Source organism: Streptomyces olivochromogenes, assembly GCF_021538895.1.
GTDB classification, from domain to species: Bacteria; Actinomycetota; Actinomycetes; order Streptomycetales; family Streptomycetaceae; genus Streptomyces; species Streptomyces olivochromogenes_A.
In genome coordinates this window covers 1-57280 of record NZ_JADDRL010000049.1, presented here as the reverse complement: position 1 = coordinate 57280, position 57280 = coordinate 1, and the positions used below count along the sequence as shown (strand labels likewise).

Genomic DNA, 57280 nt, shown 5'->3' with positions numbered 1-57280 from the left:
TCACGCCCCGGTCGGGTCCTCGCCCCGGTCCAGGGCCTTCCAGAGCTCCTCGGGGCGGTCGGGGTCGGCGGCGGCCCGGGCCGTCCGGCGCGGGCGCGTGGTACCGCGCTCGTAGCGGCCCGACATGGCGGGCCACAGGCGGCCGTAGCGCAGCGCGAGGAGCCCGGCGAGCAGGATCAGCACACCGCCGGCCGCCGTGACGTAGGGCCAGGCGGTGTGGGAGAGCGCGGCGACCGTGGCGGAGGTGTCGCCGGTGGTCTGGGCGGCCTTGTCGTCGAGCGCGGAGCTGTCGGAGGCGCTGGTCAACGCCGCGGCGACGATACCGACGCCGCTGAGCGCGAGGAGCCCCGCGACCAGGAGGCGGCCGGCCCGGCGGACGGCGAAGACGGCGACGAGCGCGGCGAGGCCCACTATGGCGAGGGCCGCGGGGACGCCCGTGACGTCGCTGCCCTTGGCGGTCAGCGGGAAGGCGCCGCCGGCCACCGTCGCGGTGCCTTCCGACCAGCGCTGCCGGGTGGCCAGCAGCGCCACGGCCGCGCCGAGCGCACCGCACAGCAGGGCGACGGCGAGGCTGCGGCGGCCGGCCCGCGCGGGTCCAGCGGCTTGGGAACGGGGATGAGGAACAGCAGTCACGTAGTCCACTATCGCCTGAACCCCGGGCGAACCGTCACCCGGGGTTCGCGTGAGACTCGCCCTACCGGCCCGACGTGCCCAGGCGGTTGGCCGTGTGCACGGCTCTGAGGACCGCCGCCGCCTTGTTGCGGCACTCCTGGTCCTCGGCGACCGGGTCGGAGTCGGCGACGATGCCCGCGCCCGCCTGGACGTAGGCGGTGCCGTCGCGCAGCAGGGCCGTACGGATGGCGATGGCCGTGTCGGAGTCGCCCGCGAAGTCGAGGTAGCCCACGCAGCCGCCGTACAGGCCGCGTCGGGAGGGTTCGAGTTCGTCGATGATCTGCATCGCCCGGGGCTTGGGGGCGCCGGAGAGGGTGCCCGCCGGGAAGCAGGCGGTGAGGACGTCGAAGGCGGTGCGGCCCTCGGCGACCTGTCCGGTGACCGTCGAGACGATGTGCATGACGTGCGAGTACCGCTCGATGGACATGAAGTCGACGACCTCGACCGAGCCGGGCTCGCAGACCCGCCCGAGGTCGTTGCGGCCGAGGTCGACGAGCATCAGGTGCTCGGCGCGCTCCTTGGGGTCGGCGAGGAGTTCGTCGGCGAGGGCCTGGTCCTCCTGCGGGGTGGCGCCGCGGTGCCGGGTGCCGGCGATGGGGTGGACCATGGCCTGCCCGTCCTCGACCTTGACGAGGGCCTCGGGGGACGAGCCGACGACGTCGAATCCGTCGAAGCGGAAGAGGTACATGTACGGGGAGGGGTTCGTCGCCCTGAGGACCCGGTAGACGTCCAGCGCGCTCGCCGTGCACGGCGTCTCGAAGCGCTGGGAGGGGACGACCTGGAAGGCCTCGCCCGCGCGGATGCGCTCCTTGATGTCCTCGACGGCCTCCTGGAAGTCGGGGCCGCCCCACAGCGCCGTGTAGGCGGGGAGCTCGGAGGGCGGGAGGACCGCGGGCGGCTGGGCCACGGGCCGGGACAGGTCCGCCTCCATGGCGTCCAGGCGGGCCACCGCGTCCGCGTACGCCTCGTCGACACCGGTGTCGAGGTCGTTGTGGTTGATCGCGTTGGCGATCAGCAGGACGGAGCCCTCCCAGTGGTCCATGACGGCCAGGTCGCTGGTGAGCAGCATGGTCAGCTCGGGGAGCTTCAGGTCGTCCCGCTCGCCGGGGCCGATCTTCTCCAGGCGGCGCACGATGTCGTACCCGAGGTAGCCGACCATGCCGCCGGTGAAGGGCGGCATGCCCTCCTGGTGCGGGGTGTGCAGCGTCTCGATCGTGGCCCGCAGGGCCGCCAGCGGGTCGCCGTCGACGGGGACGCCGACGGGCGGGGCGCCCAGCCAGTGGGCCTGGCCGTCCCGCGCGGCCAGGGTCGCGGCGGAGCGCACGCCGACGAAGGAGTAGCGAGACCATTGAAACGCCGTGCGGCCGTTCTCCGCGGACTCCAGCAGGAAGGTGCCGGGGCGCTCGGCGGCGAGCTTGCGGTAGAGCGCGACCGGGGTGTCGCCGTCGGCGAGGAGCTTGCGGGTGACCGGGATGACCCGGCGGTCGGTGGCGAGCTTGCGGAACGCTTCGAGGTCCATGGCGGCTGACCTTACTGATCCTGGGCGGCCGGGCCGGAATCGGCGTCCTTGAGGAGGACGTCCTCGTCGAAGCAGGTGCGCGCGCCGGTGTGGCAGGCGGCGCCCACCTGGTCGACCTTGACCAGCACGGTGTCGGCGTCGCAGTCGAGGGCGACGGACTTGACCCACTGGACGTGCCCGGAGGTGTCGCCCTTGACCCAGTACTCCTGGCGGCTGCGCGACCAGTACGTGCAGCGGCCGGTGGTGAGCGTGCGGTGCAGCGCCTCGTCGTCCATCCAGCCGAGCATGAGCACCTCTCCGGTGTCGTACTGCTGGGCGATGGCGGGGAGGAGTCCGTCGGCGCTGCGCGTGAGGCGCGCGGCGATCTCCGGGTCGAGGCTGCTGGGCCGGGGCGTACCGGTCGTACTGGTCATGGGTGCCATTGTGCCGCGCCGCACGGACAGTGACGGACTTGTCCACAGGGCGGACCCGGGGCCGCGCGGACGGCCCCGTGTCCGCTGGGCGGACCCGGGGCCTGGTCGTAGGCTGACGGTATGTCGACCTTCGCCAAGCGTGAACGGCTCCTGTTCGCCGACCTCTTGGAAACCGCCGGCCCCGACGCCGAGACCCTCTGCGTCGGCTGGCGGACCCGTGACCTGGCCGCGCACGTGGTGGTGCGCGAGCGCCGGCCGGACGCCGCAGGGGGCGCGCTGATCAAGCCGCTCGCCCCGCGCCTCGAAAAGGTGATGGAGGAGTACGCGGCGAAGCCGTACGAGGAGCTGATCCAGCTGATCCGTACCGGCCCGCCGCGGTTCTCGCCCTTCCAGCTCAAGCAGATCGACGAGGCGACCAACACGGTGGAGTTCTACGTCCACACCGAGGACGTCCGCCGTGCCCACCCCGACTGGACGCCGCGGGAGCTGGACCCGGTCTTCCAGGACGCCCTGTGGTCCCGTCTGGAGCGCACCGCCCGCCTGCTGGGCCGGCGTTCCCCGACGGGTGTGGTGCTGCGGCGCCCGGACGGTCAGACGGCCGTCGCGCACCGGGGCTCGCCGGTCGTGACGGTGACGGGCGAGCCGTCGGAGCTGCTGCTGTTCGTGTTCGGCCGGCAGAGCGCGGCGAAGGTGGAGCTGGAGGGCGACGAGAACGCGATCGCCAAGCTGCACGAGTCGAAGCAGCTGGGCATCTGAGAGGACTCCCCATGATCAAGGTCGCGATGACCGGCGTGTACGTCGACGACGTGGCGAAGGCCCACGCCTTCTACACGAACGTGCTCGGCTTCGAGACCCGCACTCGTCTGGACCTGGGCGGCGGCACGCTGTTCATCACGGTCGGCGCGTCCGACGGGGCCCAGCCGGACCTCCAGCTGCTGCTGGAGCCCGGCGACGGCCCCATCGCGGAGCCGTACCGCCGGGCGCTGTACGAGGCGGGGCTGCCGTGCATCGTCTTCTCCGTGGACGACATCCGGGCGGAGTACGAGCGGCTGCGGGGCCTGGGGGTGCGGTTCACCCACGAGCCGCAGGAGCAGGGTCCGGTGATCGCGGCCGTGCTCGACGACACCTGCGGCAACCTGGTGCAGCTGGCTCAGCCCAAGGGGTGAGCGTCAGCGCGGCAGCTCGGCGCGGCGCAGGGCCGGGACGGCCAGGGCGACGACGCCGCCGAGCCCGCAGACGGCGGCGCTGACGACGTAGACCGGGCCGAGTCCCCAGGCCTCGATCGCGGCGGCGGCGACGGGCATGCTCAGTGGGGCGAGGCCGAGGCTGACCAGGCCGGAGACGGCGGTGACGCGGCCCAGGTAGGCGGGGTCGGTCTGGGTCTGGAGCAGGGCGCCGCACATGGCGCCGCTGAGGCCCGCGAGGAGTCCGACGAGCAGGGCGACTCCGACGGCCGCGGCGAGTCCGTGGACGAAGGCGAGGGCGCCGATCGCGACGGAGCCCGTGAGGATCGCGTACCCGGCCACCAGTCCCGCGCGCGGGAGCCGCCCCCGGACGGTCAGCAGCAGCGAGATGGCGCCGGCCCCGGCGCCGAACCCGGCGAGCACCGCGCCCATCCCCGAGGCGCCCCAGCCCCGCTGGTCGGCCAGCAGGGTCAGCCCGACGTTCAGCGGACCGACGAACCCGAAGTCACCGAGGGCGATCGCCAGCATGAGCGGTGCCAGCACCCGGTGCCCACGGATGTACCGCAGCCCGGCGGCCAGGTCGCTCCGGGGGGTGCCGCGAGGGGCGGCGGCCTCCGCGGCGGGCAGGTCGCGGACGCGTACCGACATGAGCAGCGGTACCGATATCGCGATGAGGAGGCCCGCCAGGGCGAACGCGGTCGCCGCGCCGCCGAGTGCCACGCCGAGGCCGCCGAGCGGGGCGCCGACGATGCTCGCGAAGCGGATCGCGAGGCCGCGCATGCCATGGACGCGGGCCAGTTGGTCCGTGCCGGTGATCCGCGCCGGTAGGGCGCCCACGGCGGGCATGAACACGGCGTCGACGGTGCCGAAGACCAGGGCGAGCAGGGCCAGCGGCCACAGGCCGGGGCTGGTGAGGAAGAGCAGCGCGGTCACCGCGAGGACGGCCGCGCAGCGCACCGCGTCGCTGCCGATGACGACCCGGCGCGGCCCCCACCGGTCGGCGATCACGCCCCCGGCCAGCATCAGCACGGCCCGGGGCAGCGCGCTGACCGACATCACGATCCCGGCCTGAGCGGGCGACCCGGCCTGTACGGCGGCCCAGGACAGGGCGAGGTAGTAGACGTTGTCGCCGACCATCGAGGAGGCGTAGGCGCCGAGCCAGCGCAGGACGTTGGGGTCGCGGTGGGCGGGGCGGTGCGGGGCGTGCTGTCCGACGGGTACGACGGGTGTCTCGGACACGGCGGTCACGGCGGTGGCCTCTCTCAGACGCGGAAGGGGAACCCGTACACGTACAGCGCGACGTGTTCGCGCTCTTCGGTGCCGCCCGCTTCTTCGGCGGCCCGGCCCTGCTCGTCGTACTTGCGCAGGAGCGCCTCCAGCTCCCGCTTCAGCGCGGTGAGTTCCGCGGGGGTCAGCCGCATCCAGGACTCGTTGTCCACGGACGCGGTGTTCCACTCGGCGGGCCAGGTGGGGCGCTCGTCCAGGTAGCGGTGGTAGCGGTCGGCGCGCTGGTCGTGGAAGAGGCGGGTGGCCGCCAGGTGGGCCGCGGCCTTCGCCGGTTCGCCCCGGAAGTCCTCGCCGCGGATGCTCACCCCGTCCGAGGCGGGCTGCCACCAGCGCTCCCGTCCGTCCGCGGTCTGCGGCCGCGCCTCCTCGATCAGCCCGTGCTCGGCGAGCTTGCGCAGGTGGTAGCTGACCAGGGACACGGCCTCGTCCACGTGCTCGGCGAGCTGTGACGCCGTGGCCACCCGCTCGACGCACAGCAGCCGGTACAGGTTCGCCCGCAACGGATGCGCGAGGGCCTTCAGCGTCCCCACGTCGGTGATCCGACGGTTCTCTTCGCTCGCCATGCCCCGAGACTAGATACGAAAGAAATATTGCGCAACGAATTTTGCGCAACATTCCTTTCACATCTGCCCGCGAAAAGGCCCCGGCCACCACCGGTGACCGGGGCCCGGGCCCTTCGCGGCGTCAGCGCACCGGGTGGCCCGCCTCCCGCAGCGTCTGCTTGACCTCGCCGATCCGCAGGTCGCCGAAGTGGAAGACGGAGGCCGCGAGCACGGCGTCGGCGCCGGCGGCGACGGCGGGCGGGAAGTGCGCGAGCCGGCCCGCGCCACCGGAGGCGATGACCGGGACGGTCACGTGCTTGCGCACGGCCGCGATCATCTCCAGGTCGTAGCCGTCCTTCGTGCCGTCTGCGTCCATGGAGTTCAGCAGGATCTCCCCGGCTCCCAGATCGGCGGCCCGGTGCGCCCATTCGACGGCGTCGATCCCGGTGCCGCGGCGGCCGCCGTGGGTGGTCACCTCGAACGAGCTGGACGAGCCGCTCTGGGAAGGGGTGCGGCGCGCGTCCACCGACAGCACCAGCACCTGACGGCCGAAGCGCTCGGCGATCTCCCGGATCAGCTCGGGACGGGCGATGGCGGCCGTGTTCACGCCCACCTTGTCCGCGCCGGCGCGCAGCAGCTTGTCGACGTCCTCGGCGGTGCGTACGCCGCCGCCGACCGTCAGCGGGATGAACACCTGCTCCGCGGTGCGCCGCACCACGTCGTAGGTGGTCTCACGGTTGCCCGAGGACGCGGTGATGTCCAGGAACGTCAGCTCGTCGGCGCCCTCGGCGTCGTACACCTTCGCCATCTCGACGGGGTCGCCGGCGTCGCGCAGGTTCTGGAAGTTGACGCCCTTGACGACCCGGCCGTTGTCCACGTCCAGGCAGGGGATGACTCGGACCGCCAGGGTCATGAATCCACGGCTCCTTCGATGCCTCTGAATGCCTCTAGCCCCGGAAGGCTTCCAATTCCACTTCGACCAGGATGCGCGGGTCGACGAACCCCTCCACGACCAGCAGGGTCGAGACCGGGCGCACGGAGTCGAACAGCTCCTTGTGGGCACGGCCCGCCTCGTCGACGTCCCGCAGATGGGACAGGTACATCCTGGTCCGGATCACCGACTCCGGACCGAGCCCGAACTCGGCGATCGCGTCGAGCGCGGCGGCGAAGGCCACCTTCGCCTGTTCGTACGGGTCGCCCTCGCCGTACAGCACGCGTCCCTTGAAGGACGACGTGCCGGCCACCAGCACACGGTCGCCCGCCGCGACGGCGCGCGCGAAACCGAAGCTCTCTTCCCAGGGACTTCCGCTCTGCACACGCCGTACGGCATCGGACGTCATGACGACACAGCCTCCAAGGCCTCTTCCAGGGTGAACGCCTTCGCGTACAGGGCCTTCCCGACGATGGAGCCCTCGACACCGAGGGGTACCAGCTCGGCGATGGCGCGCAGGTCGTCCAGGGACGACACGCCGCCGGAAGCCACGACCGGACGGTCGGTCACGGCGCAGACGTTCTTCAGCAGCTCCAGGTTGGGGCCCTGGAGCGTGCCGTCCTTGGCGATGTCGGTGACGACGTAGCGCGCGCAGCCCTCCTTGTCGAGGCGCTCCAGCGTCTCGTAGAGGTCGCCGCCGTCCCGGGTCCAGCCACGGCCGCGCAGGGTCGTGCCGCGCACGTCGAGGCCGACCGCGATCTTGTCGCCGTGCTCGGCGATGACCTTGGCGACCCACTCGGGGGTCTCCAGGGCGGCGGTGCCCAGGTTCACCCGGGTGCAGCCCGTCGCGAGAGCGGCCGCCAGGGAGGCGTCGTCGCGGATGCCTCCGGACAGTTCCACCTTGATGTCCATCGCCCCCGCGACCTCGGCGATCAGCTCGCGGTTGTCACCGGTGCCGAAGGCGGCGTCCAGGTCGACCAGGTGCAGCCACTCGGCGCCCGAGCGCTGCCAGGCGAGGGCGGCCTCCAGCGGGGAGCCGTACGACGTTTCCGTCCCGGACTCGCCGTGCACGAGACGGACGGCCTGGCCGTCGCGGACGTCGACGGCGGGGAGGAGTTCGAGCTTGCTCACAGGGTTCCGATCCAGTTGGTGAGGAGCTGGGCTCCGGCGTCGCCGGACTTCTCGGGGTGGAACTGCGTGGCCCACAGGGCGCCGTTCTCCACGGCGGCCACGAACGGCTCGCCGTGCGTCGACCAGGTCACCTTGGGGGCCCGCATCGCCGCGTTGTGGGTCTGAAGGGTCCACTCGTGGACGGCGTAGGAGTGCACGAAGTAGAAGCGCGCGTCCGTGTCGAGGCCGGCGAACAGCTCGGAGCCGGCCGCCACGTCCACGGTGTTCCAGCCCATGTGGGGCACGACGTCGGCCTGGAGCGGCTCGACCGAACCGGGCCACTCGTCGAGGCCCTCGGTCTGAACACCGTGCTCGATGCCGCGGGCGAACAGGATCTGCATGCCGACACAGATGCCCATGACCGGGCGGCCGCCGGACAGCCGGCGGTCGATGACCCAGTCGCCGCGGGCCTCGCGCAGGCCGCGCATGCAGGCGGCGAAGGCGCCGACGCCCGGCACCAGCAGTCCGTCGGCGTTCATGGCCTTGTCGAAGTCACGCGTGATCTCGACGTCGGCCCCCGCGCGCGCGAGGGCGCGCTCGGCGGAGCGGACGTTGCCGAAGCCGTAGTCGAAGACCACGACGTTCTTGGGTGCGCTCAATTCCACACCTCCAGCCGCATGACACCCGCGACGAGGCACATCGCGGCGCCGATCGAGAGCAGCACGATCAGGCTCGCCGGCATCTTCTGCTTGACGAAGGACATGATGCCGCCGACGAGGAAGAGGCCGACGACGATCAGGACGGTGGACAGACCGTTCATGGGTTACAGCGCGCCCTTCGTGGAGGGGAGGATGCCGGCCGCGCGCGGGTCGCGCTCGCTGGCGTAGCGCAGGGCTCGGGCCAGCGCCTTGAACTGGCACTCCACGATGTGGTGCGCGTTGCGCCCGTAGGGCACGTGCACGTGCAGTGCTATCTGCGCCTGGGCGACGAAGGACTCGAGGATGTGCCGGGTCATCGTCGTGTCGTACTCGCCGATCATCGGCGCCATGTTCTCGGGCTCGGTGTGCACGAGGTAGGGGCGGCCGGACAGGTCGACGGTCACCTGGGCGAGGGACTCGTCCAGCGGGACCGTGCAGTTGCCGAACCGGTAGATCCCCACCTTGTCGCCGAGCGCCTGCTTGAAGGCGGCGCCCAGCGCGAGGGCGGTGTCCTCGATGGTGTGGTGCGAGTCGATGTGCAGGTCACCGTCGGTCTTCACGGTCAGGTCGAACAGACCGTGTCGGCCGAGCTGGTCGAGCATGTGGTCGTAGAAGCCGACGCCCGTCGCGATGTCGGTCTTGCCGGTGCCGTCGAGATCGATCTCGACGAGGACCGAGGTCTCCTTGGTGGTCCGCTCCACGCGTCCAACGCGGCTCATGCGTCCAGCTCCTTCGGGGGGGTGGGGGTGTCCCCCACGAAACACTTCAAGTCACGTACCGCGTCGAGGAACGCGTCGTTCTCCTGCGGGGTTCCGGCGGACACCCGCAGCCACCCGGGTACGCCGTTGTCCCGGACCAGCACACCCCGGTCGAGGATCTTCCGCCACGCGGTGTGGGCGTCCGCGAACCGCCCGAACTGCACGAAGTTCGCGTCGGACTCGGTGACGTCGTAGCCGATGGACCTGAGCTCGCTCACCAGCCGGTCCCGCTCCGCCTTGAGCCGCTCGACGTACTTCAGCAGCGTGTCGGTGTGCTCCAGGGCGGCCAGGGCGGTCGCCTGGGTGATCGCCGACAGGTGGTACGGCAGCCGTACGAGCTGTACGGCGTCCACGACCGCGGGGTGCGCGGCGAGGTAGCCGAGGCGCAGGCCCGCCGCCCCGAACGCCTTCGACATCGTCCGCGAGACGACGAGGTACGGCCGGCCGTCGAGCAGCGGCAGCAGCGAGTCGCCGTGGCTGAACTCGATGTACGCCTCGTCGACGATCACCATCGTCGGCTTCACGGCCTGCGCGGCCTCGTACAGCGCGAGGACCGTCTCGGGCGGGACCGAGTTGCCCGTGGGGTTGTTGGGGGTGGTGATGAAGACGACGTCCGGCCGGTGCTCCTCGACGGCCCGCCGGGCCGCCGCCACGTCGATCGTGAAGTCCTCGCCACGCGGGCCGGAGATCCAGCCCGTGCCGGTGCCGCGCGCGATGAGCGCGTGCATCGAGTACGACGGCTCGAAGCCGATCGCCGTACGGCCCGGTCCGCCGAAGGTCTGCAGCAGCTGCTGGATGACCTCGTTGGAGCCGTTGGCCGCCCAGACGTTCTCCATGCCGAGCGGGTGCTTGCCGGTCTTCGTCAGGTACTTGGCCAGCTCGGTGCGCAGCTGGACCGCGTCCCGGTCGGGATAGCGGTTCAGGTCACGGGCGGCCTCGCGCACCCGCTCCGCGATCCGCTCGACCAGCGGCTCGGGCAGCGGGTACGGGTTCTCGTTCGTGTTCAGCCGTACGGGGACGTCCAGTTGGGGCGCGCCGTAGGGGGACTTGCCGCGCAGCTCGTCCCGTACGGGGAGATCGTCGATTCCGAAGCTCACTTGCTCGTCGGTACCTTCCAGCCGAACCTCGCCTTGACGGCCGCGCCGTGCGCGGGCAGGTCCTCCGCCTCCGCCAGCGTCACCACGTGGTGCGCGACCTCGGCCAGGGCGTCCTTTGTGTAGTCCACGATGTGGATGCCGCGCAGGAAGGACTGGACGGACAGGCCGGAGGAGTGGCAGGCGCAGCCGCCGGTGGGCAGGACGTGATTGGAGCCGGCCGCGTAGTCGCCCAGCGAGACCGGCGCCCAGGGGCCGATGAAGACCGCGCCCGCGTTCCGCACCCGGTCGGCGACCGCGGCGGCGTCGGCGGTCTGGATCTCCAGGTGCTCGGCGCCGTACGCGTCGACCACCCTGAGGCCCTCGTCGAGGCCGTCGACCAGGACGATCGCGGACTGCCTGCCGCTGAGCGCCGGGCGGATGCGGTCCTCGATGTGCTTGGTGGCCGCGACCTGCGGCTCCAGCTCCTTGTCCACCGCGTCGGCCAGCTCGGTCGAGTCCGTGACCAGCACGGCCGCCGCCAGCGGGTCGTGCTCGGCCTGGCTGATCAGGTCGGCGGCGACGTGCACCGGGTCGGCCGTCTCGTCCGCGAGGATCGCGATCTCGGTGGGGCCGGCCTCCGCGTCGATGCCGATCTTCCCGGTGAAGAAGCGCTTGGCGGCGGCGACCCAGATGTTGCCGGGGCCGGTGACCATGCGGGCAGGCGGGCAGGACTCCGTGCCGTACGCGAACATCGCGACGGCGGTGGCACCGCCCGCGGCGTACACCTCGTCGACGCCGAGCAGCGCGCAGGCGGCGAGGATCGTCGGGTGCGGCAGTCCGCCGAACTCCGCCTGGGCCGGGGAGGCCAGGGCGATCGACTCGACGCCGGCCTCCTGCGCGGGCACCACGTTCATGATCACGGAGGAGGGGTAGACGGAGCGGCCACCGGGCGCGTACAGGCCGACGCGCTCGACCGGCACCCACTTCTCGGTGACGGAGCCGCCGGGCACGACCTGCGTCGTACGGGTCGTACGGCGCTGTTCGCGGTGGACGATGCGGGCGCGGCGGATGGACTCCTCCAGGGCCGCGCGCACGGCCGGGTCGAGCCCGTCCAGGGCGTCGGTCAGCGCCCGCGCCGGGACCCGGACCGATTCCAGCCGCACCCCGTCGAACTTCTCGGCGAAGTCGATCAGCGCCGCGTCGCCCCGATGATGCACGGCCTCGCAGATCGGACGCACCTTCTCCAGGGCGGTCTGAACGTCGAAGTCGGCTCGGGGCAGCAGGTCGCGCAGGGCGGGGCCCTCGGGAAGGGCGTCGCCGCGCAGATCGATTCGGGAGATCACAGGCCCAATTCTCTCAGACCGGCGTCGAGCATTGTCCGCGCGTATCAATGGCTGATACAGAACGTGGACGAGCGCTGACGAGCGCTGACGAGCGCTGACGAGCGCTGACGAGCGCTGACGAGCGCTGACGGGAACCCGGAAGATCTCCCTCACCTCATGCGTTCACGGCGTCACACAGCGGGCATGAACCGCTGTACCGACGGACGAACCCGCGAGTAGACGGGGAAGAAGGGGGAGCCGTGACCGAGGGGGCCGGCATCCGTGCCGGAGAACTGCCGGACGACCTGACCGCCGCCGAGGCGGGCATGTGGCAGGCCTTCCGCAACGGCAGCGTGTACGACCTGAGCACCGGGGACGCCGTCGCCGACGATCCGCACGGCGGACAGGACTGGGGACCCGAGCGCACCGTGCGGGCCCGCATCCTCGCCTGGCTGCTCCTCGACGGGCCGCCGCCGCTCCCGGGCCGTGTGGCGTCCCTCAAGCTGGTCGGCGCGCGGATCACCGACGTCCTCGACCTGGCGGGCGGCTCGGTGGTGCCGTACTTGGAGCTGCGGGGCTGCCGCTTCGACAAGGAGATCCTCTTTCCCGAGGCGCGCTTCCACACCGTACGGATGGTCAACTGCTCCGTGCCGCGCCTGGAGGCCGCCCGGGTGACCACGGAGGGCGACCTGCACCTGCCGCGCTGCCGCTTCAAGAACGGCATCCGGCTGACCGACGCGCACATCGGCACGGATCTACTCATCAACCAGGCGGTCGTCTACCGGGACCGCTACGGCCGCTCGATCGGCGCGGACGGCCTGACCGTGGGGTACGACCTGCAGGCCGACATGCTGGAGGCGCACGGCGAGGTGAGCCTGCGCAGCGCCAAGATCGGCGTCTCGCTGAGCCTGCGCGGCGCCCGGCTGGCCAGCCCGTACACCCGGCGGGCCCTGAACGCCCCCCAGCTGACCGTCGGGCGCACGCTGTACCTGTCCCCGGCCGGCGTGGGCAACCCGATGGCGGGCAACACGACACCCGCGCGCGGGACACGCGTCCAGCGGTTCGAGTGCCAGGGCGGCGTGCGGCTCGACGACGGGCGGGTCGGCGACGCCATCGACCTGGAACGGGCGCGGTTCGCCTTCACCGACGACCAGGAACTGGCGATGCGCCGTGTGCAGGTGCCGGAGCTGCGCTTCCTCGGGGAGAAACCGCAGCGCGGCAAGGTGGTCCTGTCGGGCGCGCGGGTGGTGAACCTGGTGGACCGGGCGGACAGCTGGCCGGACCCCGGAAATCTGCACATGCTCGGCTTCTCCTACGAGAACCTCGTGCCGCACGGGCCGTTCCCGCTGTCCCGGCGCCTGGACTGGGTCGCGGCGGCCACCGCCGAGTACAACCCGGAGCCGTACGAGCGCCTCGCCACCGTGCTGCGAGCGGCCGGCGAGGACGAGGACGCGCGCCATGTGCTGCTCGCCAAGCAGCGCCGACGGCGCGAGACGCTGCCGCTGGTCCCGAAGGTCTGGGGGTATCTGCAGGACATGGTGGTCGCCTACGGGTACCGGCCGGGCCGGGCCGCCGTGTGGATGGCGGTGCTGTGGGCGACGAGCGCGTTCGCCTTCACGCATGCCAAGCATTCGCCGGCGAACGGCGACTCGCACCTGCCCTGGAGTCCCGCACTGCTCGCCCTGGACCTGCTGCTGCCGGTCATCGACCTGAGCCAGGCGGGCCAGTGGCAGATGAGCTCCGTCTGGCAGTGGCTGTCCACGGCGCTGATCCTGCTGGGCTGGATCCTGGCGACGGCGGTGGCGGCGGGGGCGACGCGGCTGCTGCGGCGGAACTAGGGCCTCTCGTTTGGATCATGCCGTGCGCCTGCATGTGTGGCAGGTACCCAACAGTGGTTGAACCATCACCTTTTACCCGGCCTTGACCGCCGCACGTACAACTTTCCGCAGGTTGCCTCCGCCCTCTGGCGCGTCCCCGACCTGCGGTCTTTCAATGGTTGACACCATGGCTCTGCTGCGCGCGCTCTTCCGCCTCGCACGGAAGGCGTCATCCCCCCTGCGCCCCGCCGCGCCTCCCGCCGGTGACGAGGTGTTTCTCGACGCGCCCGACGCCCGTCTGGCTCCCGCGCTGGTCGCGGCCGGCCGGGGCGACCACGGGCCGGCCGCCGAACTGCTCTCGGGCGTCCGGGCGGCCGCCGAGTGGGAGAACCGCGACCGGTACGTGCTGCGGCTCGCCGCGTTCGCCCGCTCGCGCGCCGAATGGCTCGACCGGTGGTCCGCCGCCGACCCGCACGATCCGGACGTCCTGCTGGTCACCGCCCAGCTCGCGGTGGACCGGGCCTGGGGGTCCCCGGCACGGGCCGAGTTGCTGCGCGAGCTGAACCCGCTCATCACCGCCGCCGCGCGCGCCGACGGCCGCGACCCGGTGCCGTGGCGGATCGCCCTGGACCACGCGCGCGGTTCGAAGGCCGGGCACAAGTACTTCGAGGAGCTGTGGGAGGCGGCGATCCGCCGTGCCCCGCACCACTACGGCTGCCACGTGGCCGCCCTGCGCTACCTGGCCGCCTCCTGGCACGGCTCCCACCACGCGTGCTTCGACTTCGCCGACCTGGCCGCCCAGGACGCCCCGGCAAACTCGCTGATCCAGGCGCTGCCGGCGCGGGCGGCCCTCGGCTATCTGACCGACGGCTGCGGCCCCGAGGTGCCGCGGGACCGGCTGGACGCGGCGGCCGACCGGGCCATCGCGCTCTCCGCGTGGTTCCCGGCGGCCGACCCCTGCCCGGCCGCGATCCGTAACAAGCTGATGTACGTCCTCGTACGCCTGGAGCGCTGGGAGGACGCCCGCACCCAGCTGCGTCTGATCGGCCCGTACGCCACCTCCTTCCCCTGGGACCGGGACTCCGACGACCCGCTCGGACACTTCCTGCGGGTGCGTGAGGCCCTCTCGACGGCGGCCCCCGGCGCCCCCGTACCCTCCCCGAGGCGACCACGGACCGAGCACGGCGGACATGTCCGCGCCGGTGACCATTAGGCTGTGGCGCCGTGACCACCGCCCGTCTCCCGCTCTTTCCGCTGAACTCGGTGCTGTTCCCGGGGCTCGTGCTGCCGCTGAACGTCTTCGAGGAGCGCTATCGCGCCATGATGCGCGAACTCCTGAAGACCCCCGAGGACGAGCCGCGCCGGTTCGCCGTCGTGGCGATCCGCGACGGCCACGAGGTGGCGCCCAGCGCGCCGGGCATGCCGGATCCGACGGCCGTGCCCGAGCGCGGCCCGGCCGCCGGCTTCGGCGACGACCCCCTGCGGGCCTTTCACGGGGTGGCCTGCGTGGCGGACGCCGCGACCATCCGTGAGCGGGCCGACGGGACGTTCGAGGTGCTGGCGACCGGGACGACCCGGGTGCGGCTGCTGTCGGTGGACACGTCCGGCCCGTTCCTGACGGCGGAGCTGGAGGAACTGCCGGAGGCCCCGGGCGACGGGGCGGGCACGCTGGCCGAGGGCGTGCTGCGCGCGTTCCGCCAGTACCAGAAGCGGCTGGCCGGTGCGCGGGAACGCTCGCTGACGACGGGCGCGGAGCTGCCCGACGAACCGGCGGTGGTCTCCTACCTGGTGGCGGCGGCGATGATGCTGGACACGCCGACGAAGCAGCGGCTGCTCCAGGCCCCCGACACGGCCTCGCGGCTGCGGGACGCGCTGAAACTCCTTCGCGCGGAGACGGCGATCATCCGTAACCTGCCGTCCCTGCCCGCGTCGGACCTGACGCGCGGCCCGACGAGTCTGAACTGAGGCCGGATCCCCGTGGCGAAGAAGTCGAAGAAGCAGACGCAGGCCGGCGGCACGCCCGCGACGGTGGCCCTGACGGCGGCCGGCGTCGCGTACACGGTCCACGCCTACGACCACGACCCCGGCCATCCCTCCTACGGCGAGGAGGCGGCCGAGGCCATGGGTGTCTCCCCCGACCGCGTCTTCAAGACGCTGGTGGCGGACGTCGACGGCGCGCTGACCGTGGCCGTGGTCCCCGTGGCCGGCTCCCTCGATCTCAAGGCCCTCGCGACGGCGGTCGGCGGCAAGCGCGCGGCGATGGCGGACCCGGCGCTCGCGGAGCGCACCACGGGCTATGTGCGCGGCGGCATCTCCCCGCTGGGCCAGCGCAAGAAGCTCCGCACGGTCCTGGACGCGTCGGCGTCCGCGCACGGGACGATCTGCGTCTCGGCGGGCCGCCGCGGCCTGGAGGTCGAGCTCTCCCCCGGCGACCTCACCACGCTCACCCAGGCGGTGCTGGCCCCCATCGGGCGTGCGTGACCCCTCGACGAACGCCCGGTCCTCGGTTAATTACGAGGGACATGTCGAAGAAAACCCGGAAACGCAAGTGGCGCGTCAGGAAGGGCCGCTCGAACCACGGGAGGCGGCCGGCGTAGGGCCGCACCCACGCCGACATGACCGGGAGGACAGACCCCCAGGGAGGTCGTAGCCGTCCCGGGCTCCTACTCTGTCTAGGCCAGCGGCGCGCCGTACCCGTCCCGCGGGTAGGGGCCCTGGTCGTAGGGGTCCGGGTCGCGGGGGCCGAACAGGGCCATCAGGCCCAGGTGGACCAGCAGCGCGGCCACCGACCACGCGAGCAGCGCTCCCTTGGCGCCGAGCTTGAGCGGCGCCGAAAAGGTCACGCCCTTGCCGGCGGCCCTGGCGTGGGCGATGACGTCCTGGGCCGGGCCGAGCCACACCCCGATCCGCCAGGCGAGGAACGAGCCGAGCAGTCCGCCGGCCGTCAGCGCCACCACCAGCGGCACACCCCCGTGCCGCCGTGCGAGGAAGACGACGACCGCGCTGACCACGCCGAAGCCGAGCGCGAGCAGCGTGAACGTTCCGTCCACCCCGATCGCCTGCTCCCCCTCGGTGTCCTTGAGGTAGACGACCCAGCCGTTGCCCACCTGGTCCCCGACCAGCGGCACACGGGGAGCCAGCCACACCCACAGCAGCCCGAGCAGCACTCCGCCGAGCGCCACCGCGATCGTGATCACGGCGGCCTCCCGCACTTCCGTCTTCATCCCGGGACCGTCCTGTTCGTACGCGCCCTCGTGCACGCCGGCGGGCGGCGGCGCCTGCCAGTCCTGCTGCGGGGTCTGGTCATGCGGCGGCGGTGGCGGAGTCAACGGTGCGGTCACCCTGACATCGTGCCAGGTCGGCCGGTGCCGCGCGTCACCGGACGGCGGCCCGCCGGTACGCCCAGGTCGCCACGGCCAGCGAGACGACTCCGACGCCCGCGCACACACCCAGGTCAGCACCTACGAACGCCCAGTCGGGCCGCGCCCCGAAGGTCCGCGCATAGGCCTCCACGCCGTAGGTGGAGGGCAGCAGGTCCCGGGCCAGACGCACCGGCTCCGGCATCCGGTCGGGCGGCAGCACGCCCAGCAGCAGCGCCGCCGACATGCCCAACTGGCCGAGCAACGTGGCCAGTTCCGGCCGCGGCGCGAGCAGCCCGCAGGCCGCCCCGAGGCCGGAGAGCGCGGCGCCCGCGAGCGGGATCACCGCGACAAGGATCCACAGGTTCGTCAGTGGCAGCCCGAACAGCACGCAGCCGAAGACCGCCGTCACCAGCGTCCCCGGCACGGTGAAGGAGGCGTACGCCCCCGCCGCCCCCAGCACCACCGCGGCCGGCGGCACCGGCAGCGTGGCGTAGTGGTCGAGCCCGCCGCTGGCGCGCAGCTGCCCGAAGTACTGGGCGAGCAGGTTCAGCGCGACGTACGCGACGACCACGACCGAGGACCCCGCCACCACGGACTGGGCCTCGGGCCGGGTGTCCACCACCCCGCGCATCATGATCATGATGCCGACGGACTGGAAGGTCGCCACGAACAGCAGCGGGATCCGCGCCACCCGCGCGCGCGACAGCTGCGCACGGTAGACGGCCACCAGCGACGGCCAGAACCGGGCGGCCGGCGCGAGCTCGGCGGCGCCGCCGGCCGTGTCCTCCACGGCCAGGGCGCCACCCGGCAGAACCTCGGCGGGTACGACACTCACCTGGAGCTGCTCCTCTTCCGTACGGCCCTCACACCGTCCCCTACGCATCCGGCGATCCGCGCGCTCACGCCTTCACCAGTCCCTGTCGTGCCGCGCCGCCCAGCGCCAGGTAGACGTCCTCCAGGCTGGGCGTGGCGAGCGTGAAGTCGTCCAGGGCCGCGAACGCGGCCCCGCCGGTCACCGTGGCGACGGCGGCGCGGGCCTCCTCGGGCGCGAGCCGCAGCGTCCAGCGCCGTCCGGCCTCCACGGCGCGGTCCCGCAGCACGGCGACCTCGGGGACGTCCAGCGGCGGCCGCTCCCGCCAGACCAGCTCGACGCGCACCTCGCCGGAGACCCGTTCCTTGAGCCCGGCGGGGGTGTCGCAGGCGATGACCCGGCCCCGGTCGAGGACGGCGACCCGGTCGAGGACCGTCTCGGCCTCGATGACGTTGTGGGTGACCAGCAGCACGGTCGTCCCGCGCTCGGCCCGCCGCCGGTCGACGGCCGCCCACACCGCGCGCCGGGCCACCGGGTCCATGCCGGTGGTCGGCTCGTCGAGCACGAGCAGCGGCCGCTCGCCGACCAGGGCGGCGGCGAGGCAGGCGAGCCGGCGCTGTCCGCCGGACAGCTTCTTCAGCGCGCGCCCGGCGATCGGGGTGAGGCCCAGTTCGTCGAGGACGGCGTCCCGCTCGGCCCGCGCCTGCCGGACGTCCAGTCCGCGCAGCCGTCCGGTGGTCTCGGCGGCCAGGGACACGGTCAGCTCGTCGAGGGCGGTGGACTCCTGGCCGAGGTAGGCGAGGAGGCGCGCGGCCCGCTCGGGGTGGCGCACGATGTCGTGGCCGAGGATCTCGACGCTGCCGCGGTCCGGCCGCAGCAGCCCGGTCAGCTGCCGTACGAGGGTGGACTTGCCGGCGCCGTTCGGTCCGAGCAGCCCGTAGATCTCGCCGCGCCTGACGTCCAGCTCCACCGCGTCGGTGGCCAGCACCTCGGCCGCCCCCGGCGCCCCGCGCCGGGCCTTGACGGCCGGATAGGTCTTGGTCAGCCCGCGCACCGCGCACACGACGTCCCCGGACTGCCGAAGTGCCTGTGCCGCGCGCGTACTCACAAGGGACGAGGGTACGGGGTCCGGGACCTTTACTCGCCCTTGGGGGCGCCCAGGAGGGTTCACTCCCCGGCAGGGGCCTGTTCCGCTGCCGTGGGTACGTCGATCTCGCGCCAGAAGCCCGCGCGGATGGCATAGCGGTCGTGTTCGTCGATCTGGTCGTCCTTGTGGGCGAGCAGGCCGAAGCGGGCGGCGTAGCGCAGCAGCTCGCCGTCGATGCGGTGCGGGATCCGCGGGTACATGGCGGACAGCCGCTGCAGATGGCTCTGGTCGCCGAGCCGGGAGATCCAGCGCCGCGCGAAGACCTGGCCCACCTCGTACGGGTCGCCGCCGACCGTCGTGATGTCCTCCTCCCGGTCGGCCCACCGCTGCTCGGCGGTGGTCAGCTGGGCCAGCGTCGGCATGGAGGCGGCCTCCGGCGGCTCGGCGGGCACGCCGGGCCGGTCCACCCAGCCCTTGTCGGAGGACCAGCGCAGGGTGGCGGTCGCGGGGTGCTGGACGGGCTGGGCGCCGGGTGCGCGCAGCGCGGCGAGGTCCTTGGGGGTGGGCACGCCCTTGGTCGCGGGCCCCCGCTCCTGGGCGCCGTTCTGCGACCCGGCGGCGGCCGGCGCGTGCTCGCCCTCCTCGGCGGGCCGCTCGGTGGCGGTGCCGAGTGCGGACTCGGGCAGCGGGGCGGAGAGGATCGCGGCGATCTCCGGGCGCGGCACGGGCGGCGGCGCGCAGATGCCGGTGAGCTCCTTGGCCCGGACCGCCTGGGTGATCCACGTACGGTCCAGGACGCGCCGCTCGTCGGCCTCGGCGACCAGGTCCTCGGACTGGTTGTAGTCGCCGTCGGCGGCCTGTACGGCCCACAGGTGGACGGCGACGCCGTGTTCCTTGGCGGCCATCATGCCGGGCAGCAGGTCGCCGTCGCCGGTCACGAGGACGACGTCCGAGCAGGCGCGGTTGCGGGCCAGCTCGGTCAGCTCGGCGTGCATGGCGGCGTCCACGCCCTTCTGCGCCCAGCGTCCGTCGCTGCGGGTGAGAGCGCCTAGCCGCACGGTGACCCGGGGCATCACGCGCAGGCGGCGGTGCTCCGGCTGGGGGACGCGGTCGGGGGCGCCGTCGAACCAGTAGATGCGCAGCAGCGGACGCTCCGTGTCGGCCTCGGCGCGTTCGCGCAGCGCCTGGATCAACGCGGTGTGGTCGACGGTGATGCGCGAGCGTGAGGGCTCACCGGCGAGGAGGCTGGCGGCGGCCCCCAGCAGATACCCGGCGTCCACCAGGACGATGCAGCGGTCCACACGACTCACCCTCTTCCCGGGAGGTTTGCTTCGGGCTCGCTTCGAGTCTGCCCGACCACGCGGGGGTTAACGGCCCGAACTCGATCTTCGGCGTGGCGTTTCCGGGGCCCACTCTCCGACCAACCCTGTCACAGAGGGTAATTATCCGACATGCGACACTAGTCAGGCTATGTGAATCTGATGGCGGCCCTGGCCCCTAGATCCCCCTCAGGAGGCAGATCACCATGGCCAAGAACAAGAACCGCAAGCAGGGTGGCCCGCAGAACCGCGCCTCGCAGGCCGAGCAGGCTCAGGAGCAGGCGCACCGGTCCTCGACGGAGGCCCACGAGTCTCCGATCACGCACACGCAGGGCAGCCCGGCGGATGTTGCTCGTAAGCAGCAGAAGCGCTTCGGCCACAACTGAGGCCCGCGCGTTCGGACTCCCGTAGTCCGGCAGGGCTGTTGAAGCCCAGGCACAGCCGAGGGGCGCACCCGCTCAGGGTGCGCCCCTCGGTGTCGGTGCGGGTCAGCCCGCCAGGCAGGAGGGTCCGAGGAGGACCTTCAGGTCGCCGAACAACGCCGGATCCGGCTTCACCCGGTGCCGGTCGAGGCGCAGCACCGTCGTCTTGCGCGGGCCCTGGAGCTTGATGCGGACCTCGCTGTCGCCCTTGTGGTGGCTGAGGATCTCGCCGAGGCGGCTGACCATGGGCGGGGTGACCCTGGTGGCCGGGATGGTCAGGATCACGGGGGCGTTGGTGCCCGCGTTGGAGAGGTCGGGAACCATCAGCTCCATCGCCACCAGCCGCGGTACGTCCTCGCGCTTGTCGAGGCGGCCCTTGACGAACACGACCGCGTCCTCGACGAGTTGGGTCGAGATGAGCTGGTAGGTCGCCGGGAAGAACATGCACTCGATGGAGCCCGCGAGGTCCTCGACGGTGGCGATCGCCCAGGCGTTGCCCTGCTTGGTCATCTTGCGCTGCAGGCCGGAGATGATGCCGCCGATGGTGACCACCGCGCCGTCCGCGTGCTCGCCGCCGGTGAGCTGGGCGATGCCCGCGTCGGCCTTGTCGGAGAGCACGTGCTCGAGGCCGAAGAGCGGATGGTCTGAGACGTACAGACCGAGCATCTCCCGCTCCTGGGCGAGCAGATAGGTCTTGTCCCACTCCTCGGTGGTGAACTCGACGTCCAGTCCGAAGCCGGGCTCGCTGTTGTCCTCTTCGCCCATCCCGCCGAAGAGGTCGAACTGCCCCTCGGCCTCCTTGCGCTTGACCGCGACCACGTTGTCGATCATCGGTTCGTACTGCGCGGTGAGGCCCTTGCGGGTGTGCCCCATGGTGTCGAAGGCGCCGGCCTTGATCAGCGACTCCGTGGTGCGCTTGTTGCAGGCGACCGCCTCGACCTTGTCGAGGTAGTCGGGGAAGGACGCGTACTTGCCCTTGGCCTTGCGGCTCCTGATGATCGACTCGACCACGTTGGTACCGACGTTGCGGACGGCCTCCAGGCCGAACAGGATCACGTCGTCGCCCTGCGCCGCGAAGTTGTGCACCGACTCGTTGACGTTCGGCGGGAGCACCTTGATGCCCATGCGGCGGCACTCGTTGAGGTAGACGGCCGACTTGTCCTTGTCGTCCTTGACCGAGGTGAGCAGTCCGGCCATGTACTCGGCGGGGTGGTTCGCCTTCAGGTAGGCGGTCCAGTACGAGACCAGGCCGTACGCGGCGGAGTGCGCCTTGTTGAAGGCGTAGCCGGCGAAGGGCACCAGCACGTCCCACAGTGCCTGGATCGCCTCGTCGCTGAAGCCCTTGTCGCGGGCGCCCTTCTGGAAGAGGACGAAGTTCTTGGCCAGTTCGTCGGGCTTCTTCTTGCCCATCACGCGGCGCAGGATGTCGGCCTCGCCGAGCGAGTACCCGGCGATGATCTGGGCGGCCTTCTGGACCTGCTCCTGGTAGACGATCAGGCCGTAGGTGACGGCGAGGACCTCTTCCAGGGGCTCCTCCAGCTCCTTGTGGATCGGGGTGATCTCCTGGAGCTTGTTCTTGCGCAGCGCGTAGTTGGTGTGCGAGTCCATGCCCATCGGGCCGGGACGGTAGAGCGCGGAGACGGCGGAGATGTCTTCGAAGTTGTCGGGCTTCATCAGGCGCAGCAGGGAGCGCATAGGCCCACCGTCGAACTGGAAGACGCCGAGGGTGTCGCCGCGCTGGAGGAGTTCGAAGGTCTTCGGGTCGTCGAGCGGCAGGGCCAGCAGGTCGAGGTCGATGCCCTTGTTGGACTTCACCATCTTGACGGCGTCGTCCATGATCGTCAGGTTGCGCAGGCCGAGGAAGTCCATCTTCAGCAGGCCGAGCGACTCGCACTGCGGGTAGTCCCACTGCGTGATGGTCACGCCGTCCGTGTGCCGCACCCAGATCGGGGCGTGGTCGACGATGGGCTCGCTGGACATGATCACGCCGGCGGCGTGCACACCCATCTGCCGGACCAGGCCCTCGACGCCCTTCGCGGTGTCGATGACCTTCTTGACGTCCGGCTCGTTCTCGTACATCCCGCGGATCTCGCCGGCCTCGTTGTACCGGGGGTGCGAGGGGTTGGTGATGCCGTCGAGGTCGATGCCCTTGCCGAGGACGTCGGCGGGCATCGCCTTGGTGAGGCGGTCGCCCATCGCGTACGGGTAGCCCAGCACGCGCGCGGAGTCCTTGATCGCGTTCTTGGCCTTGATCTTGCCGTAGGTGCCGATCATGGCGACCTTGTCGGCGCCGTACTTCTCGGTCACGTACCTGATCACCTCGACGCGCCGACGCTCGTCGAAGTCGATGTCGACGTCGGGCATGGAGACGCGCTCGGGGTTGAGGAACCGCTCGAAGATCAGGCCGTGCGGGATCGGGTCGAGGTCGGTGATGCCCATGGCGTAGGCGACGATCGAGCCGGCCGCGGAGCCTCGGCCGGGGCCGACCGCGATGCCGTTGTTCTTGGCCCACATGATGAAGTCGGCGACCACGAGGAAGTAGCCCGGGAAGCCCATCTGGATGATGACGTCCAGCTCGTACTCGACCTGCTTCTGGCGGTCGTCCGGGACGCCGCCGGGGAAGCGGCGGGCCATGCCGCGGCGGACCTCCTCCTTGAACCAGGTGACCTCGGTGTAGCCGTCGGGGATGTCGAACTTCGGCATGAGGTTCTTGGCCTCGAACATGCCGGTGGTGTCGACCATCTCGGCGACCAGGAGGGTGTTGGCGCAGCCCTCCTGCCAGGCGTCCGAGGAGTCGATGGCGTACATCTCGTCCGTGGACTTCAGGTAGTAGCCGGTGCCGTCGAACTTGAAGCGGTCCGGGTCGGAGAGGTTCTTGCCGGTCTGGATGCACAGCAGGGCGTCGTGGGCGGTCGCCTCGTGCGCGTACGTGTAGTGCGAGTCGTTCGTCACCAGCGGCGGGATGCCGAGCTTCTTGCCGATCTCCAGCAGGCCGTCGCGGACCCGGTGCTCGATCTCGATGCCGTGGTCCATCAGCTCCAGGAAGTAGCGGTCCTTGCCGAAGATGTCCTGGTAGTCGGCGGCGGCCTTGAGGGCCTCCTCGTCCTGGCCGAGGCGCAGCCGGGTCTGGACCTCGCCGGAGGGGCAGCCGGTGGAGGCGACGATGCCCTCGGACCACTGGGCGATGGTCTCCTTGTCCATCCGGGGCCACTTCTGCAGCCAGCCCTCGGCGTAGGCGTCGGAGGAGAGCCGGAAGATGTTGTGCAGGCCCGTCCTGTTCACGGCCCACATCGTCTTGTGGGTGTAACCACCCGAACCGGAGACGTCGTCGCGCTTCTGGTGCGGCTGGCCCCACTGGATCTTGCGCTTGTTACGCCGGGACTCGGGCGCGACATACGCCTCGATCCCGATGATCGGGGTGATTCCGGCCTTCTGCGCGGTGTGGAAGAAGTCGTACGCGCCGTGGAGGTTGCCGTGGTCGGACATGGCAATGTGCGTCATGCCCATCTCGTTGCAGGCGTTGAACATGTCCTTGAGCCGCGCGGCACCGTCCAGCAGCGAGTACTGGGTGTGGACGTGCAGGTGCGTGAAGGGCGGCTTTGACACGGTTTCGGCCTCCAAAGGAAACGTGCGTCGACGATCTTCCGACCGGCTGCGGACCGACTGCGGACAGTCTGGGGGACAGCGTCGAAGTCTATGCCCCGGCACTGACACTCGCCGGGCACTCGCGCGTACCTTCATGCGTTGGAGGAAAGCGGACGACCCGTGCGGTCGGACGCCCCGTCCGCCCCACCCGTCCCGCACCATCCGAGCACCATCCGTACCAGGAGGCACCCAGCGATGTCGGTACCCCAGCTCAACGACGAGCAGCGCGGCGAGGAGATCCTCGCCGTCTTCGACACCGCCTTCGGCCAGCTCCTGGCCGCCGACCCGGCCGCGTTCCGCGTGAAGTTCCGGAAGATGGCGGCCTCGGCCTTCGCGTTCTACCGGGGCACGGCGTGCCTCTTCTACCACGACGCGGACGCCGAGAAGCGCGGCGGCCCGTACCTGGACGAGCGCACCTCGCGCGTGTGGATCCACGGCGACCTGCACGCGGAGAACTTCGGCACGTACATGGACTCCAACGGCCGCCTGGTCTTCAACGTCAACGACTTCGACGAGGCGTACGTCGGCCCCTTCACCTGGGACCTGAAGCGCTTCTCCGCCTCCATCGCCCTCATCGGGTACGCGAAGGCGCTCAGCGACGAGCAGATCACCGAGCTGGTGCGGGTGTACGCGGGCGCCTACCGCGAGCGCATCCACGCGCTGGCCACCGGCGCCAAGCGGGACGAGGTGCCGCCGTTCACGCTGGACACCGCGCAGGGCCCGCTCCTGGACGCACTGCGTGACGCCCGCTCGCTGACCCGGTTCGGGCTGCTGGACTCGATGACCGAGATCCGCGACTTCGAGCGCCGCTTCGCGCCGGGCGGCGGCTCCATCGAGCTGGACGCCGCCACCCGCTACAAGGTGCTGGCCGCCTTCGACGGCTACTTGGAGACGCTGCCGGAGACCTCCCTGGCCCGCCCGGACTCCTACCGGGTCAAGGACGTCGTGGGGCGCCGCGGGATCGGGATCGGCTCGGCGGGCCTGCCGTCGTACAACATCCTCCTGGAGGGCCACAGCGACGCCCTGGAGAACGACGTCGTGATCTACATCAAGCAGGCCCAGACCCCGGCCGTCTCCCGGCACATCACGGACCCGGCGATCGCGGAGTACTTCCAGCACGAGGGCCACCGCACGGTGATCTCCCAGCGCGCCCTGCAGGCGCACGCCGACCCGTGGCTGGGCTGGACCGAGCTGGACGGCGCCGGCCAGCTGGTCGCCGAGGTGTCGCCGTACGCCGTGGACCTGGACTGGGGCGACATCGACGACCCGGAGGAGATCGCGGCCGTCGTCGCCGACCTGGGCCGGGCCACCGCCACCATGCACGCGGCGGCGGACGACACCTCCGGCGAGTCCCTGGTGCCGTTCTCCACGGAGCGGGCCATCGACGCGGCGATCGCGGCCGACGAGGCGGGCTTCGCGGACCTGCTGACCGAGTTCGCGCACAGCTACGGCGCACGCGCGCGTGCCGACCACCAGATCTTCCTGGACCTGTTCCGCAACGGCCGGATTCCGGGGCTGTGACCGTCCCGGACTCGGACCGTCCCGGACTCGCAAGGGCCTTTTAAGGGTCCCTTACCCGAGTCCGTGACAGACTCTCCACGCCATGGACATATCCGGAACCCAGCTCAGAGCCGTGCGCGCGGCGCTGTTCACGGCCTTCGTCGTGACGCTCAGCACCGCGTCGCACGTCCTGCTGTCACGGGCTCCGCTGCCACTGACGACCGTGACCGCGGTCGCCGTCGGCGTCTTCGTCACGGCGTACGCACTGGCGGGCCGCGAGCGCGGCTTCGGCCGCATCGCGGTGCTGCTGATCCCGCTGGAACTGGCCGCCGACACCGTGTTCACCACCGGCCAGCACGCCTGTTACGGCAGGGCGGGCGGCCCGATCGCCGGCCCCCTGCGCGCGGTCGGCCTCGACGTGCTGTGCCGAGGCGGCTCGGTGGGCACCCCGCTGGCCCAGGTGACCGGCGGCGGCCGCGTCCCCGCGCTGCTCGCGCACGCCGACCCGGTCGCCGCCTGGCTGCTGCTCGCCGCGCACGTCGGCGTCGGCCTGCTCGCCGCCGTCTGGCTGCGTCGCGGCGAGCGGGCGCTGACCCAGCTGCTGCGCGCGATGGCCGCGACGACCTTCCGTCCGCTGCTGGTGGCGGTGGCCGCCGTGGCGGCGGTCCGGCCGGCTCCGGTGCGCCGGCTGCCGCGTTTCGCGCCACGCACCGCCGCCGCACGCGAACTGATCCTCGTGCACTCCCTGGGACGGCGTGGACCGCCGTGCTCCTGCTCCCCCGCCCTGGCCCCGGCCTGAGCGGTGCCGCCGGCCGCCCCTTTCGGGGCGAGCGCAGTGAGCAAGACCAGTCCCCCACACGTATCCCGCGTACGGCATGTGCGCGTCCCACATGGAGATCACGAATATGAGCAAGCGGAACAGCCAGGCGGCGAAGAACGCGGCCCGGGAGCGGCTGCGCCTGGAGCGCGAGAAGCAGGCCCAGCGCGCCAAGATCAAGCGGCAGGTCATCGTGGCCGCCTCGGTCGTGGCCGTCCTGGCCGCGGCGGGCGGCATCGGCTACGCCGTCGTCCAGGCCAACAAGCCCAGCTACTGGGAGGGCCTGAAGGGCGACAAGGTCGTCGCTCCGGCCAACACCAAGGGCACCGACGGCACCACCGTCGTCATCGGCAAGGACACCGCGAAGAAGACCCTCAAGGTCTACGAAGACCCGCGCTGCCCGGTGTGCGCCGCGTTCGAGCAGACCGTCGGTTCGACGGTGAAGAAGGACATCGACGACGGCAAGTACAAGATCCAGTACATCGGCGGTACGTTCCTCGACGGCGACTCGCTGAGCAAGGGCAAGATCGGTTCGCGCGGCGAGGGCTCCAAGAACGCGACGAGCGCCATGGGCGCCGCGCTGAACGTCAGCCCGGAGGCATTCCTCGAGTACAAGACGGCGCTGTACTCGAAGCAGTGGCACCCGGAGGAGACGGACGACAAGTTCAAGAGCGACGACTACCTCATCAAGATCGCGAACACCGTCCCCGCCCTGAAGAACAACACCGCGTTCCAGACCGCGGTGAAGAAGGGCACCTACGACGCCTGGGCACTGGCGATGTCGAAGACCTGGGACACCAACAAGGACGGTGTCACGGGCACCCCGAGCTTCGTCATGGACGGCAAGACGCTCACGACCTCGGACCCCAACCAGCCCTGGACGGTGTCCGAGTTCAACTCTGCGGTGAACGCGGCTCTCAAGGCCTGACAACCGGCCTGACAACCGGTCAGATACCCACCGCCGAATGAAGAGCGGGCGAACTTTGGGAGTTCGCCCGCTCTCGATCATACCGATCAGTAACCTGATCGGTCGTGACCAGTCGAAACCGATCCTCCGAGGGCATCAACTCCCTCTCGCCCCGCCGCCGTACGGTCGTCAAGGCCGCGGCGGCGACCGCTGTTCTGGCCGGCCCGCTCGCCGCCGCGCTGCCCGCCCGCGCCGCCGGCCAGGCCCCCGCCTTCCTGCACGGCGTCGCCTCCGGCGACCCGCTGCCCGACGGCATCCTGTTGTGGACCCGCGTGACCCCCACCGCCGAGGCGATACCCGGCTCCGGGCTCGGCCCGGACACCGAGGTGAGCTGGGTCGTCGCCACGGACAAGGCGCTGACGAACGTCGTCGCCAAGGGCTCCACGACCGCGAAGGCCGCCTCCGACCACACGGTCAAGGCCGACATACGCGGCCTGGCCCCGGCCACCAGCTATTGGTTCCGCTTCTCGGCAGGCGGCACGGACTCCCCGGTGGCGCGTACCCGCACCGCGCCGGCGGCGGACGCGGCCGTGTCGGGCCTGCGCTTCGGCGTGGTCTCCTGCGCCAACTGGGAGGCCGGCTACTTCTCCTCCTACCGCCACCTCGCGGCCCGCGGCGACCTCGACGCCTGGCTGCACCTCGGCGACTACATCTACGAGTACGGCACCGGCGAGTACGGCACGCGCGGCACCGTCGTGCGGCAGCACGCGCCCACCCACGAGATCCTCACGCTCGCCGACTACCGCACCCGGCACGGCAAGTACAAGACCGACCCGGACCTGCAGGCCCTGCACACCAAGGCGCCCGTCATCGCGATCTGGGACGACCACGAGTTCGCCAACGACTCCTGGTCCGGCGGTGCCGAGAACCACACCGAGGGCGCCGAAGGTGCCTGGAGGGACCGTCAGGCGGCCGCCAAGCAGGCCTACTTCGAGTGGATGCCGGTCCGCCCGGCGATCGCCGGCACCACCTACCGCCGGCTGCGCTTCGGCAAGCTCGCCGACCTCTCGCTGCTGGACCTGCGGTCCTTCCGCTCCCAGCAGGTCAAGGTCGGCAACGGCTCGGTCGACGACCCCGAGCGCACCATCACGGGGCGCGCGCAGCTCGACTGGCTGAAGGCGGGGTTGAAGGCCTCCGACACCACCTGGCGGCTGGTCGGCAACTCGGTGATGATCTCGCCGTTCTCCTTCGGCTCCCTCTCCGCCGACCTGTTCAAGCCGCTGGCCAAGCTGCTCGGGCTGCCGCAGGAGGGCATCGCCGCCAACACCGACCAGTGGGACGGCTACACCGACGACCGCCGCGAGCTGCTGGCCCACCTGCGCTCCAACGCCATCCGCAACACCGTCTTCCTGACCGGAGACATCCACATGGCGTGGGCCAACGACGTGCCGGTGGACGCGGGCACCTACCCGCTCTCGGCCTCGGCCGCCACGGAGTTCGTGGTCACCTCGGTCACCTCGGACAACCTCGACGACATCGTCAAGGTCCCCGAGGGCACCCTCACCGCGATCGCCTCGCCGCTCATCCGCGCCGCCAACCGCCACGTCCACTGGGTCGACACCGACCGCCACGGCTACGGCGTCCTGGACATCACCGCCGACCGCGCGCAGATGGACTACTACGTCCTGTCCGACCGCACGGACGCGAACGCCACCTCGTCCTGGTCGCGTTCGTACAGCACGCGCAGCGGCACGCAGAAGGTCGAGCGCACCTACAACCCTGTGTAAAAAGATCAACGCCCGGAGCAACCGACGAGATCTTTCCGGCATCGAACACTCTGGCGGGTCGCCCTACCTGGCGGCCCGCCAGGTCTGTTCATGATTGGAGTCACATGGCCACCCCCCAAGGTGTCTTGAAGAAGACCGCGACGATTGCCGCTGCCATGACGCTCGCCGGGCTCGCCTCCGTCGCTCAGGCGACGGAGGCCTCGGCAGCGCCGGCCTTCGTCAATCTGACCGTGCTGGACAGGGGCGGTGCCCCCATCTACGCGCAGCCCACCTCCTCGTCGCACAAGTTCCGCACGGAGCCGTTCAACACGACCCTGCGCATCCAGTGCTCCACCCGCCACACCCCCTCGGGGGCCCTGTGGTTCCGGATCTACGACTCGAAGCCGACGTCCTGGGTGTACTCCGGGCACTTCATGTCGCTGGTGCACAACCCCAAGGAGTGCTTCCCGGGCTGAGTCGGCGGCAGCCGCCGACCAGCCGGTCCGCGCTAGGCGGTCCGCAGACTGTCGAGGAAGCCGAGTGCCACCCGCCAGGTGGCCTCGGCGGCCTCCTCGTCGTAGTCCGGCAGCTCGGGGTCGGTGTAGAGGTGGCCGGCCCCGGCGTACCGGTAGACCTCGACGTCCGCGCCCAGCCTGCCCATCTGCAGGTACCAGGAGCCGAGCCAGTCGTCCGTCTCGAACGGGTCCGGCTCGGCCACGTGCAGCTGGACCGGCAGGTCGTCCACCGAGACGTTCGGCGCGATGTCCGACGTGCCGTGCAGGAGCAGCAGCCCGCGTGCCTTCTCGTCGCCCAGCGCCAGGGTCTGCGCGACGGAGGCACCGAGCGAGAACCCCGCGTACACCAGCCCCCGTTCCGAGTAGGGCGCCGCCGCCAGGACGGCCCGCTTCAGCAGCTCGTCCTTGCCGATCTCCTCCTTGAACGCCATGCCGTCCTCGACCGTCTCGAACGTGCGCCCCGCGAACAGGTCCGGCGTCCACACCTCGTGCCCCGCGGCCCGCAACCGATCCGCCGCGGCGCGCACCGCGGGCCTGAGGCCATAGGTCGAGTGAAAGAGCATGATGTTCATGGGGCCATGGTGCCAGCCGGATACGGCGGTGCCGCACCGCGGCCGTACCCCCTCCGCTCGCGAACACACATGTTCATCACCGCCCGACGCCGGTTACGTTCGGAGGCATGGAGAACGTTCTGCGCCCTCTCGTCGTGGTCGGCAGTGCCGTCGTCCTCACGCTGCTCATCGGCTGGGCCACCGATCTGCTGCTGCGCAAGGCCGACGAACGGCACAGCGAGACGCCCCTGTGGGGCCTCTTGCGCCGCGCCCGGATCCCCTACCAGCTGATGCTGTGCGCGGCCCTGCTCAGAGGCTCGTACGACCAGGCTCAGCTGCTGGAGGCCCACCGGGTCGGCATCGGCCGGACGCTGACACTGGTGCTGATCGGGTCGGCGGCCTGGCTGATGACCCGGATCGCGGCGGCGATCGTCGAGACGTCGTACACCCGCTATGCCCGCGTCCACCACGACGCCGCCCGGGTCCGCCGGGTCCGCACCCAGGCGTCGCTGATCATGCGCGTGGTGGCGGCGGTCGTCGGCGTGGTCGCCGCCGCGGCGATGCTGCTGACGTTCCCGGCGATGCGCGCGGCCGGCGCGTCCCTGCTGGCCTCCGCCGGAATCCTGGGCATCGTCGCCGGTGTGGCTGCCCAGTCCACGCTCTCCAACTTGTTCGCCGGGCTGCAGATCGCCTTCGGCGACATGGTGCGGATCGGCGACACCGTCGTGGTGGACGGCGAGTGGGGCACGGTCGAGGAGATCACGCTGACCTTCCTGACCGTACGGACCTGGGACGAGCGCCGGATCACCATGCCCGTGTCGTACTTCACCTCCAAACCCTTCGAGAACTGGTCGCGCGGCACCCCGCAGATGACCGGCATCGTCTTCTGGCACCTCGACCACACCGCGCCGATCGAGCTGATGCGCGAGAAGCTGCGGGACCTCCTGCGCGAATGCCCGGCCTGGGACGGGCGCGACTACGGGCTCGCGGTCACCGACTCCACGCCGAACACCCTCCAGGTGCGGGCGCTGGTCACCGCCAAGGACGCGGACGACGTGTGGAAGGTCCGGGTCACGGTCCGTGAGCAGATGATCAGCTGGCTGTGCGCTGAGCATCCGTACGCGCTGCCCCGGGTCAACACGGCGGACGCGGTGCTGCCGCCCGGCCACCTCCCCTCCCCCGACGGCGCGGGGGCGCGGCGCCTGCCCGAGCAGCCCCGGACGGGCCGGGGCTGACCCCGCCGCTCGTCAGTGCCCCCGTTCGGCTCCGCCGTTGACCTGGATGATCTGCGAGGTGATGTGCCCGGCGCCCGGGGAGGCCAGCCAGTGCAGGGTGGCGGCGACGTCCCCGGGCGTCCCGGCCCGGCCGGTCGCGGTCTCGTCGACGAGCCGCTCCCGCCGTGCCTCCTCGATCGGGCCCCCGAAGAAGTCGGTGTCCTCGATGTACCCCGGCGCGACCACGTTCACGGTGATGCCGCGCGGGCCCAGCTGCCGGGCCAAATCATGGGCGTACGGATGCAGGGCCGCCTTGGACGCCGCGTAGGCCCCGCTGCCCGACCCGCGGTAGGCCGCTATGGAGCTCAGGAACAGCACCCGGCCGCCCGGTTCCGCCAGCCGCTCCTTCAGCGCCTCCGTGAGCAGCACGGAGGTCAGGGTGTTGAGCCGGAAGTTGACCGTCCAGTCGTGCGCGACGGCGTCGAGCGCGTCCTCGCCGCCGGCCTCGGGTTCGAGGCCTCCGTTGCCTCCGGCGCTGTGCACGAGCACGTCCACGGTGCCGAGCCGCTCGGCGACGAACCGGGCCACGCCCCGCACGTCCGCCGGGTCACGGAGGTCGGCCGCACGGGTGAGCGCCCCCGGCACCCCGGCCTTCTCCAGCACCTCGGCGCGCCGCCCGAGCAGCAGCACCTGATCCCCGTCCGCCGCGAACGCCTGCGCGGCCGCCAGCCCGATTCCCGTACCGCCACCACTGATCACAATGTTGCGAGCCATGATCCGAGAGTACGAGCGGAACGCGGACCGGGCCTGCGGATATCCACAACCGCCATGTGTTCATATGACTGCCGCCCCGCAGGGTCACGGCGGAGATCACCCGAGCTCACTTCAGGCTGCGTACGTCCAGATGCCGCAGCACCCGGTCCACGATCTCCGGATCCGCCCCCGGCTCGCTCCGCGCCGCCAGCACCTCGTGCCGCGCCGCGCTCAGCATCTCGTTCTGGATCTGCCGTACCCGCCTCAGCCGCCGCACGCGCTGCTGGTGGGCCTCCCGCCGCTCCTCCTCGCCCAGGTCCGGGCTGATCCGCAGGCCGATGTCGAAGGCCCGCCGGTGCATCTGCTCTGACAGCTCCTCCGGCAGTTCCTCGACCTCCTCGATCTCCGTCAGCCTCCCCCGCGCCGCCTTCGCCGCCCGCACCGCCAGCTCCTTCTCGAACTCCTTCTCCCGCTCGGTGTCGGCCCGTACCCGCAGCCGCTTCACCAGCCACGGCAGGGTCAGCCCCTGGAGCACCAGCGTCGACATGATCACCCCGAACGCGATGAACACGATCTCGTCGCGGTCCGGGAAGGGCGACCCGTCCTCGGTCCGCAGCGGAATGGCCAGCGCCAGCGCCACCGAGGCCACCCCGCGCATCCCCGCCCACCACATGACGACGGTCTCCCGCCAGCTCATCGGGATGTCCTCGTCGTGGTCCCGCCGGGCGTGCAGCCGCTTGGTCAGCCAGGTGGCGGGGAGCAGGTACACCAGCCGTACGAGCAGCACCACGACGACGATCGTGGCCGCCCAGCCGAGCAGGTCGGGCCAGCGCCCGGAGGCCGTCCGGATCGCGTTGTGCAGTTCGAGCCCGATCAGCCCGAACGCCACGCCGGTGACCAGCGTGTCGACGATGTCCCAGAAGGCGTGCCCGGCGAGCCGGGTCATCACGTCGTCGGCGTCGAGGGCGTACTCGGCGAGGAACAGCGCGGTGGTGAGCACGGCGAGCACCCCGGACCCGTGCAGCTCCTCCGAGATCACGTACGACACGTACGGCACCAGCAGGGTCAGGCCGATCTGGAGGGTCGCGTCGTCCAGCAGGTCCAGCAGCTTGTTCGCGCCCCAGCCGAGGGCGAGCCCCACGGCGAGCGCGACCACCGCGGACAGCACCAGGTCCAGTCCGGCCTGCCAGGGCGAGAACGAGCCGCTGACGACGACGGCGATCGCCACGTGGTAGAGCACGATCGCCGTGACGTCGTTGAACAGCCCCTCGCCCTCCAGGATCGACACCAGCCGGCGCGGCAGCCCGAGCTGCCCGGCGACGGCCGTGGCGGCGACGGGGTCGGGCGGGGCGACCAGCGCGCCCAGCGCCACGGCGGCGGCGACCGGCAGCCCCGGCACGATCGCGTGGGCGACGGCCGCCACGCAGATCGTGGTGACGAACACCAGGGCCACGGCCAGCAGGAAGATCGGCCGTTTGTTCGCGGCGAACTGGCGCCAGGAGGTGCGCCGCACCGCCGCGTAGAGCAACGGCGGAAGCAGCGTGGGCAGGATCAGCTCCGGCGGGATGTTCACGTTCGGCACGAAGTCGAGCACCGCGAGAACGATCCCGAACAGCGTCATCAGCACCGGCGCGGGCAGTCCGAACCGGTCCCCCACCGGCACGCTGATCAGGGCCCCGAGCAGCAACACGAACAACAGGGCCAGCTGATCCACGGCGGGCGCTCCGGGAGTCGACGGGTCACACAGCAGGCCTCAAGCCTGCCACGCGACCCTTCTGACCGGCCCTTTCGGCGCCGCCGCTACAGGGCGCGGCGCATCGCCCGGTGCGGGATCCCCGCCTCCGGGTACTCCGGGCCGTACGCCTCGTAGCCGAGTCGCTCGTAGAAACCCAGGGCCTGCGTCTGGGCGTGGAGGTCGACCGTCGTCAGTCCGCGCGCGCGGGCCGCCTCCTCGATGGCCCGCACCAGGGCGACGCCGACGCCCAGTCCGCGTGCCTCCCGGGTGACGGCGAGCCGCCCCAGGGCGCCCAGGGAAGGGCCGCCGCCGGTCCTGGCGGCGGCCTCCTCGCCGTACAGCAGCCGCCCGGTGCCGAGCGGTACGCCGTCCTCCCGGACGGCCAGCACGTGTACCGCGACCGCGTCGTACTCGTCGTACTCGATGTCCTCGGGGACGTTCTGCTCGACGACGAAGACCTCCTTGCGCACCGCGAAGCACGCCTCGCGGTCGGTCAGGTCGTCGACGATCCGGACCGTGTACCCGGCGCTCATGCCCAGGTCTCCTCGCGGACCTGTTCCAGCGCCTGCTGCAGGTCCTCGGGGTAGTCGCACGCGAACTCGACCCACTGCCCGTCCCCGGGGTGCTCGAAGCCGAGCCGGACGGCGTGCAGCCACTGGCGGGTCAGGCGCAGCCGCTTGGCGAGCGTCGGGTCGGCGCCGTAGGTCAGGTCGCCCACGCACGGGTGGCGGTGGGCGGACATGTGGACGCGGATCTGGTGGGTGCGGCCCGTCTCCAGCTTCACGTCGAGCAGGGAGGCGGCGCGGAAGGCCTCGATGAGGTCGTAGTGGGTCACCGAGGGCTTGCCCTCGGCCGTGACCGCCCACTTGTAGTCGTGGTTGGGGTGGCGGCCGATGGGGGCGTCGATGGTGCCGCTGGTCGGGTCGGGGTGGCCCTGGACGAGCGTGTGGTAGCGCTTGTCGACCGTGCGCTCCTTGAACTGGCGCTTGAGCGAGGTGTACGCGTACTCGGACTTGGCGACCACCATCAGGCCCGACGTGCCGACGTCGAGGCGGTGCACGATGCCCTGGCGCTCGGCGGCGCCCGAGGTCGAGATCCGGTAGCCGGCGGCGGCCAGGCCGCCGATCACGGTCGGGCCGCTCCAGCCCGGCGACGGGTGCGCGGCCACGCCGACCGGCTTGACGATCACGACCACGTCATCGTCGTCGTGCACGATCTCCATGCCCTCGACCGGCTCGGCCACCACCTGCACCGGAGCGGGCGCCTGCGGCATCTCGACCTCCAGCCAGGCCCCGCCGCGGACCCGCTCGGACTTGCCGACCACGGCGCCGTCGACCTGCACCTTGCCCGCGGCGGCCAGCTCCGCCGCCTTAGTACGGGAGAAGCCGAACATGCGGGAGATGGCGGCGTCGACGCGCTCGCCCTCCAGGCCGTCGGGTACGGGCAGGGTACGGATCTCGGGAATCGTGCTCACCCGACGAGTATGCCGGACGGGTCCGACAGGACCGTCAACGCGCCCTCCGTCCCCTCAGCCCCTGGGGGACGGTTCGGTCCTTGTCGGACGCCTCAGTCCTTGTGGACGGTCCCGTCCGGGTCGAGCCCGCGGAACGACAGCAGCACGATCAGGATGCCGCCGCAGACGATCGCCGAGTCGGCGAGGTTGAAGACCGCGAAGCCCTTGGGCGCGATGAAGTCCACGACCTGGCCCTCGAAGAGCCCCGGCGTACGGAAGATCCGGTCGGTGAGGTTGCCGATCGCCCCGCCGAGCAGCAGGCCGAGCGCGATCGCCCAGGGCAGGCTGTACAGCTTGCGGGCCAGGCGGATGATCACCACGATCACGGCCGCCGCGATCACCGTGAAGATGACCGTGAAGGCCTCGCCGAAGCCGAAGGCCGCCCCCGGGTTGCGGATGGCGTTGAGCTCCAGCCAGCCGTCCACGACCTTGATCGGCGCGTGGTGCTCCAGCTTCGCGACCACGACCATCTTGCTGATCAGGTCGAGGGCGTACGCGAAGGCCGCCACCGCGAACAGCACCACGATCCGGCGCCTACCCCGGGGCCGCTCGGCCGCGCTCTCCCGCTCGTCCGCGCCGGTCGCCGCACCGGACACGGAGGCCGCCCCGGCCGCCGTCGGCTGCTCGCCGCTGTCCTCCGGAGTGTCCGGCGTACCGATGATGCGCTCCGCCTCTGTCACGTGAGTCCCTCAACCTAGGTGCCTGACTGAGGACGAGCGTACGGCACGCCCCGGACGACCCACCTGCTCAGGAGCGACGTTCCTGCTTCTGCTTGCACTCGACGCACAAGGTGGCCCTCGGGAAGGCCTGCATACGGGCCTTGCCGATGGCGTTGCCGCAGATCTCGCACAGGCCGTACGTGCCCGCGTCCAGCCGCTTCAGGGCGCGCTCGGTCTGGACGAGCATCTCGCGCGCGTTGGCGGCCAGCGCCATCTCGTGCTCGCGGGTGATGTTCTTCGTGCCGGTGTCCGCCTGGTCGTCCCCGGCACCGTCCCCGGAGTCCCGCATCAGGCCGGCGATGGACTCCTCGGAGGACGTGATCTCGGCGCGCAGCCGCGCCCCCTCGGACAGCAGCTCGGAGCGCGCCTCCTCGACCTCCTCGGGGGTCCACGGGTCCTCGCCCGGGCGCACCGCGAGCTCGCCGGGCTCCGCCGCCGCGGCGACCCGTGCCTTGGGGACGGCGGTCTTCGCCGCCGTGGCCGTGCCAGGAGTCTTCTTCGCAACCACCGTCGTGGCTCCCGTCTGCTTCGCGGCCCGCGCCGCGCCCGCTTTCTTGGCCGTGCTCTTCCTGCTCGCGCCCTTGGGGGTGCCGTCGCCTGAGGCGACCTCCTCGGCATCCGTCTTCTTCGCGTTCTTGGCGTTCTTCGCGCTCTTGGTGCTCTTGGTGCTCTTCGCGTTCTTGGGGGCGGCCTTCCGGTCGGCGGCCTCCTGGCTCGCCGCCGTCACCTCGGCGACCGTCTCGTCAGCCACCGTCTCCTCGGCCGCCTTCCCCTTGGCGACCGTCTCCTTCGCCGCGGTTCTCTTCGCGGCCGTGGCCGCGGCGACGGTCTTCCCTGCCGCCTTCCCGGCGGCGGACTTCTTCTCGGCCACCGGCTTCCTGCCGGCGTCCGGCTTCCTCACGGCGGCCTTCCTGGCGACGCCGTCCCCCTTGGCCGCGCTCTCCCCACCGGCGCCCTCCGCCCGGGCGTTCTTCTTCCCGCTCGACCGGGCCGTGCTCTTCTTCCCCCCTACGTCCTTGACCGCACCGCCGGGGGCATCCGCACCGCCGGAGGCCGCCGTGGCCCTGGCCCCGCTGGACGCCGACTGCTGTACGGCGGTCTTTTTCGCCACCATGGCCGCGGCCCCTTCACATATTGTGATCTTGCACGCGAATCGTGCTGGGACGATAAATCGACTTGAGTCCCGCGGCAACGGGACGCACCGCCCGATTCGCCCGGCTCGCGCATGTCGCTCCGCAAGCCTGCATCCGTTGTGCCCAGCTCCCCGCCGGGTAATCCGCCGAGCCCGGCATCCCAGGATCCGAACACGCGTACCTCGCCATTTGGGGCATCCTGCCACCAGCCGGGCTCCCCGGCACCCGCACCCGGAAATCCGGTCGGCCGCTGTCCCCGGTGCGCCGTACACTGGGCGGAGCGAAAAGCGTGGATGGGGACGAGTAGCGGCGTACGCAGCCCAGAGCGACCCGGGGACGGTGGAAGCCCGGGGGCGAGCGCGACGTGAAGATCACCCCGGAGCCGCCGGAAGAAAGCCCCAGGGAAGGCCCGGGGGCCGGTAGAACCGGCTTCGCGACCCCAATGAGGGGGCTCACCGGCGCGTACGGCGTACGGCGGGCCAAGGAGGGTGGTACCGCGGGAGCGCGCCGCACACGGCGTACGTAGCACATACGGCTCTCGTCCCTCCGACGGAAGGCAGAAAGTCCGTTGGAGGAAGCTCGCAGATGACAGCGCCGACGTATCGCCAGGTACCCGCCCAGGTCGACCTGCCCGCGCTCGAGCACGCCGTGCTCGACTTCTGGCGCGAGCAGAAGATCTTCGCCAAGAGCCTGGAGCAGTCCGAGGGCCGCCCGGAGTGGGTGTTCTACGAGGGCCCGCCCACCGCCAACGGCATGCCCGGCGCCCACCACATCGAGGCGCGCGTCTTCAAGGACGTCTTCCCCCGCTTCCGCACCATGCGCGGCTACCACGTGGCCCGCAAGGCCGGCTGGGACTGCCACGGCCTGCCGGTGGAACTCGCGGTCGAGAAGGAGCTCGGCTTCTCCGGCAAGCAGGACATCGAGGCGTACGGCATCGCCGAGTTCAACGCCAAGTGCCGTGAGTCCGTGCTCCGCCACACCGACGCCTTCGCCGCCCTGACGACCCGCATGGGCTACTGGGTCGACCTCGACGACGCCTACGTCACGATGGACCCCGAGTACATCGAGTCGGTCTGGTGGTCGCTGAAGGAGATCTTCGACAAGGGCCTGCTGGTCCAGGACCACCGCGTCGCCCCCTGGTGCCCGCGCTGCGGCACCGGCCTGTCGGACCACGAGCTGGCGCAGGGCTATGAGACGGTCGTCGACCCGTCCGTGTACGTCCGTTTCCCGCTCACCTCCGGTCCGCTCGCCGGCGAGGCCGCGCTCCTGGTGTGGACGACGACCCCCTGGACCCTGGTCTCCAACACGGCGGTGGCCGCGCACCCGGAGGTCACCTACGTCGTCGCGACCGACGGCGAGGAGAAGCTCGTCGTCGCCGAGCCGCTGGTCGAGAAGGCGCTCGGCGAGGGCTGGGAGCGCACCGGCCAGAGCTTCACCGGCGCCGAGATGGAGCGCTGGACGTATCAACGTCCGTTCGAGCTCGTGGAGTTCCCCGAGCCCGCCCACTACGTGGTGAACGCCGACTACGTCACCACCGAGGACGGTACGGGTCTGGTCCACCAGTCCCCGGCCTTCGGTGAGGACGACCTCAAGGTCTGCCGCGCGTACGGTCTGCCGGTGGTCAACCCGGTCCGCCCGGACGGCACCTTCGAGGAGGACGTCCCGCTGGTCGGCGGCGTCTTCTTCAAGAAGGCGGACGAAAAGCTCACCGAGGACCTCCAACAGCGCGGCCGGCTCTTCAAGCACCTGCCGTACGAGCACAGCTACCCGCACTGCTGGCGCTGCCACACCGCGCTGCTCTACTACGCGCAGCCGTCCTGGTACATCCGCACGACGGCCGTCAAGGACCGCCTCCTCGAAGAGAACGAGAAGACCAACTGGTTCCCGGAGACGGTCAAGCACGGCCGCTTCGGCGACTGGCTCAACAACAACATCGACTGGGCGCTGTCCCGCAACCGCTACTGGGGCACCCCGCTGCCGATCTGGCGCTGCGAGGACGACCACCTCACGGTCGTCGGCTCCCGCGCGGAGCTGTCCGAGCTGACCGGAACCGACCAGTCCGCCCTCGACCCGCACCGCCCGTACATCGACGACGTCACCTTCGCCTGCCGTCACGACGGCTGCGGGAAGGCGGCCACGCGCGTGCCGGAGGTCATCGACGCCTGGTACGACTCGGGTTCGATGCCGTTCGCGCAGTGGGGCTACCCGTACAAGAACAAGGAGCTGTTCGAGAGCCGGTACCCGGCGCAGTTCATCTCCGAGGCGATCGACCAGACCCGCGGCTGGTTCTACACGCTGATGGCCGTCGGCACGCTGGTCTTCGACAAGTCGTCGTACGAGAACGTCGTGTGCCTCGGCCACATCCTCGCCGAGGACGGCCGCAAGATGTCCAAGCACCTGGGCAACATCCTGCAGCCGATCCCGCTCATGGACCAGCACGGCGCCGACGCGGTGCGCTGGTTCATGGCGGCCGGCGGCTCCCCGTGGGCGGCGCGGCGCGTCGGCCACGGCACCATCCAGGAGGTCGTCCGCAAGACGCTCCTCACCTACTGGAACACGGTCGCCTTCCAGGCCCTGTACGCGCGCACGTCGAACTGGGCCCCGTCCGCGGCCGACCCGGCCCCGGCCGAGCGACCCGTTCTCGACCGCTGGCTCCTTTCCGAACTGCACGCGCTCACCGACCAGGTGACGCAGGCGCTGGAGGCGTACGACACCCAGCGCGCCGGCAAGCTGCTGTCGGCGTTCGTCGACGACCTGTCGAACTGGTACGTCCGCCGCTCGCGCCGCCGCTTCTGGCAGGGCGACAAGGCCGCGCTGCGCACCCTGCACGAGGTCGTCGAGACGGTCACCAAGCTGATGGCCCCGCTGACCCCGTTCATCACCGAGCAGGTCTGGCAGGACCTGGTGGTGCCGGTGGCCCCGGGCGCCCTGGAGTCGGTGCACCTGGCGTCCTGGCCCGAGGCGGACCTGTCGGCGATCGACCCGGAGCTGTCGAAGCAGATGGTCCTGGTCCGCCGCCTGGTGGAGCTCGGCCGCGCCACGCGCGCGGAGTCTGGCGTCAAGACCCGCCAGCCGCTGTCCCGCGCCCTGGTGGCGGTCGCGGGCTTCGAGTCCCTCGACCGCGAGCTGCACGCGCAGATCACCGAGGAGCTGAACGTCAGCTCCCTGGCCTCGCTGTCCGAGGTCGGCGGTTCCCTGGTCGACACCACCGCCAAGGCGAACTTCCGCGCCCTGGGCAAGCGGTTCGGCAAGCGGGTCCAGGACGTGGCCAAGGCCATCTCCGCCGCCGACGCGGCCGCGCTGTCCCTGGCGCTGCGCGAGGGCACGGCGTCGGTGGAGGTCGACGGCGAGACGGTCGCGCTCGCCCCGGACGAGGTGATCATCACGGAGACCCCGCGCGAGGGGTGGTCGGTGGCGTCCGACTCCGGTGCCACGGTCGCCCTCGACCTGGAGATCACGGAGGAGCTGCGCCAGGCGGGCCTCGCCCGCGACGCGATCCGGCTGATCCAGGAGGCCCGCAAGAACAGCGGCCTCGACGTGGCCGACCGCATCGCGCTGCGCTGGACCTCCACGGACCCGGCGGTCGTCGCGGCGCTGGGCGAGCACGCCGAGCTGATCGCCGACGAGGTCCTGGCGACCGACTTCGCCCAGGGCGAGGCGGACGACAGCTACGGCGAGACGTTCACGGACGAGGGCCTGTCGCTCACGTTCCGTCTGCGCAAGGCGTAGTCACCAGGCTCCTCGGGGCCCGGTCCTCTCACGAGGGCCGGGCCCCGACCCGTTTCTGCGTGCGTCCGACCCCGGCCGACATCGGCCGCAACACGCGTAAAAAGGGCGGGACCCCGGACCGAAGTCCGGGGTCCCGCCCTGAACGCTGCCGATGCCTACGGCGTACTACTGACCGTGCCGGCCGTCAGTTGTCGTCCTCGTCGATCAGGAACCCACGCATCGGCGAGGGAGCCTGGCCCATCGGGCCGGGGCCCTGCGGACGGACCGGAGCCATCGGCTGGGTCATCGCCGGGGACATCTGCTGCTGGCCGCCGTACGACGGGGCCGGCGGCATCGGGGGGCCGCCCATCGTCTGGTTGCCACCGTAGGACGGGGCACCCGCACCGGCCGGAGCCATCGAGGGCGCCGGGGACGGCGGCAGGGAGGCGGTGGCCGGGGTGCGCGGCGGCGCGAGCGAGTCGTCGGCCTGGGTCTCCAGCTGACGCAGCTGCGACTCCAGGTACGACTTCAGTCGCGTGCGGTACTCGCGCTCGAAGCCGCGCAGGTCCTCGACCTTGCGCTCCAGCGTGGCGCGAGCGGACTCCAGGGAACCCATCGCGACGCGGTGCTTCTCCTGCGCGTCCCGCTCCAGGGCGTCGGCCTTGGCACGGGCGTCACGCTCCAGACCCTCGGCGCGGCTGCGGGCCTCGCCGACGATCTTGTTGGCCTCGGAACGGGCCTCGGCGATCGCCTGGTCGGCGGTCTGCTGGGCCAGCGAGAGGACACGGGCGGCGCTGTCGCCACCGGGGCCCTGACCGGGGCCGCCCATCGGACCACCCATGGGGCCGCCCATCGGACCACCCATCTGCTGCATGGGCGGCTGGCCACCCATCGGGCCTTGACCCATCGGGCCTTGACCCATCGGGCCCTGGCCCATCGGACCCTGGCCCATCGGACCCTGGCCCATCGGACCCTGGCCCATCGGACCGGGACCCTGCGGGCCGCCCTGACCGCCGGGACCGGCGGGCAGCTGCGGGGCGCCGCTCGGCAGCTGGGGCGGGCCACCCATGGGGCCACCCATCTGCTGCTGCGGCGGGCCCGATATGCCGGCGGGTACCGGAGCGCCGGGACCTCGCATCCCCTGCTGAGGCATGCCCGGCCCCTGGTCCTGCGGCTCCGGGGGCTTGCGCATGTTCTGCTGATTCTGGGCAGCAGCACGCGTAGCCGCGGCCAGCTTGGCGCGCAGGTCCTCGTTCTCGCGGAGCAGGCGGGTCAGCTCGGCTTCGACCTCGTCGAGGAAGGCATCGACCTCGTCCTCGTCATAGCCTTCTCGGAGGCGGACGGTCGTGAACTGCTTGTTCCGCACGTCCTCGGGGGTCAACGGCATCTCTTCACCTCAACGTAGTCGTCGGCATCGGCAAGACGGTAGTTCACATCGCTCACAGCCGGCTCACGATCGAGATCAGGATGTAAACAATGATCATCAGTACGAAGAAGGACAGGTCGAGCGCCACGCCCCCGAGACGCAGCGGCGGGATGAACCGCCGCAGAAGCTTGAGCGGTGGATCGGTGACAGTGTAGGTGGCCTCCAGAACGACCACCATCGCCTTGCCGGGTTGCCATGAGCGGGCGAACTGGAAGACGTAGTCCATGACCAACCGGAAGATCAGCACAATGAGGAAGCACATCAGCGCGATGTAGATGACATCCAGGACCACGCTCATGACCCGTGCTTCCCTCTCCCCTGTTTCCGTGCTGCTGGGTAGTGCTTTTCCGGTCTTGCGTCTCAGCTCTGGTTGAAGAACCCGCCCTCTGCGATGCGGGCCTTGTCCTCCGCCGTGACATCGACGTTAGCAGGCGACAACAGGAACACCTTCTGCGTCACCCGCTCGATGCTGCCGTGAAGACCAAACACCAATCCCGCCGCAAAGTCGACAAGTCGCTTCGCATCTGTGTCATCCATCTCAGTCAGATTCATGATCACAGGGGTGCCCTCACGGAAGTGTTCCCCGATGGTACGGGCCTCGTTGTAGGTCCGGGGGTGAAGCGTGGTGATCCGGTACGGCTCTCGTTCCGACACGACCTTGGGCATGATCACCGGTGCGTTCTTCTCCAGGGACTGACGTTCTTGTGTGATGGACGCCACGGGCGCGATCCGCGCCGGACGCCCGGATTCAGCGGGCAGCGAAGCGGAATGCGACACCGGTTCGCGTGGCGCCGGAGGCTGTACCACTCGCACCGATTCGTCCCTTTGGGACTGGTGTGCACCGTGCGACTGGTGTGACGGCTCGTGCCGTCGGTGGTCTCGCTCGGGCTCCGGGTCCAGTTCGGGCTCGAAGTCGTCGTCGGGGTCGAATCCGCGGCCGTCGTACCCATCGTCCTCCACGAGGCCGAGGTAGACCGCCATCTTGCGCATCGCGCCGGCCATGCTCTGAGTCCTCCGCTCTGTGGTGGATCGACTGGCGACTGCCAAGTCCTGCGATCCACGCGGCCGTTGCGCCGCCTTTCGGCGGCATTGACCATATTTTCTGCTGTGGTCCGACTTCTTGGCGACGTTACCCGAGCCTGGGGCGGACTCCGAGTACCGCGGTGCCGACGCGTACATGTGTCGCTCCGGCCGCCACGGCCTGTTCGAGATCCGCACTCATCCCTGCGGACACCATGTTCGCAGCCGGATGGGCTCGGCGCAGGTCAGTCGACAAATCCATCATCCGCTCGAACGCCGCCTGTTGGCGTCCCGCGTACTCCCCCGCGAGCGGTGCGACCGTCATCAGCCCGTCGAGCCGCAGTCCCGCGGCGTCGGCGACGAGGTCGGCCAACTCTTCGATTCCGCCGGGCGCCACACCGCCCCGCTCCCCTCGCCCGCTCGCGCCCGCGTCGAGGGCGACCTGGATGAGGCACCCCACCTCGCGCCCGACCCGCTCGGCCTCCTTCGACAGAGCCGCGACGAGCCGGGAACGGTCGACGGACTGCACGACATCCGCGTAACCGACCACGGATCGCACCTTGTTGGTCTGCAATTGACCGACAAAGTGCCAATTAAGGGACAGATCCGAGCAAGCGGCGGCCTTGGGAGCCGCGTCCTGGTCCCGGTTCTCGGCGACATGACGCACACCGAGTTCGGACAGGATCCGCACATCGCTCGCCGGGTAGGTCTTGGTGACCACGATCAGGGTCACCTCTTCCCGCTTGCGTCCGGCGGCCGCGCACGCGGCGGCGATGCGTTCGTCCACCTTCGCCAGATTTCCGGCGAGTTCAGCCTTACGGTCCGTCATGCCCCATCAGTCCAGCCACACATAGCTCGCGAGCCGCCCGGTGGTGCGGTCGCGGCGGTAGGAGAAGTGGTCGCGCGACTCCAGCGTGCACACCGGCGACTGCACCCGGTCGCACACCCCGAGCCGTTCGAGCTGCGCGTGCACCCCTGCGCTCACGTCGACCGCCGGCGTACCCCAGCTCGTCTCGGAGTGCGCCGCAGGCTCCACGGCGGCCACCTCGGCGCGCATCGCGTCCGGCACCTCGTAACACCGGCCACAGACGGCGGGGCCGGTGCGGGCGACGATCCGGGAGGGCTCGGCGCCCAGTTCCATCATCGCGCGGACCGCCGCGGGGACGACGCCGGCGACCATCCCGGGCCGGCCCGCGTGGGCCGCGCCCGCGACCCCGGCGACGGGGTCGGCGAGCAGGACCGGCACGCAGTCGGCGGTGAGGACGGCCAGGGCCAGACCGGGCCGGGCGGTGACGATCGCGTCGACCTCCGGCACGGGCCGGTCCCCCCAGGGTCCGTCCACCACGGCGACGTCGGCGCCGTGCACCTGGTTCATCCAGACCACCCGGCCCGGATCGATCCCGAGGGATCCGGCCGCCGCCTCGCGGTTGGCCCGTACGGCGGCGGGGTCGTCGCCGACGGCCCCGCCCAGGTTGAGCTCCTCGTACGGAACGGCGCTCACCCCGCCCCACCTGTCGGTGAAGGCGAAGTGCGCGCCGTTCACGGTGTCGCGCTGTCCTATCACTTCAGGAAGTCCGGCACGTCCAGCTCCTCGACCGCGCTGTCCGAGTAGCTGCGCGGCGCCGGCGGCGGAACCTGCGGGAGGACCGGGGGCTCGCTGACCGCGACCGGAGCCGGCTCCGGCTCCTCCTTCGGGGTCACGCTGCCGAGCGAGCCGAAGGACGGACGCTCCGGCTGCCGCACCGGGGCCGGCTCCTCGCGGCGGGAGGAGGCGGAGGCCGAGCCGAGGACGTTGTCCCGGCGGGCCGGCGGCTGGCCGCCGTCGAAGCCGGCGGCGATCACGGTCACCCGGACCTCGTCGCCGAGGGCGTCGTCGATGACCGCGCCGAAGATGATGTTGGCCTCGGGGTGGGCCGCCTCGCTGACCAGCTGGGCGGCCTCGTTGATCTCGAACAGGCCGAGGTCGGAGCCGCCGGAGATGGAGAGCAGCACGCCCCGGGCGCCGTCGATGGAGGCCTCCAGGAGCGGCGAGGAGATCGCCATCTCGGCGGCGGCCACCGCGCGGTCGTCGCCGCGGGCCGAGCCGATGCCCATGAGGGCCGAGCCCGCCTCGGACATGACCGACTTGACGTCGGCGAAGTCGAGGTTGATCAGACCGGGGGTGGTGATGAGGTCGGTGATGCCCTGGACACCGGAGAGCAGGACCTGGTCGGCCGACTTGAAGGCGTCCAGGACCGAGACCTGGCGGTCCGAGATGGACAGCAGCCGGTCGTTCGGGATGACGATGAGGGTGTCGACCTCTTCGCGCAGTTCCGCGATGCCGTCCTCGGCCTGGTTGGCGCGGCGCCGTCCCTCGAAGGTGAACGGGCGCGTGACCACGCCGATGGTGAGGGCGCCCAGGGTGCGCGCGATGTTGGCCACGACGGGCGCGCCGCCGGTGCCGGTGCCGCCGCCTTCACCGGCCGTCACGAAGACCATGTCGGCCCCCTTGAGGACCTCCTCGATCTCCTCGCGGTGGTCCTCGGCGGCCTTGCGGCCGACGGCCGGGTTGGCTCCTGCGCCGAGTCCGCGGGTGAGTTCACGGCCGACGTCGAGTTTGACGTCGGCGTCGCTCATCAACAGCGCTTGCGCGTCCGTGTTGATGGCAATGAACTCGACGCCCTTGAGACCGACCTCGATCATCCGGTTGATGGCATTGACACCACCGCCGCCGACACCGATGACCTTGATGACTGCGAGGTAGTTCTGCGGTGCTGCCACGTCGAAGGCCTCTCGCCTCGAATTACGTTGCCGTCGTCTCGCGGGTCCCCGCGCTCCGACGACTGATGCCGAATGGGACGGTCCGAGTGCCGACCCGAACCCTAACGCTGAAGTTTAGGGTTACCAGTGTGTCTGTTCCTTGAAGTCTTCTGAACAGGACACTAAGTCGACAAGTGGCGCACGTTCAACGAACACGCCGAACCTCCCGTTTTTCTTTTCACCCTATGTGATCAGCCATAGCGGTGCCCAACCAGGGTGCTGGCCTGCGCTGATGTGCGTCAACTCGCTGATGACGCAGGGGCGGTGGGGACACTGACATCGAAGTGCCGTGCACCCGACGCTGCTTTCATCAGGGCGGTGAGGGTCCGGGCCTTGGCGTGGCCGTTCTCGCCGCTGCCCCACTCGACCGTGCGGCCGCCGCCCAACTCCAGCGAGATGTCGTCGTACGAACGGACCTTGACGACCCGGGTGTCGCGCGCGACGGCGGCCGGAATGGCGCGGGCGACCCGCACCGCCTCCCGCACGAGCCGGTCCGACCCGAAACGCCGCAGGCTCGCGGCGGACGAACCCGAGCGGGACACGGTCAATTCAAGGGTCGGAGCGCCTTTCGGCGGCCGCGAAACCGTGGCGAAACGGACACCCTTGCCGTCCACTTCGATGAACTTTCCATCCTTTTGGACAAGGAGAACCGGAGTGCGCTCGGTCACTTTCAGCCCGATTCCATGAGGCCAGGAACGGACGACCTCAACCGCGTCAATTCGGGGCAATTTCCGGAGGAGTCGGGCCTCGATGGCATCGGTGTCGACGGAAATCATCGGGTCCCCGACCGGTACGTCGGCGGCCTGGCGCACCTGCGCCGGCGTCAGCACGCGCGTCCCGGACACCGCCACGTGCTCCACACGCGTCCACGCGGAGCCGTACAACACCCAAACGGAACCGCCGCCGATGAGCACGAGGGCGACGGCCAGAATGACGATCGTACGAAAGCGGGGGTTTCTCAAACGCCGGACGAGCGGCGGGCCGGACGACTCCTGCTGGCGTTCACCGCGCTCGGCGGTCGTCGGTCCGGCCACGCTCACTGCCCTTTCGTCATACGGTCCTAACGGCGCGAGGCGATGGCCTCGTACACCATGCCGACGAGCAGGTCGTCGGCATCGCGGCGGCCGAACTCGCTGGCGGCACGGGACATCTCGTACAGCCGGTGCGGGTCGGCGAGCACGGGCAGGACATTCTGCTGGACCCATTCGGGCGTGAGCTCCGCGTCGTCGACCAGCAGGCCACCGCCGGCCTTGACCACCGGCTGGGCGTTCAGCCGCTGTTCGCCGTTGCCGATGGGCAGCGGGACATAGGCGGCCGGGAGTCCGACGGCGGAGAGCTCGGCGACGGTCATCGCGCCCGCGCGGCAGAGCATCATGTCGGCCGCGGCGTACGCGAGGTCCATCCGATCCAGGTAACTTACCGGGATGTACGGAGGCATCCCCGGCATCTGCTGCACCTGCGGCAGTTCGTTCTTCGGGCCGACCGCGTGCAGGATCTGGATGCCGGCCTGCTGGAGCCAGGGAGCGACCTGCTGGACCACCTCGTTGAGGCGGCGGGCGCCCTGCGAACCGCCGGAGACGAGCAGCGTGGGCAGGTTCGGGTCCAGGCCGAAGCGGGCGCGGCCCTCGGGACGCACGGCGGCCCGGTCCAGGGTGGCGATGGAGCGCCGCAGCGGGATGCCGATGTAGCGCGCGTTGCGCAGCTTGCTGTCGGGCGTGGAGACGGCGACCTGGGCCGCGTACCGCGAGCCGATCTTGTTGGCCAGACCGGGGCGGGCGTTGGCCTCGTGGATCACGATCGGCACGCCGAGGCGCTTGGCGGCGAGGTAGCCGGGCAGGGCGACGTAGCCGCCGAAGCCGACCACGGCGTCCGCCTTGGTGCGCTCCAGGATCTGCTCGGCCGCCTTGATCGTGCCGCGCAGCCGGCCCGGGACGGTGATCAGCTCGGGGGTGGGCTTGCGGGGCAGCGGCACCGCCGGGATCAGCGCCAGGTCATAGCCGCGCTCCGGGACGAGCCTGGTCTCCAGGCCGCGCTCGGTGCCCAGGGCCGTGATCCCCACGGTGGGGTCCTGCCTGCGCAGGGCGTCCGCGAGGGCGAGCGCGGGCTCGATGTGGCCGGCGGTCCCCCCACCGGCGAGTACGACATGCACCGAAATTCACCGCTCTCCGGACGAACGCGCCCCTGGGGCACGCCGTCGCATCGTGTTCCATCTCCGAGGGCTCCGTGTGACCACCGAGCCCCCAGTCCCCCGCTTTCTACCAAAACGAGGTTGCCGCATGGCAAGCGCCGCCCGCGCAGCGGGCTCGTCACGCGCGAAGGCGATCAGCAACCCGATGGCGAACATGGTCGGCAGCAGGGCGGACCCTCCGTAGGAGAACAGCGGGAGGGGGACACCGGCGATCGGCAGCAGACCGAGCACCGCACCGATGTTGATCACCGCCTGGGCGGTGATCCAGGTGGTCACGCCTCCCGCGGCATACCTCACGAAGGGGTCCTCCGTGCGTCCGGCCACGCGGATACCCGCATAGCCTAGAGCCGCGAAGAGGGCGAGCACCGACAGCGTCCCTGCCAGGCCCAGTTCCTCACCGGTGACGGCGAAGATGAAGTCGGTGTGGGCTTCGGGGAGTTGGCCCCATTTTTCCACACTCGCCCCGAGTCCGGATCCGAAGAGTCCGCCGGAGGCGAGAGCGTAGATCCCGTGCACGGCCTGCCAGCAGTCGGCGACGCCGGACTTCGGCTCGGTGGCGCCGATGCAGGCGAGCCGGGCCATGCGGTTGGGGCTGGTCTTGATGAGGATCACACCGATCGCGGAGGCGACCGAGAGCACGCCGACGAACAGCCGGGTCGGGGCGCCCGCCAGCCACAGCAGGCCGAACAGGATCGCGGTGAGGATGATCGCCGTGCCCATGTCGCCGCCGAGCATGATCAGCCCGAGCAGCAGGAAGGAGACCGGCACCAGCGGCACCAGCATGTGCTTCCACTGGGTCAGCAGCTTCTTCTCCTGTTTGCGCGCGATCAGGTCCGCGCCCCACAGCACCAGCGCGAGCTTGCCGAACTCGCTGGGCTGGATCTGGAAGGAGCCGCCGAGGGAGATCCAGTTCTGGTTGCCGTTGACCGCCATTCCTATCCCCGGCACCTGCACCAGGACCATCAGGAAGACGGCGCCGGCCAGGATCGGGTAGGCGAGCGCCCGGTGCAGCTTCACCGGCATGCGGGAGGCGGCGAACAGCAGTCCGCCGCCGATGGCCGCCGCGAGGAACTGCTTGCGGAAGAAGTAGGACCCCGGCAGCGACAGCTGGAGCGCGGTGATCTGCGAGGCCGAGTAGACCATGACCAGGCCCAGCACGGTGATCAGCAGGCTGCCGCCGAGGATCAGGTAGTAGGCGGTCAGCGGCCGGTCCCAGGCCTTGCGGGCACGGATGAGGAAGCGTCGTACCGGATTGTCGCGCGGTGGGCGGGGGGCGGCGGGCCGCTTGACGGACCGCTGCGCGGGCGCCCGGCCCCCGGTCCGGCTACTGGGCATCGTCGCCTCCCCTGTACGTCGGACTTGACGATCCCACGCGTCCCTCCCGAGGTCGCCCGGCGGGCGGCCGGGTCAGGCTCCGAGTTCGCGAACCGCCTGCGCGAACGCGTCACCGCGCTTGTTGTAGTTGGTGAACATGTCCATGGAGGCGCAGGCCGGTGCGAGGAGCACCGTGTCGCCGGCGACCGCCAGCCGCTTCGCCTCCGTCACCGCCTGGAGCATCGCCCCAGTGTCGGTCCGGTCGACGTCGACGACGGGTACTTCCGGCGCGTGTCGCGCGAGGGCCTCGCGGATCAGGGCGCGGTCGGCGCCGATGAGCACGACACCGCGAAGCCGCTTCGCCGACTTGGTGACGAGCTCGTCGAAGGTCGCGCCCTTCGCCAGACCGCCCGCAATCCATACGATCGACTCATATGCCGCCAACGAGGCTTCCGCCGCGTGGGTGTTGGTGGCCTTGGAGTCGTCGACGTACGCCACCTCGTCCAGGTCGGCCACGTGCGCGATGCGGTGGGCGTCCGGGGTGAAGGCCCGCAGCCCGTCCCGTACGGCCGAGGCGGGCACCCCGAAGGCACGCGCGAGGGCCGCCGCGGCAAGGGCGTTGGCGATGTTGTGCGGGGCCGGCGGGTTGACGTCGGAGACCTCGGCCAGCTCCTGAGCGTTCTTGTGCCGGTTCTCCACGAAGGCACGGTCGACCAGGATGCCGTCCACGACACCGAGTTGGGACGGGCCGGGCGTGCCGAGCGTGAACCCGACGGCCCGGCAGCCCTCTTCGACGTCCGCCTCGCGCACCAGGTCCTCGGTGAGCTTGTCGGCGACGTTGTAGACGCAGGCGACCCGATTGCCCTCGTAGATACGGCCCTTGTCGGCGGCGTACGCCTCCATGGAGCCGTGCCAGTCGAGGTGGTCGGGCGCCAGGTTCAGCACGGCGGCCGAGTGGGCGCGCAGGGAGGGCGCCCAGTGGAGCTGGTAGCTGGAGAGCTCGACGGCCAGTACATCGAGATCGCTGTACTCCTCCTCGCCGAGGACGGCGTCGAGGAGCGAGACGCCGATGTTGCCGACCGCTGCCGTGCGCAGGCCCGCCGCCTTCAGGATGGAGGCGAGCATCTGGACGGTCGTGGTCTTGCCGTTGGTGCCCGTGACGGCCAGCCAGGGGGCGGCGTCCGGACCCCGCAGCCGCCAGGCCAGCTCGACGTCGCCCCAGATCGGTACGTCCGCCTCGGCCGCCGCCGTGAACAGCGGCTTGTCCGGCTTCCAGCCGGGCGCGGTGACGATGAGCTCGGTGCCCTCCGGCAGGGTCGCCCCGTCGCCGAGGCGCACGGTGATGCCGAGCGCCTCCAGTTCGGCGGCCTGGGCACGCGCGCGTGCGTCGTCGCCGTCGTTGACGACGGTGACCCGCGCTCCGAGTCCGTGCAGCACCTTGGCCGCCGGGACGCCGGAGACGCCGAGCCCGGCGACGGTGACGTGCTTGCCCTGGAAGTCGTAGGACCCGGAAGACACCGAGGAGGTCACTTGTCCGCTGCCCATCCCGCGTAGAAGAGGCCGAGTCCGACGATTACACAGATTCCCTGAATGATCCAGAATCGGACCACCACAAGGACTTCGGACCAGCCCTTGAGTTCGAAGTGATGCTGGAGTGGCGCCATCCGGAAGACGCGCTTGCCGGTGAGCTTGAAGGAGCCGACCTGGATGACGACCGACATCGTGATGAGGACGAACAGGCCGCCGAGGATGGCGATCAGCAGCTCGGTGCGGGAGCAGATCGCGAGGCCCGCGAGCACACCGCCGAGCGCGAGCGAACCGGTGTCACCCATGAAGATCTTGGCGGGCGAGGTGTTCCACCACAGGAAGCCGAGGCAGGCGCCCATCAGCGCGGAGGAGACGACCGCGAGGTCGAGCGGGTCGCGCACCTCGTAGCAGGCGTTGGGGTTGGTCAGGGTCTGCGCGTTGGCGCAGGACTCCTGGAACTGCCAGACGCCGATGAAAGTGTAGGCGCCGAAGACCAGGACGGAGGCGCCGGTGGCGAGACCGTCCAGACCGTCGGTGAGGTTCACGCCGTTCGACATCGCCAGGATCATGAACAGCGCCCAGACCACGAACAGCACCGGGCCGATCGTCCAGCCGAAGTCGGTGATGAACGACAGCTTGGTGGAGGCCGGCGTGTTGCCGCGCGCGTCCGCGAACTGGAGCGAGAGTACGGCGAAGGCGATACCGCCGAGCAGCTGGCCGGCCATCTTCGCCTTGGCGCGCAGACCCAGCGAGCGCCGCTTGACGATCTTGATGTAGTCGTCGAGGAAGCCGACCAGACCCATGCCGGACATGAGGCCGAGCACCAGGAGACCGGAGTAGGTCGGCGCGTACCCGGTGATCACCTTGGACAGGAAGTACGCGGCGATCGTCGCCAGGATGAAGGCGATACCACCCATGGTCGGCGTACCGCGCTTGCTGGCGTGCTCACGCGGACCGTCGTCGCGGATGTACTGACCGTAGCCCTTGCGCGCGAGCAGCTTGATCAGCAGCGGGGTGCCGATCAGGGTGAGGAACAGACCAATGACTCCTGCGAACAGGATCTGCTTCATCATCGGGCGGCAACCTCACCCTCGGCACCGGAGTCGAGCAGCGCCTGCGCAACGCTCTCCAGACCCACCGAACGGGACGCCTTCACGAGTACGACGTCTCCTGGGCGCAGCTCGCTGCGCAACAGGTCGACCGCCGCCTGTGCGTCGGACACGTGCACCGACTCCTCACCCCACGAACCCTCGTTATATGCGCCCAGTTGCAGCCAGGACGCTTCCCTGCCCCCGACCGCGACGAGCTTGCTGACGTTGAGCCGGACGGCGAGCCGTCCGACAGCGTCGTGCTCGGCGAGAGCCTCGTCCCCGAGCTCGGCCATCTTGCCGAGCACCGCCCAGGTCCGCCGCCCCTTGCCCATGGCCGCGAGCGCGCGCAGGGCGGCTCGCATGGACTCGGGATTGGCGTTGTAGGCGTCGTTGACGATGGTCACGCCGTCCGGGCGCTCGGTGACCTCCATGCGCCAGCGGGAGAGGGAGCCCGCCTCGGAGAGCGCGGTGGCGATCTCTTCCGCGGACATGCCCAGCTCATGGGCGACGGCGGCCGTGGCGAGCGCGTTCGACACGTGGTGCTCACCGTACAGGCGCATGGTCACATCGCTTGCACCGGAGGGTGTGTGAAGCCTGAAGGCGGGCTGTCCGGTGTCCGTGAGTCGCACGTTCTCGGCGCGTACGTCCGCTTCGGCCGACTCTCCGAAAAGGATCACCTTCGCCTTGGTACGGGAGGCCATGGCCCGGACCAATGGGTCGTCGGCGTTGAGGATCGCCGCGCCGCCGTCCGCCGCCGCGGGCAGGGCCTCCACGAGTTCGCCCTTCGCCTGGGCGATCTGCTCGCGGCCGCCGAACTCGCCGATGTGGGCGGTGCCGACGTTGAGCACCAGGCCGATCCTCGGCGGGGTGAGGTCGGCGAGGTAGCGGATGTGGCCGATGCCGCGGGCGCCCATCTCCAGCACGAGGAACTTCGTCTCCTCGGTGGCGGTCAGGGCGGTGAGCGGCAGCCCGATCTCGTTGTTGAGCGAGCCCGGCGTGAACACGGTCGGCGCCTTGCTCCGCAGGACCTGCGCGATGAGGTCCTTGGTGCTGGTCTTGCCGGCGGAGCCGGTGAGGGCCACGAGGGTGGCGCCGAGCCGCGCGACGACGTACCGGGCGAGGGCGCCCAGGGCCGTCTGGACGTCCTCGACCACGATCGCGGGCACGCCGACGGGGCGCGACGCCAGAACGGCGACCGCGCCCGCCTGCACCACCTGCCCCGCGAAGTCGTGGCCGTCGACGCGTTCACCGACGAAGGCGACGAAGAGGCTGCCGGGCACCACTTCGCGGGAGTCACGGACGACCGGTCCGGTGACCCGCACGGAGGGATCCGGTATGTCGTGCGTCTGCCCGCCGACGACTTCTGCGATCTCGGCGAGAGAGAGGGCGATCACAAGTTCATCCCTGAGTCTTCTGGATAGCTTCGCGGAGCACCTGGCGGTCGTCGAAGGGACGGATCACGCCGGCGATGTCCTGGCCCTGCTCGTGTCCCTTGCCCGCGACCAGCACGGTGTCACCGGGGTGCGCCCGGCCGACGGCGGCGGCGATGGCGGCGGCCCGGTCCTCGAACAGGAGCACCTCGCCGCGCTCGTGCGCGGGCACGGACGCCGCGCCTTCGAGCATGGTCGCGAGGATCGCGAGCGGATCCTCGGAGCGGGGGTTGTCGGAGGTCAGTACGGCCGTGTCGGAGAGCCGGGCCGCGGCGGCGCCCATCGGGGCGCGCTTGGTCCGGTCGCGGTCGCCGCCGCAGCCGAGGACCACGTGCAACCGGCCCTTGGTGACCTTGCGCAGGGCTTTGAGGACCGATTCGACCGCGTCGGTCTTGTGGGCGTAGTCGACGACCGCGAGGTAGGGCTGCCCGGCGTCCACGCGCTCCAGGCGGCCGGGGACGCCCGGTACGGCGCCGATGCCGTCGGCGGCGGTCTGCGCGTCGAGGCCGGCCGCGGCGAGCGCGACGACGGCGGCGAGGGTGTTCGCCACGTTGAAGGTCCCCGCCAGCGGCGACTTGGCGGAGATCCGCTCGCCCTGGGGACCCAGGATCGTGAACGTGGAGTCCATGGGGCCGATGTGGACGTCCTGGGCGCGCCAGTCGGCGTCCGGATGTCCCTCGGCGGAGAAGGTGACGACCGGTACGGAGGCCTCCGCGGCGAGCCGGCGGCCGTGTTCGTCGTCCAGGTTGATCACGCCGAGCCTGCTGCGCTCCGGCGTGAACAGCTGTGCCTTGGCCCGGTAGTAGTCCTCCATGTCGGAGTGGAACTCCATGTGTTCCGGGCTGAGGTTGGTGAACACGGCGATGTCGAAGACGCAGCCGTCGACCCGGCCGAGGACCAGGGCGTGGCTGGAGACCTCCATGGCGACCGCCTCGACGCCGCGTTCGCGCATGACGGCGAACAGGGCCTGGAGATCGGTGGCTTCGGGGGTGGTGCGCTCGGACTTGATGCGCTCGTCGCCGATGCGCATCTCGACCGTGCCGACGAGGCCGGTCGTCCGGGTCCTGCGCAGGCCGCCCTCGACCAGGTAGGCCGTGGTGGTCTTGCCGGACGTGCCGGTGATGCCGATCTGGAGCAGATCACGACCGGGGTGGCCGTAGATGGTGGCCGCCAGTTCGCCCATCCGTCCGCGCGGGTCGTCGACCACCAGGACCGGCAGGCCGGTCGCGGCGGCGCGCTCGGCGCCCGTCGGGTCGGTCAGCACGGCGACCGCACCGAGGCCGGCGGCCTGGGTGACGAAGTCGGCGCCGTGCAGGCGCGCGCCGGGGAGGGCGGCGTACAGGTCGCCGGGGCGGACGGCGCGCGAGTCATGGGTGATGCCCGTGACGTCGGCGGCCGTGTCCGGCGTGGCGGCACCCAGCTGATCGGCGAGCTCCGCGAGGGGTGTGGCGGAGACCTGAACCGGTCGTGGCGGTCCCGGGTAGGTCACGGAAGCGCCCTTCTGGGTGGTTTGGGAGTGATCAGCGTGTGGCACGGCGGTGAGCGTACCGGGCGCACCCGCTCCTGAGCTAAAAAGGGGCCCGCTCGCAGCGCGGCCGGCCGGGGGCGGCGGTGAGTGACGGACGGACGAGGGGCCTCGGGCGCCGTCGTTGCCGGGATCGGGGGTGATCGTTGTCACGAGCTCGTTCCTGGTGGTGTTTCCGAGGTGCTGATCAGGGCTTGTAGGCGACCGGGAGGTTCGCGGCCCGGGCGCCGGTCGGCGGGATCTGGAGGGTCTTCAGGGCGAACTCCATCACCTGCTTGTAGATGGGTCCGCAGATCTGGCCGCCGAAGTAGCTGCCCTTGGTGGCGTTCTGGATGGCGCAGTAGACGGTGATGCGGGGCTTGTCCGCGGGTGCGAATCCGGCGAAGGAAGAGGTGTAGCCGCGGTACCTGCCGGTGGCCGGATCCACGCGGTTGGCCGTGCCCGTCTTGCCCGCCACCCGGTAGCCCGGGATGCGGGCCTTGACGCCGGTGCCCTGTTCGTCGTCCACGACGGACTCCAGCATCTGGGCCAGGGTCCGGGCCGTCTTGGCACTGATCACCCTTGTGGTGCCGGGCTTGTGGGCCGGTGCGAAGAGCCCGTCGGCCCCCTTGGTGCCGCGCACGAGCGTAGGCTCGACGCGGACGCCTCCGTTGGCGATCGTCGAATAGACGGAGGCGGCCTGCATGGCGTTGAGTGACATGCCCTGGCCGAAAGGGATCGTGTACTGCTGCGACGTCGACCACTTGTCGGCGGGCGCGAGGATGCCCCGGGTCTCGCCGGGGAAGCCGAGTCCCGAGTAGCTCCCGAGGCCGAACTTGCGCAGATAGGAGTAGAGGACCTTGTTGGCCTGCGCCTGGTTCTTGCCGAGCTCGCCCGCGGCCAGGATGGTGCCGATGTTGCTGGACTTGGCGAGCACGCCGTTGAGCGTGAGGTTCCAGGTCGCGTGGTCGACGTCGTCCTGGAAGAGGCGGTCGCCGCGGTGCAGCCGGTTGGGTACGACGACGTGGGTGAGCGGGGTGGCGACGTTCTCCTCCAGAACGGCCGCCATCGACATGACCTTCGCGGTGGAGCCGGGCTCGTAGGCGTCCTGCAGGGCCGCGTTGCCCATCGCCGCGGAGTCGGCCTTGGACAGGTCGTTGGGGTCGAAGCCGGGCGAGTCGGCCATGGCGAGGATCTCGCCCGTGCGGGTGTCCTGGACGATCACGTAGCCGCGGTCGGCCTTGGACTTCCTGACCTGCTCGGTGATGGCGTTCTGGGCGGCCCACTGGATGTCGCGGTCGATGGTGAGCTCCACGTCGGAGCCGGGCACGGCGGGGGTCTCGGTGGAGCCCACCGTGGGCACCTGGCGGCCGCCGGCCTGGGCGTAGCGGACCTTGCCCTCCTTGCCGGACAGCGTCCTGTTCAGCTGCTGCTCGATGCCGCCGCCGCCCTTGCCCTCGGCATTGACCCAGCCCAGTATCCCGGCGGCGAGCTCGCCGTTCGGGTACACGCGCTTGCTGCTGGGGTCGGAGAAGACGCCGGCGAGGACGTTGGCGGTGGTCCTGTCGGTGCCCGCCTTCTTGGCGAGCGCGCTCCTCAGGTCCTTGATCTGGTTCCAGACCTGCGGGGTCTGCCGGCCGGCCAGCTTCACGTAGCGCAGGTCCTTGTTGGCGGGCCTGAGCTTCTCGACCAGCTCGGGCTGGTCCTGCCCGAGGATCGGCGCCAGGAGCGCGGCCGCCTGCTCGGGGCCGTCGTCGATGCCCAGTTGCTTGCGCGTGAACATGGTCGGGTCGGCCGTGATGTCGTACGCGTCCTCGCTGATCGCGAGGGCGACGCCGTTGCGGTCGGTGATCCCGCCGCGCTCGGCGGCCAGGGTGTGCACCACGTACCGGTTCTGCTCGGCCTTGGCGGCGTAGGCGCTGGCGTCCACGGCCTGGACCTGCAGCAGCCGTACGACGAACGCGATCATCACCAGGGTCAGCGCGAGGCTGACCATGCGCAGCCGGGGCCGTGTACTGCCCAGCCGCAGCGGGCGCGGACCCGCGGGTCGTGCCCCGCTCGGCCGGCGGGCGGCGGGTTTGGCCCCCGGCCCGGGCCGCCGCTGCCCAGCAGCGCGGGGTCGTGGCGGCCGCGCGGGTCCGGGGACGCGACGGCGCGGGGGTTCCCTGTCGGACA

53 protein-coding genes are annotated in these 57280 nt (G+C 71.0%); 14 read left to right on the top strand and 39 right to left on the bottom strand.

The features are described from left to right. From IPZ69_RS24450 to hisI, 3 genes are read right to left on the bottom strand one after another with little or no spacing between them, the layout of a single operon-like run. Entirely contained in the window at positions 1–642 is a 642-nt protein-coding gene (locus IPZ69_RS24450) for a TIGR02234 family membrane protein (RefSeq protein WP_235456493.1), read from the bottom strand. A gap of 52 nt (positions 643–694) precedes the next feature. Then, positions 695–2191 (bottom strand): anthranilate synthase component I, encoded by a 1497-nt coding sequence (locus tag IPZ69_RS24445; protein WP_235456490.1) that lies wholly within the window; start codon positions 2189–2191, stop codon positions 695–697. 11 nt (positions 2192–2202) lie between these two features. After that, complete coding sequence (gene hisI / locus IPZ69_RS24440) at positions 2203–2604, bottom strand: phosphoribosyl-AMP cyclohydrolase (RefSeq protein WP_235456489.1); 402 nt, start codon at positions 2602–2604, stop codon at positions 2203–2205. 120 nt (positions 2605–2724) lie between these two features. Between hisI and IPZ69_RS24435 the strand changes: the two genes are divergently transcribed. Both IPZ69_RS24435 and IPZ69_RS24430 read left to right on the top strand, forming a co-directional pair. Further along, positions 2725–3360 (top strand): TIGR03085 family metal-binding protein, encoded by a 636-nt coding sequence (locus IPZ69_RS24435; RefSeq protein WP_235456488.1) that lies wholly within the window; start codon positions 2725–2727, stop codon positions 3358–3360. 11 nt (positions 3361–3371) lie between these two features. Then, on the top strand, positions 3372–3770 hold the full coding sequence (locus tag IPZ69_RS24430; protein WP_235456486.1) for a VOC family protein: 399 nt from the start codon (positions 3372–3374) through the stop codon (positions 3768–3770). A gap of 3 nt (positions 3771–3773) precedes the next feature. Here the strand turns inward: IPZ69_RS24430 and IPZ69_RS24425 are convergent, their stop codons facing one another. The 10 genes from IPZ69_RS24425 to hisD form a co-directional block, all read right to left on the bottom strand. Next, positions 3774–5027 (bottom strand): MFS transporter, encoded by a 1254-nt coding sequence (locus IPZ69_RS24425; protein ID WP_235456485.1) that lies wholly within the window; start codon positions 5025–5027, stop codon positions 3774–3776. A 23-nt stretch (positions 5028–5050) separates the two neighbouring features. Further along, on the bottom strand, positions 5051–5638 hold the full coding sequence (locus IPZ69_RS24420) for an ArsR/SmtB family transcription factor (protein ID WP_235456484.1): 588 nt from the start codon (positions 5636–5638) through the stop codon (positions 5051–5053). Between the two features lie 121 nt (positions 5639–5759). Then, positions 5760–6530, bottom strand: a complete 771-nt coding sequence (gene hisF, locus IPZ69_RS24415) for an imidazole glycerol phosphate synthase subunit HisF (protein ID WP_235456482.1) — start codon at positions 6528–6530, stop codon at positions 5760–5762. A gap of 34 nt (positions 6531–6564) precedes the next feature. Next, a complete protein-coding gene (locus IPZ69_RS24410; RefSeq protein WP_235456480.1) occupies positions 6565–6957 on the bottom strand; it encodes a Rid family hydrolase in 393 nt (130 codons plus the stop codon). After that, positions 6954–7679: a bifunctional 1-(5-phosphoribosyl)-5-((5-phosphoribosylamino)methylideneamino)imidazole-4-carboxamide isomerase/phosphoribosylanthranilate isomerase PriA gene (priA, locus tag IPZ69_RS24405; protein ID WP_235456479.1), complete on the bottom strand. Its 726-nt coding sequence runs from the start codon at positions 7677–7679 to the stop codon at positions 6954–6956. The genes IPZ69_RS24410 and priA overlap by 4 nt, the downstream gene beginning before the upstream one ends. Further along, entirely contained in the window at positions 7676–8317 is a 642-nt protein-coding gene (gene hisH, locus IPZ69_RS24400) for an imidazole glycerol phosphate synthase subunit HisH (RefSeq protein WP_235456478.1), read from the bottom strand. Before hisH ends, priA begins: the two co-directional genes overlap by 4 nt. Further along, positions 8314–8478: a hypothetical protein gene (locus IPZ69_RS24395; protein ID WP_235456477.1), complete on the bottom strand. Its 165-nt coding sequence runs from the start codon at positions 8476–8478 to the stop codon at positions 8314–8316. Before IPZ69_RS24395 ends, hisH begins: the two co-directional genes overlap by 4 nt. Positions 8479–8481: 3 nt before the next feature. After that, positions 8482–9075, bottom strand: a complete 594-nt coding sequence (gene hisB, locus IPZ69_RS24390; RefSeq protein ID WP_100825690.1) for an imidazoleglycerol-phosphate dehydratase HisB — start codon at positions 9073–9075, stop codon at positions 8482–8484. Beyond that, positions 9072–10211, bottom strand: a complete 1140-nt coding sequence (locus IPZ69_RS24385) for a histidinol-phosphate transaminase (protein ID WP_235456475.1) — start codon at positions 10209–10211, stop codon at positions 9072–9074. Before IPZ69_RS24385 ends, hisB begins: the two co-directional genes overlap by 4 nt. Next, positions 10208–11533 carry a histidinol dehydrogenase gene (hisD, locus tag IPZ69_RS24380; protein ID WP_235456473.1) on the bottom strand — a complete coding sequence of 442 codons (1326 nt, stop codon included), beginning with the start codon at positions 11531–11533 and terminating at the stop codon, positions 10208–10210. Before hisD ends, IPZ69_RS24385 begins: the two co-directional genes overlap by 4 nt. 239 nt (positions 11534–11772) lie before the next feature. Between hisD and IPZ69_RS24375 the strand changes: the two genes are divergently transcribed. The 4 genes from IPZ69_RS24375 (at position 11773) to ybaK (ending at position 15810) form a co-directional block, all read left to right on the top strand. Continuing rightward, a complete protein-coding gene (locus IPZ69_RS24375; RefSeq protein ID WP_235456472.1) occupies positions 11773–13350 on the top strand; it encodes an oxidoreductase in 1578 nt (525 codons plus the stop codon). Positions 13351–13504: 154 nt separating this feature from the next. Beyond that, positions 13505–14542: a hypothetical protein gene (locus IPZ69_RS24370; RefSeq protein ID WP_374293794.1), complete on the top strand. Its 1038-nt coding sequence runs from the start codon at positions 13505–13507 to the stop codon at positions 14540–14542. 11 nt (positions 14543–14553) lie between these two features. Then, on the top strand, positions 14554–15294 hold the full coding sequence (locus IPZ69_RS24365) for an LON peptidase substrate-binding domain-containing protein (RefSeq protein WP_235456470.1): 741 nt from the start codon (positions 14554–14556) through the stop codon (positions 15292–15294). A 12-nt stretch (positions 15295–15306) separates the two neighbouring features. After that, the gene (ybaK, locus tag IPZ69_RS24360; protein WP_235456469.1) at positions 15307–15810 is read left to right on the top strand and encodes a Cys-tRNA(Pro) deacylase; all 504 of its coding nucleotides are present in this window, start codon (positions 15307–15309) and stop codon (positions 15808–15810) included. Between the two features lie 191 nt (positions 15811–16001). Here the strand turns inward: ybaK and IPZ69_RS24355 are convergent, their stop codons facing one another. The 4 genes from IPZ69_RS24355 to IPZ69_RS24340 all read right to left on the bottom strand — a co-directional run bounded on the left by IPZ69_RS24355 (position 16002) and on the right by IPZ69_RS24340 (position 19890). Further along, positions 16002–16670: an AAA family ATPase gene (locus IPZ69_RS24355; protein ID WP_235456468.1), complete on the bottom strand. Its 669-nt coding sequence runs from the start codon at positions 16668–16670 to the stop codon at positions 16002–16004. 34 nt (positions 16671–16704) lie between these two features. Continuing rightward, positions 16705–17526 carry an ABC transporter permease gene (locus IPZ69_RS24350; RefSeq protein WP_235456467.1) on the bottom strand — a complete coding sequence of 274 codons (822 nt, stop codon included), beginning with the start codon at positions 17524–17526 and terminating at the stop codon, positions 16705–16707. A gap of 64 nt (positions 17527–17590) precedes the next feature. Then, on the bottom strand, positions 17591–18565 hold the full coding sequence (locus tag IPZ69_RS24345; protein WP_235456514.1) for an ABC transporter ATP-binding protein: 975 nt from the start codon (positions 18563–18565) through the stop codon (positions 17591–17593). 104 nt (positions 18566–18669) lie between these two features. Continuing rightward, positions 18670–19890 carry an NYN domain-containing protein gene (locus tag IPZ69_RS24340; RefSeq protein ID WP_235456466.1) on the bottom strand — a complete coding sequence of 407 codons (1221 nt, stop codon included), beginning with the start codon at positions 19888–19890 and terminating at the stop codon, positions 18670–18672. 224 nt (positions 19891–20114) lie between these two features. Here IPZ69_RS24340 and IPZ69_RS24335 point away from each other — a divergent pair, with 224 nt between their 5' ends. Beyond that, entirely contained in the window at positions 20115–20294 is a 180-nt protein-coding gene (locus tag IPZ69_RS24335) for a hypothetical protein (RefSeq protein ID WP_235456464.1), read from the top strand. A 102-nt stretch (positions 20295–20396) separates the two neighbouring features. On the opposite strand, the gene dnaE is transcribed toward IPZ69_RS24335, so the two are convergent. After that, positions 20397–23936, bottom strand: coding sequence for a DNA polymerase III subunit alpha (gene dnaE / locus IPZ69_RS24330; protein WP_235456462.1), 3540 nt, complete (start codon positions 23934–23936; stop codon positions 20397–20399). A gap of 234 nt (positions 23937–24170) precedes the next feature. Between dnaE and IPZ69_RS24325 the strand changes: the two genes are divergently transcribed. From IPZ69_RS24325 to IPZ69_RS24305, 5 genes are all read left to right on the top strand, one after another. After that, on the top strand, positions 24171–25496 hold the full coding sequence (locus IPZ69_RS24325; protein WP_235456461.1) for a DUF2252 domain-containing protein: 1326 nt from the start codon (positions 24171–24173) through the stop codon (positions 25494–25496). Positions 25497–25578: 82 nt separating this feature from the next. Beyond that, on the top strand, positions 25579–26274 hold the full coding sequence (locus IPZ69_RS24320) for a hypothetical protein (RefSeq protein ID WP_235456458.1): 696 nt from the start codon (positions 25579–25581) through the stop codon (positions 26272–26274). A gap of 106 nt (positions 26275–26380) precedes the next feature. Next, positions 26381–27220, top strand: coding sequence for a thioredoxin domain-containing protein (locus IPZ69_RS24315; protein WP_235456457.1), 840 nt, complete (start codon positions 26381–26383; stop codon positions 27218–27220). A 104-nt stretch (positions 27221–27324) separates the two neighbouring features. Beyond that, positions 27325–28986, top strand: a complete 1662-nt coding sequence (locus IPZ69_RS24310; protein WP_235456456.1) for an alkaline phosphatase D family protein — start codon at positions 27325–27327, stop codon at positions 28984–28986. 104 nt (positions 28987–29090) lie between these two features. Beyond that, entirely contained in the window at positions 29091–29441 is a 351-nt protein-coding gene (locus tag IPZ69_RS24305; RefSeq protein ID WP_235456455.1) for a hypothetical protein, read from the top strand. 32 nt (positions 29442–29473) lie between these two features. On the opposite strand, the gene IPZ69_RS24300 is transcribed toward IPZ69_RS24305, so the two are convergent. After that, positions 29474–30052, bottom strand: a complete 579-nt coding sequence (locus tag IPZ69_RS24300) for a dienelactone hydrolase family protein (protein WP_235456453.1) — start codon at positions 30050–30052, stop codon at positions 29474–29476. A 107-nt stretch (positions 30053–30159) separates the two neighbouring features. Between IPZ69_RS24300 and IPZ69_RS24295 the strand changes: the two genes are divergently transcribed. Next, a complete protein-coding gene (locus tag IPZ69_RS24295) occupies positions 30160–31266 on the top strand; it encodes a mechanosensitive ion channel family protein (RefSeq protein WP_235456452.1) in 1107 nt (368 codons plus the stop codon). A 12-nt stretch (positions 31267–31278) separates the two neighbouring features. Here the strand turns inward: IPZ69_RS24295 and IPZ69_RS24290 are convergent, their stop codons facing one another. From IPZ69_RS24290 to IPZ69_RS24265, 6 genes are all read right to left on the bottom strand, one after another. Continuing rightward, the gene (locus IPZ69_RS24290) at positions 31279–32019 is read right to left on the bottom strand and encodes an SDR family NAD(P)-dependent oxidoreductase (RefSeq protein WP_235456451.1); all 741 of its coding nucleotides are present in this window, start codon (positions 32017–32019) and stop codon (positions 31279–31281) included. 106 nt (positions 32020–32125) lie between these two features. Beyond that, a complete protein-coding gene (locus IPZ69_RS24285) occupies positions 32126–33712 on the bottom strand; it encodes a Na+/H+ antiporter (RefSeq protein WP_235456448.1) in 1587 nt (528 codons plus the stop codon). Positions 33713–33798: 86 nt separating this feature from the next. Beyond that, complete coding sequence (locus IPZ69_RS24280) at positions 33799–34266, bottom strand: GNAT family N-acetyltransferase (RefSeq protein ID WP_235456445.1); 468 nt, start codon at positions 34264–34266, stop codon at positions 33799–33801. Beyond that, the gene (locus tag IPZ69_RS24275) at positions 34263–35207 is read right to left on the bottom strand and encodes an RluA family pseudouridine synthase (RefSeq protein WP_235456443.1); all 945 of its coding nucleotides are present in this window, start codon (positions 35205–35207) and stop codon (positions 34263–34265) included. The genes IPZ69_RS24280 and IPZ69_RS24275 overlap by 4 nt, the downstream gene beginning before the upstream one ends. Positions 35208–35299: 92 nt before the next feature. Further along, on the bottom strand, positions 35300–35926 hold the full coding sequence (lspA, locus tag IPZ69_RS24270; protein WP_235456440.1) for a signal peptidase II: 627 nt from the start codon (positions 35924–35926) through the stop codon (positions 35300–35302). A gap of 67 nt (positions 35927–35993) precedes the next feature. Next, positions 35994–37079, bottom strand: coding sequence for a TraR/DksA family transcriptional regulator (locus IPZ69_RS24265; protein WP_235456439.1), 1086 nt, complete (start codon positions 37077–37079; stop codon positions 35994–35996). A gap of 604 nt (positions 37080–37683) precedes the next feature. On the opposite strand from IPZ69_RS24265, the gene ileS reads away from it, so the two are divergent. Continuing rightward, positions 37684–40827 (top strand): isoleucine--tRNA ligase, encoded by a 3144-nt coding sequence (ileS, locus tag IPZ69_RS24260; RefSeq protein ID WP_235456438.1) that lies wholly within the window; start codon positions 37684–37686, stop codon positions 40825–40827. Between the two features lie 184 nt (positions 40828–41011). Here ileS and IPZ69_RS24255 read toward each other — a convergent pair whose 3' ends face one another. The 14 genes from IPZ69_RS24255 to IPZ69_RS24190 all read right to left on the bottom strand — a co-directional run. Continuing rightward, a complete protein-coding gene (locus tag IPZ69_RS24255; RefSeq protein ID WP_235456437.1) occupies positions 41012–42193 on the bottom strand; it encodes a DivIVA domain-containing protein in 1182 nt (393 codons plus the stop codon). Between the two features lie 52 nt (positions 42194–42245). Beyond that, positions 42246–42530: a YggT family protein gene (locus IPZ69_RS24250; protein ID WP_016435858.1), complete on the bottom strand. Its 285-nt coding sequence runs from the start codon at positions 42528–42530 to the stop codon at positions 42246–42248. 62 nt (positions 42531–42592) lie between these two features. Next, positions 42593–43234: a cell division protein SepF gene (locus tag IPZ69_RS24245; RefSeq protein WP_235456436.1), complete on the bottom strand. Its 642-nt coding sequence runs from the start codon at positions 43232–43234 to the stop codon at positions 42593–42595. 127 nt (positions 43235–43361) lie between these two features. Further along, entirely contained in the window at positions 43362–44081 is a 720-nt protein-coding gene (locus IPZ69_RS24240) for a YggS family pyridoxal phosphate-dependent enzyme (protein WP_235456435.1), read from the bottom strand. Positions 44082–44087: 6 nt separating this feature from the next. Then, positions 44088–44816: a peptidoglycan editing factor PgeF gene (pgeF, locus tag IPZ69_RS24235; RefSeq protein ID WP_235456434.1), complete on the bottom strand. Its 729-nt coding sequence runs from the start codon at positions 44814–44816 to the stop codon at positions 44088–44090. Beyond that, positions 44813–46012: a cell division protein FtsZ gene (ftsZ, locus tag IPZ69_RS24230; protein WP_235456433.1), complete on the bottom strand. Its 1200-nt coding sequence runs from the start codon at positions 46010–46012 to the stop codon at positions 44813–44815. The genes pgeF and ftsZ overlap by 4 nt, the downstream gene beginning before the upstream one ends. 278 nt (positions 46013–46290) lie before the next feature. After that, entirely contained in the window at positions 46291–47085 is a 795-nt protein-coding gene (locus IPZ69_RS24225; protein WP_235456431.1) for a cell division protein FtsQ/DivIB, read from the bottom strand. A gap of 26 nt (positions 47086–47111) precedes the next feature. After that, positions 47112–48200 (bottom strand): undecaprenyldiphospho-muramoylpentapeptide beta-N-acetylglucosaminyltransferase, encoded by a 1089-nt coding sequence (gene murG, locus IPZ69_RS24220; protein ID WP_235456428.1) that lies wholly within the window; start codon positions 48198–48200, stop codon positions 47112–47114. Positions 48201–48206: 6 nt separating this feature from the next. Further along, positions 48207–49574, bottom strand: a complete 1368-nt coding sequence (gene ftsW, locus IPZ69_RS24215; RefSeq protein ID WP_235456427.1) for a putative lipid II flippase FtsW — start codon at positions 49572–49574, stop codon at positions 48207–48209. A gap of 72 nt (positions 49575–49646) precedes the next feature. Then, positions 49647–51098 carry a UDP-N-acetylmuramoyl-L-alanine--D-glutamate ligase gene (gene murD, locus IPZ69_RS24210; RefSeq protein ID WP_235456426.1) on the bottom strand — a complete coding sequence of 484 codons (1452 nt, stop codon included), beginning with the start codon at positions 51096–51098 and terminating at the stop codon, positions 49647–49649. Next, complete coding sequence (mraY, locus tag IPZ69_RS24205) at positions 51080–52153, bottom strand: phospho-N-acetylmuramoyl-pentapeptide-transferase (RefSeq protein WP_235456425.1); 1074 nt, start codon at positions 52151–52153, stop codon at positions 51080–51082. Before mraY ends, murD begins: the two co-directional genes overlap by 19 nt. Next, on the bottom strand, positions 52150–53565 hold the full coding sequence (locus IPZ69_RS24200) for a UDP-N-acetylmuramoyl-tripeptide--D-alanyl-D-alanine ligase (RefSeq protein ID WP_235456424.1): 1416 nt from the start codon (positions 53563–53565) through the stop codon (positions 52150–52152). Before IPZ69_RS24200 ends, mraY begins: the two co-directional genes overlap by 4 nt. A gap of 4 nt (positions 53566–53569) precedes the next feature. Further along, positions 53570–55090, bottom strand: coding sequence for a UDP-N-acetylmuramoyl-L-alanyl-D-glutamate--2,6-diaminopimelate ligase (locus IPZ69_RS24195; protein WP_235456423.1), 1521 nt, complete (start codon positions 55088–55090; stop codon positions 53570–53572). Between the two features lie 223 nt (positions 55091–55313). Next, a partial coding sequence (locus IPZ69_RS24190; protein WP_235456422.1) for a peptidoglycan D,D-transpeptidase FtsI family protein occupies positions 55314–57280 on the bottom strand: 1967 nt, incomplete at its 5' end.

Excerpts from the sequence above, each read along its gene's own strand:
- hisF (WP_235456482.1), bottom strand. The coding sequence starts at position 6,530 with ATGACCCTGGCGGTCCGAGTCATCCCCTGCCTGGACGTGGACAACGGC.
- IPZ69_RS24325 (WP_235456461.1), top strand. The coding sequence starts at position 24,171 with ATGTCGGTACCCCAGCTCAACGACGAGCAGCGCGGCGAGGAGATCCTC.
- IPZ69_RS24305 (WP_235456455.1), top strand. The coding sequence starts at position 29,091 with ATGGCCACCCCCCAAGGTGTCTTGAAGAAGACCGCGACGATTGCCGCT.
- murD (WP_235456426.1), bottom strand. The coding sequence starts at position 51,098 with ATGGGCAGCGGACAAGTGACCTCCTCGGTGTCTTCCGGGTCCTACGAC.
- IPZ69_RS24290 (WP_235456451.1), bottom strand. The coding sequence starts at position 32,019 with ATGGCTCGCAACATTGTGATCAGTGGTGGCGGTACGGGAATCGGGCTG.
- IPZ69_RS24245 (WP_235456436.1), bottom strand. The coding sequence starts at position 43,234 with ATGGCCGGCGCGATGCGCAAGATGGCGGTCTACCTCGGCCTCGTGGAG.
- IPZ69_RS24240 (WP_235456435.1), bottom strand. The coding sequence starts at position 44,081 with ATGACGGACCGTAAGGCTGAACTCGCCGGAAATCTGGCGAAGGTGGAC.
- IPZ69_RS24370 (WP_374293794.1), top strand. The coding sequence starts at position 13,505 with ATGGTTGACACCATGGCTCTGCTGCGCGCGCTCTTCCGCCTCGCACGG.
- IPZ69_RS24265 (WP_235456439.1), bottom strand. The coding sequence starts at position 37,079 with ATGGTGGCGAAAAAGACCGCCGTACAGCAGTCGGCGTCCAGCGGGGCC.
- IPZ69_RS24320 (WP_235456458.1), top strand. The coding sequence starts at position 25,579 with ATGGACATATCCGGAACCCAGCTCAGAGCCGTGCGCGCGGCGCTGTTC.
- IPZ69_RS24395 (WP_235456477.1), bottom strand. The coding sequence starts at position 8,478 with ATGAACGGTCTGTCCACCGTCCTGATCGTCGTCGGCCTCTTCCTCGTC.
- IPZ69_RS24445 (WP_235456490.1), bottom strand. The coding sequence starts at position 2,191 with ATGGACCTCGAAGCGTTCCGCAAGCTCGCCACCGACCGCCGGGTCATC.
- IPZ69_RS24295 (WP_235456452.1), top strand. The coding sequence starts at position 30,160 with ATGGAGAACGTTCTGCGCCCTCTCGTCGTGGTCGGCAGTGCCGTCGTC.
- ftsW (WP_235456427.1), bottom strand. The coding sequence starts at position 49,574 with ATGCCCAGTAGCCGGACCGGGGGCCGGGCGCCCGCGCAGCGGTCCGTC.
- IPZ69_RS24435 (WP_235456488.1), top strand. The coding sequence starts at position 2,725 with ATGTCGACCTTCGCCAAGCGTGAACGGCTCCTGTTCGCCGACCTCTTG.
- ileS (WP_235456438.1), top strand. The coding sequence starts at position 37,684 with ATGACAGCGCCGACGTATCGCCAGGTACCCGCCCAGGTCGACCTGCCC.
- hisB (WP_100825690.1), bottom strand. The coding sequence starts at position 9,075 with ATGAGCCGCGTTGGACGCGTGGAGCGGACCACCAAGGAGACCTCGGTC.
- IPZ69_RS24430 (WP_235456486.1), top strand. The coding sequence starts at position 3,372 with ATGATCAAGGTCGCGATGACCGGCGTGTACGTCGACGACGTGGCGAAG.
- IPZ69_RS24335 (WP_235456464.1), top strand. The coding sequence starts at position 20,115 with ATGGCCAAGAACAAGAACCGCAAGCAGGGTGGCCCGCAGAACCGCGCC.
- mraY (WP_235456425.1), bottom strand. The coding sequence starts at position 52,153 with ATGATGAAGCAGATCCTGTTCGCAGGAGTCATTGGTCTGTTCCTCACC.
- IPZ69_RS24420 (WP_235456484.1), bottom strand. The coding sequence starts at position 5,638 with ATGGCGAGCGAAGAGAACCGTCGGATCACCGACGTGGGGACGCTGAAG.
- IPZ69_RS24250 (WP_016435858.1), bottom strand. The coding sequence starts at position 42,530 with ATGAGCGTGGTCCTGGATGTCATCTACATCGCGCTGATGTGCTTCCTC.
- IPZ69_RS24315 (WP_235456457.1), top strand. The coding sequence starts at position 26,381 with ATGAGCAAGCGGAACAGCCAGGCGGCGAAGAACGCGGCCCGGGAGCGG.
- IPZ69_RS24410 (WP_235456480.1), bottom strand. The coding sequence starts at position 6,957 with ATGACGTCCGATGCCGTACGGCGTGTGCAGAGCGGAAGTCCCTGGGAA.
- IPZ69_RS24280 (WP_235456445.1), bottom strand. The coding sequence starts at position 34,266 with ATGAGCGCCGGGTACACGGTCCGGATCGTCGACGACCTGACCGACCGC.
- IPZ69_RS24255 (WP_235456437.1), bottom strand. The coding sequence starts at position 42,193 with ATGCCGTTGACCCCCGAGGACGTGCGGAACAAGCAGTTCACGACCGTC.
- IPZ69_RS24300 (WP_235456453.1), bottom strand. The coding sequence starts at position 30,052 with ATGAACATCATGCTCTTTCACTCGACCTATGGCCTCAGGCCCGCGGTG.
- hisI (WP_235456489.1), bottom strand. The coding sequence starts at position 2,604 with ATGACCAGTACGACCGGTACGCCCCGGCCCAGCAGCCTCGACCCGGAG.